We start from the raw sequence: 57,671 nt of genomic DNA, 5'->3' as shown, positions 1-57,671 counted from the left end.
TAGCGATTTGTCTTTTTGTACATAACTGGTGGCAATATCGCTTATCTGGCTGATCCGCTCTTTTGCGATATTTAAGTTGTGAGGCATATCCATTGTCCTTTGTTATAGGTTTGTCGTTCTCGTTTTTGCAATAACCAATCATTGGTATCTACTAGTGCCAACCTATCAAAGTGTAACGCACTGCGGCGTCTAGCAAAAGCGTACAACATCATTTCATGAATCAGCAATATGTCGATAACCTTTGATAATGAGACAGTTAATGAGAGAGTCTTTAATAATTAAGACAATAACATCCTAACCTCATCTAAAACTTGCTGACAGGTGGATACTCATGACAATCATGGCGTTTTTTTGTTAGAATACCGCAGTATATTGCAGCAGATTTTGCTGGCTCGCTATTAACTCCCAAAAAACTAACTCACAAACAACTCACAATGAATTTTGATGCTAAGGGCAGACGTATGATGAATATTTTGGTGATTGGCTCAGGTGGTCGCGAACACGCACTCGCATGGCAGTGTGCAAAAGACGACAAGGTACAAAACATCTACGTCGCTCCCGGTAATGCTGGCACCGCCCTTGAGCCCAAATGCCAAAACGTCACCTTAGAAGATACAGCCGATGCTGACGAACACAGTGCGGTCATCGAATTTTGCCAAAATAACGCCATTGATATGGTGATTGTCGGTCCAGAAGCGCCGTTGGTAACCGGTATCGTTGATGCTTGTCGTGCAGCCGGCATCAAAGCATGGGGGCCAACCGCTTATTGTGCGCAGCTTGAAGGCTCAAAAACCTTTGCCAAAGAATTTATGGAACAAAACAATGTTCCAACCGCAGCCTATCAAGGCTTTACGGACGCTACTGCTGCCAAAGCCTATATCGATGAGCAAGGCGCACCGATTGTGATCAAAGCCGACGGTTTGGCTGCGGGTAAAGGCGTTATCGTCGCCGAAACCATCGAGCAGGCGCACGAAGCAATTGACGATATGCTTGCGGATAATAAATTTGGCGATGCTGGTAGCCGTGTGGTTATCGAGCAATTCTTGCAAGGGGAAGAAGCCAGCTTTATTTGCATGGTAGATGGTGACAACATCTTACCGATGGCAACCAGCCAAGACCATAAACGTGCGTTTGAAGGCGATACGGGACCAAATACTGGCGGCATGGGTGCTTACTCCCCTGCGCCAGTGGTCACCCAAGACGTTCACGATAAGGTAATGGCGCAAATTATCCAACCTGTTGTTGATGCCATGAAAGCTGCCGGCCATCCTTATACCGGATTTTTATACGCTGGACTAATGATTGATGAGGCGGGCGACCCGTATGTGATTGAGTTTAACTGCCGTTTTGGCGACCCAGAAACGCAGCCGATTTTGATGCGTTTACAATCATCGATGGTTGACTTGGTAGCCCAAGGCTTAAATGGTAAATTACCAAGCGCCGCCAATTGGGATGAGCGCCCTGCTCTCGGTATTGTCGTTGCTTCAAAAGGCTATCCTGAAACCTCATCCAAAGGTGATGTGATTACTGGTATGCCAGAGTTGGATAATGATAATCAAAAGTCAGTCAAAGTTTTTCATGCTGGCACGGCTTTCTCTAATAACGATACGTTTAGTGATGATAATGATGAGAAAGAAGTGGTGACCAATGGCGGGCGCGTATTGTGCGTGACGGCATTGGCTGATAGCATTTCTGGTGCACAGCAAGCCGCATTGACCGTGACAGGCGCGATTAGCTTTGATGGCGCTCATTATCGCCGTGATATCGGTCACCAGGCGATTGCTCGCGAAAATGTTTAATATGGTTAGGCCAATTTAAAACTTATATCGTTTTTCTTATATTGTTTTTATGGCAATCCGATCTAGTGTAATGCTAGGTCGGATTTTTCGTTTGCTCATTTTTTATGAGCGTATTTTAAAAAATTATCTTTGGCGGCTTAGTGTTAGAATAAGGCTATTTATTGTGGCGCTTGATTTTGAGCGCTTTAATGCTCGGTCGTAGCATGTAACATAGCAATTCATAGATTTACTTTTAATAAGCATACGTTAATTTACAAAGTAACGGTTCATGCTAAGCATGGGCATCTCAATCTACCGCCCGTTATATGATACAATTTTGTACCAGTACGTCGCATCTCCTTGTATTGTCGGTTTACGCCCGCACATCAATAGCAACCGGATGAATGATTATATTTATGGCAAATGATACCTCTAGACCCTCTAATAATAAACCGTCTAATAACAAGCAATCCATCGACAACCTGAAGACCTCAGGGTTTGAGCGTCGGATGTCTATTGCGAAAACCTCCTTAAATATCGGTCGTCGTTGGGCAGGTAATAGTGTGTCTGGTATGTTTTTGAATAAAGAAGCACGTACGGCGCGCAATCAAATTTTTATGGAAGAACAGGCGCACTATCTAGCAGAAGAGCTAGGTAAATTAAAAGGGTCGGTGGTAAAAATTGGTCAAATGCTAGCAATTTATGGCGAACATATATTACCGCCTGAAATCACGCGCGCCCTGCAAACACTCAATGACGATACCGCCACCTTAGCATGGCCAAAAATCGAGGTCACATTACGCCAATTATTGGGCGCGAAGTTAAATGAGCTAAAAGTTGATCCCGTTCCTATTGGTACCGCTTCCCTCGCCCAAGTTCATCGCGCAACGGTATTGGCAACGGGCGAGCAAGTGGTGTTAAAAATCCAATATCCCGGTGTGGCCGATGCCATCAATTCTGACTTGGCTTTATTTAAGCGTTTATTAAAAGTCAGTAATATCGTACCGCAAACACGCGCCCTCGATGCGTGGTTTGAAGAGATACGCGACCTCCTCCATCATGAAGTTGACTACGAAGCGGAAGCAGCGACCACGGAGCGTTTTTATGAGCGCTTACTGGGCGACCCACGTTATATCGTACCCAAAATCAATCGTACTTACTCAACCAAACGCTTGTTATGCATGTCTTATGAGCCAGGCATTACGGTGGTCTCGGAAGCGCTACAGTTATTGTCACATGAGCGCCGCAACGCTATCGGTCAAGCCGCTATCGAAATCATGATGCAAGAGATTTTTGTATGGGGCGAGATGCAAACGGATCCCAATTTTGGTAATTACCTCGTTCGTGTCGCTGCTGATGAAAACGAAATCGATAAGCTGGTATTGCTAGATTTTGGTGCCATTCGCCAATTCGACGATAACTTACTAACCATTGCTCACGGGCTATTACGAGCTGGCTATCATCATGACCATCAAGCAATGAAACGCGCCATGACCGGTTATGATTTTTTTGATAGCATGAGTGATAAAGTACGCTCCGATATCGCTTCATTATTTTTATTAGCGACAGAACCCTTTAGTGACCCTACTTTAAACCCTGATATTCCCAAAAATTGCTTAGATGAACAGCAGCGTTATATCTGGGCGAACAGTAAGTTGCATACTCGCCTCTCAAATAACGCCACGCAAGCGATGCAGTCTTTTGAGTTTAACCTGCCGCCTAAAGAGTTTATGTTTATCAGTAGAAAATTTATCGGTGCCTATACCTTTTTGACGGTATTAGATGCTTATACCGATTCTAATAAATTGGTGAAGCCTTTTTTGTGATATAGGAAGGTTGATATTTTTTGGACCGCCTTTTTGTGGCGGTCTTTTTATGGTTTATTTTTATTTTCTTAGGCTATTTTATGTAATTATCTTCTTGATAATACATTTTTGTTTCATACTCTTTGTCCTTAATTCTTTATTCGGTAATTTTTAGTATAATACATTTTTTTACTTAGGCTATTTTTTATGCCTTATTACTTGCTTGCCAATTGTCGAATCTGGTTTGATAACCGTCAGGCTTACGCATGTTTAGCTGCCAACAAGTTTCACCGCGCGCTAGATACTTGACTTCAAAGTGTGTACGCTGACTATCACTAGCGACTTTATGACGCGTATTCGGTAAGCACCAGACTTCATTGGCTTGCTGCTCTGCATTATCCATATACGCTTCTATATTAGTCGCCAGCACTACTTCTCCATCTACTTGCAAACGAGAAAGCAAAAACTCAAAAAAAGGCATGTTTAACCACTGTTGGTTAGGGTTATGTTGCTCAGGATTGGGATATAAGATAAAAATACGCTCGATACTGTTTGGCGCGACAGCATGAACAATCCAAGCGATGGCATCCGCATGAATCGCGCTGAGATTGCTTGATTTCTGCTGCCCGACCAATTTAGCAAAAGCATCGAACTTATTACGTGTACGCTCGATGGCTATTAGATGCTTATGAGGATGCTGCAGTGCAAAGCTAAGCGCATGCTTGCCCTTCCCTGCGCCAATCTCCAATACCAAAGGCAGCTGTCTATTCATCAATACTTCTGGAGTCATAAAATCGCGCGGTGCTGAAAGTTTTTGGGGTTGAAAGGCACGCTGCTGCTGATGCGAAAGCTCAAGATTGTCAGTCATCTACTATCCTTAAGGGATTTGTCATTTGTCATTATCCGACCGCATGCTATTATATAGTCAATCCAGCCTAATAGTAATACAACGTCCATGCTTATCGAACGACAATTATTAATGCCGCAGGGCGATTGCTTATAAAGCCAAAAAACTCACATTATTCATACTTGCTATTGATTAGAAGCGCTGTCTTAAATGACAGCATTTATTGATAGCCCATAGGATATACCTACTTTTATTATGACTGAATCTACTTCTAGCAACAGCGTCCACAATACCAACCTCTTACCCAAAACCTATCCTTGTCCAGAATGCGGCAATCAAACTGCGTGGCAAGACAATAAATATAAGCCGTTTTGCAGTCATCACTGCAAGCTTATTGACTTAGGCGCATGGGCAAGTGAAGAATATACCTTACCTGCCGAATCGACGCCGTTTTCTGATGAACTCTAATTATCTATTCACTCCCATTAAACTTTTTATCCTCTAACTCTTTATTATGCCAAGGATGTTTTACATGTCTGCTACTTACCTGATGCCCACTTATAATCGTCAACCAATCAGCTTCACCCGCGGCTCAGGAAGCTGGCTTTATACCAAAGATGAGACACCCTACTTAGATGCCTTAACGGGTATCGCAGTATGCGGCTTGGGGCATTGTCATCCACAAGTAACTGAGGCTATTCAGCAGCAAGCGGCAACCTTGGTGCATACCAGTAATTTATTTGGCATTGACTGGCAAGAGCGCGCTGGCGAAGCTCTATGTAATGCCGCGCAAATGGACAGCGTATTTTTTGCTAATAGTGGTGCTGAAGCCAATGAAGCGGCATTAAAATTGGCACGACTCTATGCGCACCAGCAAGGTTTTAAACGCCCAAAAGTCATCGTGATGGAACAGTCTTTTCATGGTCGTACCTTGCTGTCGTTATCAGCAACTGCCAATCCTAAAGCCCGTGAAGGTTTTTATACCTTGGATGAAGACTTTATTCGTGTGCCCTTTGGTGATATCGCCGCGATTGAGCAAGCGGCTCAAGACAATAATGATATCTGTGCAGTATTTGTCGAGCCTATCCAAGGCGAAGGTGGTTTGAATACCGCAGCCAATGGCTTTACGTATCTTGAGCAACTACAAGCCGTATGCGATAGTCATGATTGGTTATTTATGCTTGATGAAGTGCAAACTGGCAACGGCCGTACGGGCAAATACTTTGCGTATCAGCATAGCAACGCGCGCCCTGATGTCTTGACGACCGCCAAAGGTTTAGGCAATGGTTTTCCGGTCGGTGCTTGCATGGTGCGCGGGCGTGCCAATGGCTTGTTTGGCGCTGGTAGTCACGGCTCAACTTATGGTGGCACGCCGCTAGCCAGTCGTGTGGTACATAGCGTGTATGAAGTGCTTGCCGATGGCGGTATCATGGACAATGCCGTCACTGAAGGACAGTTCATCCGTGAAGGCGTGGTTAACGCGCTTGGACAATATGGCGTCAGCGCCCGCGGAGCTGGGATGATGATTGGTATCGCCCTTCCTCAGCAGATAGACTGTAGCAAATTAGTTGACCGTGCCCGTGATGAGCAAAAATTAATCATTAATGTCACAGGCGGTCATGTGATTCGTCTATTGCCACCGCTTAATATGAGCCGTGATGAAAGCTCACAAGTGGTTGAGCGTTTGGTTAATTTATTAAAACCTTCGTTTTAAACGGTTAATTTAATCAAAGTTTAAAACCAAAAAAAGCCTATAGATACATTATCTATAGGCCTTTTGCTTTTTAACACTTAGATTCAACATTGAAGTGCAACGCACCCGAAGCTAGATTTTACCTCAAGCGGTGTTCTAAACCCTAGCACCTTTCTTGGTCGATTATTTAAACTGTCTTCAATCGACTGAACTAAGTGCCTGCATAGGTTATCTAGACGCATCGACTTAGGTAGAAACTGACGAATTAAACCATTGGTATTCTCATTCGTTCCGCGCTCCCAAGAATGATAAGGCTGAGCGAAGTAAATATCAGCCTTTAACGCGGTTGCCATCGCTTCATGGTCAGCAAACTCTTTACCGTTGTCAAAGGTGATGCTTAACGCCTGCTCACCTTTTAACATGTCAATACAAGCTTGTGTGACAGCTTTTGCCTTACGATTGGGTAGCGCTTTGATCTTAGTCTCTCGAGTCGTTCTATCTACTAAAGTAACCAGAACACCTTGATGTCCATGACCAACCACCGTATCCCCTTCATAATCGCCCATACGACTGCGTGTCTCAATGATGCTAGGACGCTCAGTGATATCACAGCGGTTCGCTATTTTCCCGCGCCTATCATTGCCTTGCAGATACCGTCTCTTATAACGCTTTTGACATCTGAGGGTGGTGTGTAGAGCACCCCTGCCTTTTTGTCAGTATAGATGTGTTGGTATATCGATTCATGGCTTGGGACATCTTCCCAACCCAGCATCCTCAGTCGCCCTGTTATCTGTTCAGGGGAGTAGTGCTTGCTGAGTAGATGCTCAATATAGCACCAGCCAAAGCGACTAATCTGTGTGCTATTCTTAACTTTGCGCGCTTTTGCCAAACGATGGGCTTGTTTGGGGCGATAACCCCTTTGTCCCAGGTTTCGCCTTATCTCTCGACTCACCGTTGATTTATGACAGCCGATAATTCTAGCTATTTCACTCATGCCTTTTTTAGCTTGCAATAGTGCTGATATTTGATATCTTTGCTCTTGGGTAAGATGTGTATAGTGTTTCATAACGTTCTGATATGTAGGAGTTGAAGTTTGAAATGCAACACGGCACATCTTACTCTTCAACTCATTCTTTTAAAACGTTGCACTTCTTATTTGAATCTAGGACACTTTAAAACCATTTTAAATCAGATATTACTAAATGCTTGACTTAATTGGCATGGAAGTACTTTTTTAATACTTCTAAGCAGCGGGTAATTTTTGCTGGTTGCTGATCACGGTTTAAGGTGACGGCATATAGCACAAAACTTGGCAGCTGATAACCGGTCAACACTTCGACCAAATTGCCATTTTCAAGCTCTCTTTTGACGTCCATCTCCATGATACGAATCATGCCGTGACCTTCCTTTGCTAAAGTCATCGCCATAAAGACGTTGTTGGTGTGGATACGCGAATTCATTTTGATGCGTGTTTTCTTGCCTGTTTCGGTCTGAGTAAGCTCGACATGACTTGCGTCTTTCATAATATCGATGCAAATCAGCTGATGGTCTGCCAAATCTTTTGGCGTTTCAATCTTTTTATGCTGACGTAAATACTGCGGTGAGGCAACCAACAGTTGACGCACATCAGATAATGGGTAATTGCTCAAGGTTGAGTCGTTGATATTAGGGCTCATACGTACCGCAATATCGATACGCTCATCAATCATATCGATATAATGATTGTCGGCAAAATAAGTAATGCTAAGGTCATCGTGCGCCGACATCCAAGTCGATAGAGCGGGCAAAATATGATGAACGCCAAGCTCAGGCGTGGTTGCAATGCGTAAGCTACCCGCAAGCTCATCACGTAATTGATTGACTTTAATACGCCCTTGTTCAGCGGCACTGACCACATCTTTTGCCGCTTCATAAAAGCTGGCGCCCGCTTCTGTTAAGCTGAGCTTACGAGTTGAGCGATGCAGGAGTACTACCCCAAGCTCGTTTTCTAAAGCGCGTATCTGTTGGCTGACCGCACTGGTCGTAATACCCAATTCGCGAGCTGAACCACTAAAAGAGCCGTGTCCGACCACACTGGCAAACACAGCCATACCACGTAAATTATCTAACATATTTCCACCTAAGCTGCTTTTTAGTTTTTAATATAACTTAACCATTATAGCGGATTATAATAAATCTTACAGTTTTTTACTATAACTCTGTTAGTCATCTAAAGCTATTTAGTCATTAATAAAACGAAAAATATCAAGGCGATAAATTAATGTCGCCTTGATATTTAGAGAATTATAATAAAATATATAAAGGTTTACTGATTAAAGATTGCCAATCATAAAATTGAACATTGTTTAATATAACTGAACGCTTTAATACAACTGAACCTTACCCATTTTTCCTTCGCCGCGCTCCGTCAGATATTGCATGACGGGTGTATTAAGTAATCTGGACTCTGCCACTGTACGCGCTTCAATAAGGCGTTTTTGTTGACGACGTTCAGGCGTCTTATCATCGGCTTGCATAATACTGCCATCTATCTGCAAGCTAATGTCTGCTTGCGTAAACTGTTCTTGTAATTTTGCCGCCAGCTGCTGAAAAGTAGCTTGCAGATGATTACTATCTACCGCCGTGACAAAGACCGCTTTAGCGTTACAGTGACCGGTCATCATCCCTTGGCGCGCTAATGCCAATTCATCGGGTGCCAAACTACCAGCTTCGCGGGCGCATTGTAACCAGTAGTCCCATTTTTCTGGCGTCCACTCGCCCGTTAATTCTTGCGGCGCACAGCGTAACAAAGTACGCGGATCATCAACTTGCGCAGTTAATTGGGAATCATTTGCGCTAGGCTCAACAACAGGTTCAGGCTCAACAACAGGTTCAGGCTCAACAACAGGTTCAGGCTCAACAACAGGTTCAGGCTCAATAACAGGCTCAGGCTCAATAACAGTTTCAGGCTCAACAACAGGCTCAGGCTTAATATTGCTGCTTAATAAATCCAATCCTTCATCATTACCGTAGCTATTATATTGGTCAAATTCAGCATCATCATAACTTGTATTGTATGGCTCGACCTCATTTTGACTTGAGGTCTGATAATCAGCATCGTAGTCTGGTAATGGCGGGATGGATTCCACTGCTGGCTCTAACTGTGGTTCTGGCTGCGATTCTGATAGCGCTTCTACTACTGCTAAGGTTTGCTCTGATAAAGACGCTGATACTGAATGCTCATTAGTATTTAAAAGTGCATTGGTGTTTGCTGCATCAGCAGTACTGGCACTTATTGATACTGTATTGAGTTCTGCCTTAGCATTATCGGCCGTGTTAGTTTCTATCGAGCCTCTAGAAACAGTTGATACAGAGCTAGATGCTCTAGGGACAGAAGATATAGTAGTATCCGGTACGTTTGCTAAAATCTCATCGACGGGTAAAGGTCGAAACGCCAATAGACGTAAAATACACATCTCAAGCGCCTGCATCGGTGTGCTAGCCAGCTTTACGCCTTCACGCGCTTGGACGACGATTTCGTAATATAGCTGTAAAACGTCAGGACTCATGTGCTGCGCAAGCTGATTAATCTGCTGCGCTTGTGCTTCGTTTACGTTAAGCGCAACCTCAGGCAGCAGTTGCGTCAATGCCAATTGATGTAACAGCTCAGCCAAGCCATCAAACATGCTAGTGGCATCGACCATTTGCGCGCGCATTTGCTCGATATGTGTGGCGACTGCTGATTTATCATGATTATAAATATCTGTAATTAAACGCACCAAGTCAGCGGCATCAATTAAGCCAAGCATGGCATTAACTGTTACATCATCGAGCGCGCCTTGTCCAAATGCAATCGCTTGATCGGTCAGCGATAACGCATCACGCACCGAGCCTTTAGCAGCACTGGCCAATTGCCAAAGCGCAGGCTGAGTATAATCCACCTGCTCTTGATTTAAGATATTGGCTAGATGCTCACTAAGCAGACTTTGCGATAAAGGACGCAACACAAACTGCAAACAGCGCGAGATAATCGTGATGGGCAGCTTTTGTGGGTCGGTGGTGGCTAGTAAGAATTTTACATGCTCAGGTGGTTCTTCCAAGGTTTTGAGCAGCGCATTAAAGCTGTGTGTCGACAGCATATGCACCTCATCAATCAGGTACACCTTGTAGCGACCTTGGCTTGGCGCATACGGCACATTATCAAGTAGCTCGCGGGTGTCTTCAACTTTGGTACGCGAGGCCGCATCAATCTCGATTAAATCAATAAACCGTCCTTGATCAATCGCCACGCAGTTATCACAGACACCACATGGCGTGCTAGTGATACCCGTCTCACAGTTTAAACATTTAGACAAAATACGCGCAATAGTGGTCTTACCGACACCGCGCGTACCCGTAAATAAGTAAGCATGGTGCAGACGATTATAATCAATCGCATTAATCAGTGCTTGTGAGACGTGCGATTGCCCAATCAACTCGTGAAAGTTTTTTGGACGATATTTGCGCGCTAAAACTTGATATTGCTGCGTCATAATAAATGCCAATGTGAGTAATGATATAAATAAAGCTTCAAATCAGCGATTTAGCTTAAAACTAACTACCAAAGTAGATATTGAAACCAAACGTCGAAACTGGGTTCTAGCATAGCTTATGATTGCGCCCGTAACTCAGCCAATTGCTCATACAAACGCTGGGTATTGGCATCGATGAGCGAGCCTTGCTGATGAAAGGCGTCAAGATGCACCTCGGTATTTACGCTGTCTTCACAGGGTCTGACATCGACACCGATTAAAAACAGATCTTGCATGACCGGCTGCTGCATTTGCGCGTTGAGCTCAAATAATAAGTCTTGATGACCGGCACGCACTTTGTCCGCACTTAACGAGCTGCTGTCATCTTGCGCATAAAAAACCAGCAGATAATGACGCCCAAAGACATTATAAGAGTGCTCATGGCGCACGTAGCCATTCCAGCGTGAATCTTGGTCAATCGTTCTATGCGCCAATATTTTTTCTACCAAACAAGCATAGGTGTACATGGACTCATCGACCAAAATATCAACCTGCTTTTTTGGCAGCGGCGTACCGGCGTCATAACACGCTCTGACCAAGCTATTAAACAGCTTGTACCACATGCGCGTGTTCTTTTGAATCTCTGCCATCAGTGCTTGAGCAAACTCCGCCTGCTCAGGCTCTGCCGCTTTTAGCAGTCGTGGTTCAATCTCTGCTATCAAATTATGGCTGACCAGTTGTTTTTGAACCTCAATCGCCCTTTGGTGAAAATCTGGCGACTGTAAAAACTGAGCAAGTAAGGTTGATTCGTCTTGAAACGCGTCAAATCCCGCAAGCTTACGGCGATGAAAATCTAAAAATGCCGTTAAATCACTGGGCGTCACCAATTGCTTGAGTATCTCAGTGAAGTTTTGATAACTGAATACTTGCAAGACGCTTTCTTCATCGTCCAAATCAAGCACACAGTCTTCTGCAAAAAACTGACTGCCATATTCATAGCCAACCGCATATGAGGCGGTTTCTACAGGTTTGCTCTGTTGGCTATTATGATAACTATTCTGATAGCTGTTTCGATAAACGTTTTGAGCATTGTTCTTTTTAGCATTTCTCTCAGTAATCTCTGGATGCTGCACCGAAAGTGCGGTCAAACCAATAAAATAAATCGCTTTGTCTGCCGTTTGGTCAGATGCCAACTTACTTTTAGATTGGTTTTTAGAATCATTTTGATAGGCAAGCGCCTGTTCATTCTTCAGATACAATTGAGCGTGTTGCTTAATCAGTTGATTGACAACCTCTTTTCTCCACGTACGCACCTGAGTGCTATCGATATCCTGTCTATCAGTCTGTATCGTCACATCATTGACGATAAGGTAGACCACAGCATTAGAAAACTCAAAGACAAAAACATAACCCTGAAGATATTCAGGATTAGTGATTTTGTCTGGAGTTAAATCGTACAAAGATAAAAAGTTTTGCTGAATCATCTGCTGCCAAATCGACGCTGGTACTTGCTGAGTGTCCATAACATCCCTATCCATAAGGTCTCATAAAACACTTGAAACCATTCCGTTAAAAGTACAAAAAGCCTTCTTATGTTCAGTTTAGTCCCAGCGTCGATTTATGGCAAGTAAAGCAATCTAGCTTTCGAACTTGCGGCGCATATGCGGGAATAAAATCACATCGCGAATACTGGCCGAGTCGGTAAATAGCATCACCAAGCGATCGATACCGATGCCCTCGCCTGCTGTTGGCGGTAAACCATAAGACAAGGCTTCGATATATTCTTCATCAAAATGCATGGCTTCATCATCGCCTGCATCTTTTTCAGCGACTTGACCATGGAAGCGCTCCGCTTGATCGGCAGGGTCATTGAGCTCACTAAAGCCATTGGCCAACTCACGACCACCGATAAATAACTCAAAGCGATCGGTGATTTCAGGATTGTCATCGTTACGGCGTGCCAGCGGTGAGGTTTCAGCTGGGTATTCTGTGATAAAAGTCGGCTGACGTAACTGATGCTCAGCAGTTTCTTCAAAGATAATGGTCTGCAATTTACCCACGCCAAAGACGTCTTTGACTTGTTGTTTAAGCGTCGTTGAAGCATATTCTGCAAGATAATCACGGTCGTTGATACGCGATATATCGAAGTTTTCGGCATATTTAGCGATGGCATCAGACATCGACAAGCGGATAAATGGGGCTTTTAGGCTAATCGCCTCGCCTTGATAAGTCAGCTCCGTGGTGCCCAAAATATCCATTGCCAGCTCATTGAACAAGCGCTCGGTCAAATCCATCAAGTCATGATAATCGGCATACGCCTGATAAAACTCAATCATGGTAAATTCAGGATTATGACGGGTTGAGACGCCTTCATTACGGAAACTGCGGTTAATCTCGAATACTTTTTCAAAACCACCAACCACCAGACGTTTTAGATACAGCTCAGGGGCGATACGCAAGTATAGCGGCATGTCTAAAGCGTTGTGATGGGTCACAAATGGACGCGCAACCGCGCCGCCTGGAATAGGATGCATCATCGGCGTTTCAACTTCCATAAAACGCTCATTTAGCATAAATTTGCGAATACCGCTGATGACTTGACTGCGAATCACAAAGGTATCGCGCGTGGTCTCATTGGTCATCAAATCAAGATGACGATTGCGATAGCGTGCTTCGACATCGGCCAAGCCATGGAACTTATTTGGCATCGGACGTAGGGCTTTGGTCAATAGAGTCAGCGCTTCGATATGGACATATAAGTCGCCTTTGCCAGAACGACCGATATAACCAGATACCCCAACGATATCACCCAAATCTAGCGATTTGATCGTCGCTAGTGTCTCTGGGTCTAGCTGTTTGCGTGCTACATATAACTGAATACGACCGGTCATATCTTGAATCACGATAAACGCGCCGCGATTGAGCATCACGCGACCGGCTACATTTACTTGAGTTTTTTCACCATTGGCAATTTTATCTTCGATTTCTTGCTTTGAGATACCGTCAAAAGCGGTTTGTAAATCCTGAGCATAGTCCGTGCGCTTAAAGGTATTCGGATAAGGCTGCTTACCTGACGCCTTGATGTCATCCAGCTTGGTTTGCAGTTGAGCAATTAGCTCGTTCGCGTCTTCTGGGGCTTGCTCTTGATTCGGATTTTGATTGTTGTGCTTTGACATAATACTCTCAAAATTATTAGATAATTAAAGGAATAAACGAAGTAAAATTAAAATAAGACGTTCAAATAAAACTTATTTTTAATACAAAAAAATAGCAAAATCTTTCTGGGTTTAGGCTTATATCTGAGTGAACTTAGACAGTTTGTGCTTTTAATCACCGCCGCCGATACTGGCCATCAAGTCTGCTTGGTGTTCACGCAGCAGCGCATCAAGGATTTCATCCAAGTCACCTTCCATAATCGAATCAAGTTTGTATAACGTCAAATTGATTCGATGGTCGGTCATACGGCCTTGCGGGAAATTATAGGTACGGATACGCTCTGAGCGATCGCCGCTACCGACCAAATCGCGACGTATTGAGTCCGCCACATCGACTTGTGCTTGTACTTTTGCTTGCTGAATTTTGGACACCAGCATTTTCATCGCATGGGCACGGTTTTTATGCTGACTGCGTTCTTGTTGACACTCTACCACGGTACCCGTTGGAATGTGGGTCAAACGTACCGCCGAGTCGGTGGTGTTAACGTGCTGACCACCGGCGCCGCTTGAGCGAAAGGTATCCATTTTAATATCGGCAGGATTGATATCGACGCTATCATCAATCTCAACCTCTGGCATAACGGCAACCGTACAGGCTGAGGTATGAACACGACCTTGGCTCTCGGTTTCAGGCACACGCTGGACGCGGTGCGCGCCCGACTCAAACTTTAAACGACCATACACGCTATTGCCCGACACACGAGTAATGATTTCTTTATAACCACCATGCTCGCCCTCATTGGCTGATAAAATCTCTACCGTCCAGCCTTGATTTTGCGCATACTTCTGGTACATACGGAACAAATCACCCGAGAAAATCGCTGCTTCATCACCGCCTGTCCCCGCTCGAATTTCCAAGAAAGCAGGCACTTTATCATTGGGGTCTTTTGGTAACATCATGACATTAAGCGCTTCTTCCATCTCAGCAATGGTCTTACGCGCACTGTCAATCTCATCCTGCATCATCTCTTTCATTTCAGGGTCTGATGATTCCGCAAGCATCGCCTCTGCATCCGCTTGATCCGTCTCTGCCCGCACATAGTTCTGCCATAACGTCGTGATCTCCATCAAGTCGCTATGCTCAACGGACAATTCACGGAATTTATTATTATCGCTGATGACACTTGGGTCGGATAATAAGGCGGTGACCTCTTCATAACGGTCTACCATCTGGTCTAAACGCAGGCGTAAGGATTCTTTCATAAAAGGACTTTTTTAAAATGAGTAAAATAAGAGAGTGATTATAGCAAATTTTTGCGCTTAATTTAAAACCTCTCAGCAATCTTGCCATTATATTCACAAACTGTCCGATTTATGCCTAATTACACTCAAATCTGAGCTGACTTTTTCTCTTATTCTATAGCTAAAGCAAAATACGGCACAAAAAAAATAGCTAAGAATACTCTTAGCTATTTTTATGGTTAAAACAGAGCTTCTATTAACTATTAAACCTTACGAACCAGTACCGAGCCAATCGAGTAACCGGCGCCAAATGAGCAAATCACACCCAAATCACCAGAGTTTAGCTGATCCTTGTAGCGATGAAACACAATCATAGGACTTGCGGAGCTGGTATTGGCAAACTCATCAATGACACTTGGTACAATCGCTTTATCAGCTTCTTTACCGATAACGGTACGCAAGATTAAATCCAGCATATTGGCATTGGCTTGATGCAACCACATCATCTTCACATCAGACGTTGGGATGTCGTTTTCTTGCAAGTGCTCGGTGATAACTTCTGATACCTTTGGACAGACTTCACGGAAGACCTTACGGCCGTTTTGTAAAAAAAGTTTGTCAGTGACCGGCTCTTTGATATCGGGATACATCTCAGTCTGCGCTGCTAAGAACTCAGAGCGATCCATAAAGCCATATTCGTTTTTGATATTGGTCGAAAACTGAGTAAATAACTTGGCATTTAGAATCTCGTAGCCTTTTGGCGTATCAAGCTCTTCTACGATACAAGCTGTTGCAACGTCACCAAAAATAAAGTGGCTGTCACGGTTGCGCCAGTTTAGATGCGCTGAGGTAATCTCAACGTTCACAACCGCAACGCGTTTGGCAAGACCCGAAACGATAGAACCATGTGCTTGCGATAGACCAAAAGTCGCCGCACTACAAGCAACGTTCATATCATAAGCAAAGCCACCAATCATACCAATCTCATTTTGAATCTCGATAGAGACCGCAGGATAAGTACGCTGGAAGTTTGAGCACGCAAGAATAATACCGTCTAAATCATTGGCCTCAAGACCTGCATCAGCGAGCGCATCTTTTAGTGCAGCAGCGCCCATTTCTGCCATGATAGACAGCTCTTCGCCCAAATTACGATAGGCAATGACAGGTGCCATAATTTCAGGGTCTAAGATACCGTCCTTTTCCATCACATAACGTGATTTGATGCCCGATACTTTTTCAATAAAGGCCGCTGATGAGTGCTCTAGCGCCGTCACCGTTCCTGCTTCAATCGCGTCAGCATGTTTGGCATTGTAATTATCAACATACTGGTTAAATGACTCTACTAACTCTTCATTACTAATGCTATAAGGGGGGATATATAGGCCAGTGCCCGTGATACAAGTCGTCATGATACGCTTCCTTGTCTACTACGATGGTGCTTGCAATAAGCATAAAAGTGGAGAAAAACAACAGTCGTCTAATTTTCGGTGAATAACTGTAAACTTAAAATAAGTGCCTTTATTATGCCTGAATAATATAATTTTTCTAATACTTTGTTACAAATAATCCGTTTCTTAATGAGAATAAGTAAAGATTGGCTTCATTTGTCGACAGCTGCGCTATAATTGCTGTGAATTATCATCATTTGGTTGCAACTTGTTTGTTAACTCTCGCTTTACTTTTTAATTTTGGAATAGCAATGGCGGAACTCTTAAACTGGTTATTTGGGCAGTATGCTGACTACTCGACCCTATTTATTGCCTTAGAATTGATTGCGGTCATATTTGGGGTCAGTAGCGTCTTACTTGCCAGCAAAACCAATATTTTGGTTTTTCCTATTGGATTGGTCAGCACCGCTATTTTTGTCTATCTACTTTGGAAATGGCAACTGTTCGGCGATATGTTTATCAACGCCTACTACAGTATCATGAGTATTTATGGTTGGATAAATTGGACGCAAAATAAGCACAATACAGACATCAAAAAGCATCATGACCATATAAATCCAACCAGCCAGCAGCAAGATGAACACACCTATAATGCGGACGCTCACTCTGCCATTGACGTTGAACATTTAAACAAAAAAGATCTCCCTATTCTCACTGTACTGGCGGCAGCGACCGTCGCCTTTGTCGCTTTGGTCTATTATTTTAGACCTGTTATCAATAATAACTTTAGCTTTGATGGCGCGGTATTGGGCTTGCACTTATTTACCTGGGTCGATTACACCGACATGCTGACCACCGCGCTGTTTTTAATGGCAATGTGGCTGATGGCGCGGCGTAAAATCGAACACTGGCTACTTTGGATTATTGCTGATGCGATTTCCGTGCCGCTGTATTTTTATAAAGGTCTAACTTTTACCGCGCTACAGTACGTAGTCTTCACTCTCATCGCAATCTGGGCATACTATGAATGGCAACGACGCTACCGCGTACAATCTCACGCAGCATACGCCTAAATCGGTCTTTAATGTCGCGATATTAGGGGCAGAAAGCACCGGCAAGACCACGTTATGCCGCGATTTGGCTGCGCATTTTGGCAGTCCGTGGGTACCAGAATATATGCGCACTTACCTGCAAGCAAAATGGGATAACGAGCAACTGACTTGCACGTGGGATGATTTACTACCTATCGCGCAAGGTCAAATTGACTTAGAAAATAAACTTGCCAAACAAGCCGCGCAATTGCCTGATAATAACCGTTATTTATTCTGTGATACCAGTTTATTTGAGCTGATGGTGTATGCCAACTGGTATTACGGCGACTGCCCTAAAGCGCTTACTCAAGCGGCATTAACGCACCATTACGATTTGATACTCTTGACCAAAGTGGATATCCCGTGGGTCGCCGATGATTTGCGTGATAGCCCGCATCAGCGTGAAGATATCAGCGCTTACTTTGCCAGTCAGTTAACTTTGCATAATAAAGATATTCAACGCATCGGTGGCGATAGAGTGCAACGGGTGCAGCAAGTGGCTAAATGGCTAAATGGCTAAATGGCTAAATGGCTAAAAAGAATAGAGAAATAACCCCAAATATTAAGCAAAACCTATCGTGTCTGTAGGAATTATTTTTGAAAGCTGCCCTATTTACGATAATCGCTTTAATAGCCTTTGCCGCCAATTCTTTGCTTTGTAGAATGGCATTGGCAGACGGCGCGATTGATGCCTGGAATTTTACCGTTATCCGCTTGCTTAGCGCTGCTGCGTGCCTTGGTCTTATCATGCTGTTGCAGGCGCGTTTTTTAAAACGAAACGCTCTAAAAAGTAAGCATAGCAGTTTAAAACAGACTGGCAATACTAATACTGATAAGACCGTTTTACAAGACACAGGCGATTGGTTTAGTAGTCTTTGCTTAGTCATATATGCGCTATGTTTTTCAGTGGCTTACCAAGCGCTTGATACAGGGACGGGGGCACTTATTTTATTTGCTGCCGTGCAGCTTACGATGATTGGTTGGGGCATCTATCACAAAGAACCATTAACTCGCGTACAGTGGACAGCACTTTTGATCGCATTGATAGGTTTTATGTACTTGATGCTGCCATCAGCTAGCACACCTTCCTTGTCGGCGGCGCTTATAATGGCAATAAGCGGTAGCGCTTGGGGTATCTATAGCATACGTGGTAAAAGCTGCGTTTCGCCGCTCAGAACGACGGGCTTTAATTTTATACGAAGTCTAATTGCAGTGCCGATATTGGCATTAATCGGCATGGGTTATTTAAATGATATCAGCATAACAGGTGTCATATTGTCAGTCGCATCGGGTGCTATCGCTTCTGGTATCGGTTACAGTATCTGGTATATGGCGATGCCACTCTTAAAAACGACCCAATCAGCGGTGGTGCAACTTTGCGTACCAGTACTTGCTGCTCTACTCGGTATGATATTTTTGTCAGAGAAATTGACCTTAGATTTTATTATCGCAAGCGTAGTGATATTAGGCGCAGTGTTGGTCTTCATTTTAAACAAAGGACAAGCAAGACCTTACTGACTAGACCGTGCAGTGATAAAGCCGCCAGCTGATGTTACTCGCCAAAATACGAACCACAACACGAAATTACATTTTTTATTGTATGATACGCCCTTAACGTAACAAATAAAATTCACATTAATTTTTGAGGACTATTATGAAAAAATTATTCGCTGTTGCCCCTTTTGCCGTACTACTCGCTGCTTGTGCGACCAGCGCGCCGACCACCACAACGCCACCAGCCAATACTCAACCAGTAACTCAATCATTTACTTGTGAAGACGACGGTCAAATCACTGCTGCGTATACTGCAAACGGTGAAGCTGCCAACCTAAACGTTACTTTACCAAAAGTTGGCTTAGACAACGCTAAAGTTAGCATGAAACAAGCCGTTTCAGGTTCTGGCGCTCGCTATGTCAACGATGTGAACCCACAGACCACTTACGATTGGCACACTAAAGCAGATTACGGCATCATGACCATCAAAACAGACAAAGGTCAAGAATACCAAGTTAATTGCCAACTATAATAATCATAAATAATGACTGGTACTTAATAAACAGTGACTTAAGTAACATCTGTATTTTTACTTAAACCTATTTAAAGAAAAGAGCCAGCAGTCAAACTACTGGCTCTTTTTTGTGCCTTATTTTTTTATTTAAACTTATCTTTAATAAACCAATTTAGGCATTTATAAGCAATTAAAAGAATGACTTATCAAAAGTTTCTTTTAAGCTTTTAGGTTCGCGCCGTTTGACATTGTTTAGCTTATGACGAGTTTCTGAAGCTATTTGATAGGCTTTTAGTCGCGACTGCTGCAAATTGCCAATCGGACGGTTTTCCTCTAGGCAGCGAAACGGTGTAAAGGATAAGTTTTCCATAATCTCAAAATGACCGTCATCCGGCACATCTTGACAAGGAATTGTCAGTCTCGCTACCGTCACAAATGGCGCGTCCTTCTCTTTCCATTCGGTGGTGATCTCTTCAATCGGCTGCTTTTTAAGGTTGCGGCACAGCTGAATCTGGACGTCAAACTGATAATCATGCTCGCGCATTTCATCGATAATCAGCGGGCGAATTGCTTCCTCGCGTGCATTTACATCAAGCTCACGACGGGTGATTTTTTTAGCCGCGGCTTTGGTTGGCGTGACTCTTATCTTTGCCATATAGTCACCATGACGCACTACGCCTTGCGAATGAAAATCATAAAGCAAGGTGTTTTTTGGCTCAATGGTTATAAATCCGCCCAGTGCTTTAAAGGTTTTAAAAGACTCTTTGGTCGGTAATCTTGAGCCGTAATTGGTCAACCAATTAAAAGCCAATTGCGCTTTGCCTCTTGCGCCTTTTTCAGCGTATTCTGGCAGCTCTAAAAACAGCTTAGAGATATACGCATAATCTTCGATTCGATTACAGAAAAATACCGGATGATTGATTAAATTAAAATCAAAGTTAGGACTATCTTCTTCGCCGGGAGCGAGTTTTCCACCCGCTACGTCAAAGACCTTAATCGCTAAACCTTGCGCTAAGCCAAGCTTACGATCAGTCGAAACGCGCGAGGCTCCGTTAGAAAAACGAATGACGGCATCATGAATGCCTGCTTTGGCATACAGACCTTGCGCGTATTCAGCAGGCAAATTATCTACTATCTCAAACTTGGCTTTAAGGGCGCAGTAGCCTTTGGCATGGGCATCACGCGTATGGTAATCGACGTTACTGGCTTTATCACTTCGAGCAATATAGTTTTTGATATCGTCGGTAATGGTGCGAATATTACGCTCGTCTTCTGCGCTCAGCGCAATATATTTTGCGTCATAAGGTACATATTTAGGTTTGAATAATTTCTTTAACATTTTTTTAATCCTTTTTTATCAGTAGTTATTCTTGTAAATGAAACGGTATTTTTAAGCTTTTAAGACAATTCACTCATCCATTTTAGCGCCGATAAGCTTGGGATAAATAAATACTCACCGCCGTACAAGGTATTGAAAGTTTCGATACCGTGATAGCGCTGACGAATTGGGTCAGCAGGTACGGTAAAGGTATCAGCAGCGTCGTCTTTATCGCCATGATGGACACCAAGCATCGGATCTTTCTCTTCTCCTAAGCTCATAAAATTACCATCATTAATCCATTGCGATTGTAAAAATTCAACAGTCTCCATAGCATGAGCATTGATACCAATAAAAAATAGCCCGCGCTCTTTGCCATCGTCCTCAGTCACATCGGGCGGCAACACCTCGCCAAAACCGACGCTGCGCCTAACGATACGGTGAATACGTACGTCTGATAAAATAAAGTCTTTGCTGTCTCTTGGATTCATACGCCGTACATGGGCACCAAATGGACATTTTTTGCCATAAGGATCGTCTTTATAGCCAAAGTTATTGTTGCGGTTGGGGTCATCGCCCAGTGCTTTATCATCGTGCTCAGGAGATAAGACCACAGGCGCACCTGAGCGCCAACGTCCCCACATTTTTGCGCCCAGTAACTCCGCTTCTTCGTCACTCTGCGTATTTTCTGTTAAAAATTTATTAAATGCGGCGACATGACTGTTATAGGCACGCAATACCATAAACGAGCCGTTTTTACCCAAAACTTCTGGCTGCGGCATTGGTGCTATCGTCCCCGCCTCGCCTTCATAACCTAATACAAACTCGCCTGCTGCAATCGCCTCACCGTCGAGACTTGGCGGCGTTTGAATGCCGCTGCCTTGAATCTCTGGATTACTGATACCATCACGATAGCCAAAGACGTTTTTGACATTATTGTCTGAACCAAAAGCATGCTCCATAAGAATTTCAATATCGCCATTGGCAGGATTATCTTCATTGATATACGACTGAATATTGTCTTGCAGCTCCTTCAGCTTTATTTGCCATTTCTCTTTACTATCAGCAATAATGGCCGCACCGACATGGATATCGCCTTTATCACCAAAAGGGGAAGCCCAGTTTTCGGGGGCATTGATATCGAAATCCCGCAGCTTTTCTGCGCGCTTCGCCATACCTGCTTTAAAGGATTCTGGAAAGCTATCCAATGACGACCGCGGCACGCCGAGCGCCTCTAAACCATCATAAGTCATGACAATAGATAGCGTCGCTTGCATGTCTTTATGCCACGCCTTACTGCCAGTCACGTCAGGTAAAACGGTTTTCAAAAGTTGGCGCCCAGCTTCTGCATTATTGATTTTCAGCGCAACGATTGTTCCATAATAAGGCGTTGGTCGATCGCGTAAAATAATGGATTGAATGTCTTCTAGCTGCATGGTGACGGTATTTGGATTAAAGACGCCGCGTGCTTTATTCGCTAAAGTCTCGATACCATCGCCGACTTCTTTTTTAATATCTGCTAACCACGATTCAAAATTGCTATCTACGATACGATTGCCAAAGTCATCCTTTAATTCATGCAGTTTGCTGGTTAAAGGATGATTATCTTTTGAAGTACTATCATTTTTATTATTATTTCCAGTGTTTTTACTCATTGTTAACCCTATTTTTATCATTGTCTGAGTTTACTTTGCCCTTACCTTTTATATCACCCAGCCCATTTAAAAATGGTGATATAAAAGGATGGCATAAATTAGTGATATCTTATTGTTTTATCACAAACTTTAAGACTGTGCTTCATCCAGCGCTTTATTAATGCCTTTAACGATGCGGTCTTGGCGGCGAATATCTTGAATAGTCAGATGCGGAACTCCTACATACCAACCAGCGGCAGTGATTTGATGATCTAAAATGAACTGTTTGACACTCGGGTCTTTAATGCCAGGCCAACCTTCAACGCTACCGAATAAAATATCCATCAGTTCAGGAATTTTAGTGGCAAAGTCGTCGATATAAGGGTCCCAATCGCCATCATAAGCCGTACAAAACAACACTCTGGTGTCATTGTCTAAAAACACAAAGCGTAAATCGTGCAGCGTGCCAACCCGCGTTGCCCCTGCCAAATTACCGCCAGCAATCTCTAAGACTTTTTTTAGCCGTTCTGCCCCGCCTTCTTTTAACGGTGCAATCACTGTTAGCTCTGAAACTTTTCCGGATTTAAGCCCTTTTTCACCGGCAGTGGTCGTCGAATGGTCATAACCATCATCTCCGCCCTCTTTTAAATTAGCTATCAAAAGCTCAGCGCGCAATTTAAAATCATCAATAGATTCGGTGATTTTGGCTTTTAAATCTTCAGAATTATCGATAATGCGCTTTTTGTTATTTTTAGCATCAGCGTTTTTAGCGTTATTGTTTTTAGTGTCATTATTCATAATATTCGCCCTTTTATTATGTTGTTATTATTTGAAAAGCACTTTGTAAAAAAGATACTCTATAAAAATAAGCTGTCATTTCGCTATCAACTTATTAGTTTTTACCATAACAGACATAAAGAGAAACTCGAAGCCCAGCAAGTTATTCACACAAAATAGAACAGAGAGCAAACGTCACTATTATTTAATTTCGAACAAAGTTTTAGTATTGATATTATTTTTATTTTGCTCAAAGAGCGCTTTATTCGTTTATAGAGTTAAACAAATGACCTTTATCTTGTTTGGATAAAAAAATTGCTTGGATACGTTATATATCCAAGCAATTGAAAGTCACGGTATTCTTATACTTGTTTATAGTTATTAGTGTATCTACTCACTCAGGTATCAAAGCCATTGTTTAATAAAATGATATCTAAACCACAGTCACGTGCAAACGCGCATCCACATTACCGCGAGTAGCATTGGAGTACGGGCATACTTGGTGAGCCGCCTCAACAAGGGTTTGCGCTTGTACTTCATCGATACCAGACACCTCAACGTACAAATCGATATCTAAGTTATAGCTGCCATCGGCCTTCATACCAATACCAACTTGGGTCGAGGTCTTTGACGCAGTGATCGGCAGTTTCATGTGCTGCGCCGTCATATTTAAGGCGCTATCAAAACAAGCGGCGTAACCCATGGCAAAAAGCTGTTCTGGATTGACACCTTCTTTATCTTGCTCTTGAAATGACACCAAATCAAAACCTAACGAACCATCATCAAGACCGGTGTGACCAGAACGACCGCCGGTTGCTGTGGCGCGAGTTTTATAAAATATTTTCATTATCTATTCCTTATGTTTTACTTACACAAAATTTGATTCAATCAATCATGAGGCTGCATCAGTCTCAATAAGGCTAGTATAAGACTCAGCGCGACAATCTGTTAGAACACAGCTCCAAACCTCTTGCCCAATCCTACAAAACTCTATAGTATCGAGTAATTGTATAAAATAAGAAAAGCTAATGAATCAATCAACCATTGAGCAACTCCTATCGTTATTACCTAGAAACAAAACCATTGAATCCGCCGTTTCAGGTTTGTTTTTTTACTGTGCTGATAAACCCAGTAAAGCCGTCAGCTATATTCAAGAACCTAGTATCTGCATCGTTTTACAAGGTGCGCGCGAGATTTACTTAGGTGCCGACTGTCAAAGGTTTGACAAAAGTAATCTCATGTTTTGCCCCGTTAATATCCCTTTAAGCATGCATATAAGGCATGCGACGGTAGAGCGTCCGGTTATCGTGCTGTCTATGAAATTAAACCTTGTTATGATTAGTGAGGTTTTAGCAAAAATACCGCCGAAACTACCTAATACTGCAGGTCATTTAGGAATAAAGTGGCAATTGGACAGTACCATCATGGCGGCGTTTGAACGCCTGATACACTTGCTTGATTATCCAAATGATATTGGTTTTCTTGCTCCATTAATTCAGCAGGAGATTTACTATCGCCTGCTTATAGCAGAGCAAGGCAATAAATTGCGCCAACTGGTGGTCAATGGCAGCCATACGCACCGTATTAGCAAAGCTACCGATTGGATAAAGACGCATTTAAATGAGGCAATAGTTATCGAAGAATTGGCCAGTCGCTGCGGGATGAGTGTCTCAGGGTTTCATCATCATTTTAAGGAAATTACTCAGTTAAGCCCGCTTCAATACCAAAAAAGCCTGCGTTTGATGGAAGCAAGACGACTGATCCAAGCAAATGACACTCAAATCGCCCAAATCGCTATGCAAGTCGGTTATGAAAGCCCGAGCCAATTTAGCCGAGAATATAAACGCTTATTTGGCATCAGCCCGAGTGCTGAATTACAGGTCTAGAATTAAGCAGTCAAAATCAAAGAATATAAGTATTATCAAAACTGACAATCACGTTCATAAATTAGCGCCTAAATTCATGCTCATCTGTTTTTTTAGCAATAAACTGTACCACCGCACTCAAACCTTGATGGCGCTTACCTTCAGAAATCATGCGCTGCTTTTCGATACCCGTTATTTCTTCTAACTCTGCCAGCTCAGCACGCAAAACTGCTAACGAACCAAAGCGCTCTTTTTGTGTTGCAGGAGGTCCGCCGACAGCGTCCATGCTTAGCTGCTGCTCGGTATAAGCCTCTAAGATAAACACGCCCTCTGGCTTGAGCGCTGGTGCAATCTGCCCATGAACGTGCTGGCGTATGGCTGGCGGCAGATGCGCCCAGATAGCAACGATACTGTCCCACTGTGCTTGGCCAAACTCATAGTCAGCTAAATCAGCAACTTGAGTGATGATATCAACGCCTCTATCTTGCGCCAGCTTTAAAGCTTTATTTAATCCTACGTTAGACATATCCATGGCGGACACTTCGTACCCTTGTTCTGCTAAAAAAACTGCATTCCTGCCTTCGCCTTCAGCCAAACATAACACCCTGCCACCTAGCGGTATTTTTTGAAAATTTTCTTTTAAAAAGTCATTGGGCTCGGTACCAAAAATATATTCTGCTTCGTCATAGCGCTCGTTCCACATGGTTTTTCCCTTTTTATTGCATTGGTTTTTAATTTTTGCTTAGGCTATTTATTTTCTATTGATAAAATTTTAGGCTTTAATCTCGCAGCTAGTGTGCTATTAGTTAAATAAAGATGGTGATAAAAAACAGTTGACTTAACTTGTATATTCGTAATATAACATATAATAATATATTCAATTATTGGAATATATTAGATATTGATGTGTTATCCATGGATGGTCACATCACCGTCAGATTTAGGGAGGAAGTCACATGATTCGTTTCAGCTACACTCTCAAATGCTGGGCATTAGGTATCAGCTACTATGTAGGCTTTTACTTTATCGTCCTCTCAAGCAATCCTGACTTCGCCAAATATCTCTATATTCTGGCTGTCAGCACCCTACTTTTCCCGATCGCCAAACGCGCTGTCGATGTCATCACCGATTTTATCGCGCCGCACAGCATTATCTTTAATGGTCTATTATCATCATTACTCATTAACATTGTAATTTGGGTTTTAACGCCGTTTATCGTCGCCATGACCCTTATCGCCTTGCTGTTTTATGCGATGGGCGTGGTGACAGAAAATATAAGAGCAAAACCCTAAAGCAAATTTTGGCGCTTATTAAGTGCTTTAAACTAACTATAGTAGAATTACTCTAAAATCGATACAGTGCGACTGGGATGAATTTTTCGTAGCCTCTGTGATAACAGCAAGCAAGGAAAATTTATACCAGTCGCAAAAATCTATAACGTGTCGCTTTTATTTTACACTGACTATATTAAAGTAGAGATAAAATCATATTATCTTTGCTTTGAAGGTGGATTTAATGAGTTTACGGCCTTCTTCAGATAAAAACGTTTAGCGCTTACTATTTATAATATAAAGTTTTTTATTTTATTATGCGTGATGTAATAAATATTCATTGTTAATCCCTACCTAAAAGGCTTATGCTATAAGGTCAACCATATAGACTTACCAATGCAAGGCTACTACTGTCATGTTAACAAATGACGGTATCTTTGCGTCTTAATCAGGGCTTTTTATTGAAAGGATTTATTGCATGACAACTGCTACTCGCCAAGAACATGACCTACTCGGCTATCGTGACGTGCCCGCTGATGCTTACTATGGTATCCAAACCCTACGTGCTTTTGAAAACTTTACTGTCAGTGGAGTGCGCTTAAACCAGTTTTCGACCTTTATTCGTGCCTTTGCCACCGTTAAAAAAGCGGCAGCGATTGCCAATAATAAAGTAGGTGTACTAAATGACACCGTTAAAGACGCTATCGCAGCGGCGTGCGATGATTTAATTGCTGATAAATATCATGATCAGTTTATCGTTGATATGTTCCAAGGCGGTGCAGGTACGTCAACCAATATGAACGCCAACGAAGTGATTGCTAACCGTGCTTTAGAAATCCTAGGCTACGAAAAAGGCGACTATCAGCACGTGCATCCAAATAACGATGTCAACTTGTCACAATCAACCAACGACGCCTACCCTACAGCGATGAATGTGGCGTTAGATGAATACTGTGTCCATCTATTAAGTAAAATGGATATCTTGTATAACAGCCTTAAGAAAAAAAGCGCGGAGCTTGCCGATCAATTAAAAATGGGTCGCACGCATTTGCAAGACGCTGTGCCTATGACCGCGGGTCAAGAGTTCAACGCCTTTGCAACCATGATCAAAAAAGAGATGGATCGTATCGAATCTACTCGTGCGCTGTTTCATGAAATCAATATGGGCGGCACAGCAATTGGTACGGGCTTGAATGCACCAGCGGGCTATTCTGAAGAAGTTGCCAAAACCTTGTCTGATTTGACTGGCAGACCTTATTATATTGCTGAAGATTTGATTGAAGCGACACAAGACACCAGTGCTTATGTGGCTTTGTCTGGCAATTTGCGTCTCTTTGCTGCGCGTTTATCTAAGATTGCCCATGACTTACGTTTGCAGTCTTCGGGTCCGCGAGCTGGTTTGGCGCAATATCGCTTGCCTGAAATGCAGCCTGGTAGCTCCATCATGCCGGGTAAAGTAAACCCTGTGATCCCTGAAGTGGTGAACCAAGCTTGCTTCCATGTCATGGGTATCGACCATACTATCGCTATGGCGTCAGAAAACGGTCAGCTACAGCTCAACGTCTTTGAGCCCGTCATTGCCTTTAACTTGTTTACCGGTATGAGCATGCTGGCTAATATCTGTGAGATGTTTGCCACGCGCTGTATTGATGGTCTGATGATGAACAACGAGGCATGTAGTGTCGAGGTATTCAATAATATCGGTCTGGTCACCGCGCTAAATCCGCACCTTGGTTATGACGCCTCTTCTTTTGTTGCGAGAAGAGCTCAAGAAACTGGCGGCAGTGTTTACGACATCGTATTAGAAGAAAAACTGATGGACAAAGAAACTCTAGATGATATTTTGTCTCCTGCCAATATGGTGTATCCAAAGGTTAGAGTATTGCTATAGTTTATCTATAGTTAAATAAAAAGGCTGGATTAGCGATTGCTAATCCAGCCTTTTTTTATTGATGATAAAGATTGTTTAGAGCAAGAAGGTGCATTCATTCACCCGTGCTATCAAAACTAGGCGCAGATTTCACTGACCGTTATTTGCTTTTGATATTTACCTAAAGGACCATATTTACCGATAGCGCTGATGTTACCAACGACGCAAGTCTCGAAATATTTATAATAGCCTTGTTGATTGATACTTTTTGAATCTTTCATTAATAGCTGCTGTGGATCTGATACGTAGTAAGTGACGCCATTAGAAACCAGTTCATGAACCTCAAAGCTTCTTTTAAACTTACCGCGTAACTGTACTTCTTTTGCCACATCATCGAGTGCGACTGCCTTTATGTCACTATTGCTACTGGCTTGTGTTTCACCACAGCCTGTAATCATAAATATAGTTGATGCAAATCCTAATATTATCAGTCTAAATTTAATCATTATTTTTTATCCTGCTAAAAAAATTACATCAATCTATTGTGTAACGCCCAGAAAAATGTTGTCAATAAATAAGTTCTAAAGCTCAAATTGAGCCTTAATTCACTTTCTCCCACATTTTATTTAGACGCTTCGGTGATACCGCCATGCGGGTTTTCATCGGCTGCGCGAATAGCTGAATGCGATATTCCTCAACCATCCAGCGATATTCGCTAATGGCTTTATCATTGGCACGATTTGCCAGCCGCTCCATATGTTCATCGAGAGCGTAGACACCATCGAGGTCCGCTTCCAGATTATGCTCAAGGCGCTCAAGACGAATCTCTAATGCTTCCAAATAACGCGGATACTGCTGCCAATGGCTATAATCCATGCGATAAACAAAATCAGCCAATTGCAAATCCTCTAGCTGGTCTTCGATATCTTCGATAGACTCGCCAAATATTTCTCTATCAAGCATGAGTAAGCTCTGACGGATACGCTGCCAACGCGTATAGACATTTTTAAGCGTTTTTATGACATCTTGACCCGTTAATAGGAAGTTACCAGCGACGACTTCTAAGGTTTTTTCAAACTCCTCTGGCGTAAAAGGCAATTCTTCCGCAAGGGCTACGGCAATATCATCAGCGCTTTCAGGTAAATCGGCAGTATGATCGAATAGCACATAATGCTCTTCAAGCGCAGCATCCAATGCCGCATCGATGACGATGGTTTTTAGCTTCTCCATATCGCCAAGGGGAGCAAAAGCCAATTTAAATATCTTATCAATCTGACTGGTCAGCTGTTTTTTCTTCGCGCCAAGCTTAGCTTTTATTAAAGTTAAAACCCCGATACGATGCGCCTGCAACGCTGCATTGACATCGGTATATTGGTGAATCGATACCGCCTCGCCCGACGCGTCTGCGACCAAGGCGGCAAACTGTTTCATCACCACGCCTGCACTATGATGGTTTTTGCTAAAGGCGAAATGCTCAGGGAACTCGGTATGTGTGCCTTGCTGCTCATTCACTGCTTGGCGGGTTTCACTAGCATGGCGAATTTGTAGCGTTTGTAGGTCGCGACCTTTTTCGATAATGCGGTTTTTGTCATCGACCACGCAGATTTGCGGCTGTAAATAGCGATCGATGCTAGCAGGATTAAAACTCTCAGGCGTCACCGACATAATGCCGCGACGATTTAAAGCTTGGCACAGCTGCTTTAATAAACCTTGACCACCAGCAGGCTGCAATTCATCAAACAAGCTATCGGCAGTATCAGGAATGGGGACGATTTGACGGCGAATGTCTTTGGGCAATGACTTGAGTAATTGCAATACCAACTCATAGCGCCAACCGGGTACGCCCCACAATAGCTCAATCGCATCAAGCTGCGGTAGCGCTACCAGTGGCACACGAATGGTCACGCCATCATCATCGCTTGACGGATCAAAGACATAACGCAGCGGTAATTTTAAATCACCCAGTTTCCACACTTCTGGAAAATCGCCTGTCGTTGGCGCTTGGCTATTAAGCACGTCATCATCGGTGAAGAATAGATACTTAGTATCAGTTTTTTCCACCTCGGCCCGCCAATCTTCAAACGTTTTACGACTGGCAATATGCTCAGGGATTTTTTTATCATAAAACTGATACAGTGCTTCTTCATCAACCAATAAATCACGGCGACGCAATTTATCTTCGATACGTTCAATATCAGCGATTTTATCCATATTATGCTGTAAAAATGGCGCTTGCCGACCCAAATTACCGGTCACCAAACCATCACGGATAAAGATTTCTCGCGATTCAGCCAAGTTCACTTGCTCATAGTTGGTCAGCTGTTTACTAATAATAATCAGCCCAAATAAACTAATCTGCGCGTAAGCTTTAACACGTCCCGTCTTTTTCGACCAATGCGGCTCAAAGTAGTGATATTTTAACAAGTCGCCTGCCGCTGAGATAATCCATTCAGGCTCAATCTTAGCAACGGTACGCATAAACACTTGCGAGGTTTCCACCACTTCAAAGGCCATGACCCAAGGCGGTACTTGTTTAAACACCGTACTGGCTGGGAAAATCTTGGCTTTTTGCTGGCGCGCGGCTAAGTATTCACCACGATTTTCAGTTTTATGCGCAATCGTAGATAACAGACCCGTTAATAATGCACGATGTAAATTGGCATATTTAACGGCTTTGAGCTCTTCATCTTCAATCGCGGTAGGGTCGCTCGTCACATTATCTAAAGAAGCTTTTTTATTGCTACCTTTATTAGTAGTTTTTGCCTCCTTAACGTCGGTCAGTTTTAGCTCAGTGACCATTTGTACCAGCTGACGATGGGTTTGATTCCACTCGCGCACACGCGGGAAGCTCAAATAGTTTTTCTTGGTAAAATTCTTACGCTGATTACCAGACAGTTTGTTGCCGTCTTCGTCTTTTTCAAACAAGGCTTTCCAGAGACTTAAATAGAATAAAAAGTCGGAGTCATCTTGGCGAAATTCTGCATGCTTTTGATCCGCTTGCTGGCGCTTATTGGCAGGACGCTCGCGCGGATCTTGGACAGCAAGCGCCGCAACCACGATGAGCATTTCGCGAATACAATCAAAATCGCTACCGGCAACCAACATACGTGCCAACCTTGGGTCGATTGGCATACGTGCCATTTTTTGCCCAGTCGGTGTCAGAACCAGATGGTCAAGACCTTTTTTGGGCTTGTTGGTTTGCTTAGCAGAAGAGGCTTCTTTTTTAGAAGTAATCGCGCCCAATTCATCGAGCAATTTATGCCCATCAGTAACTAAGCGGCTATCAGGTGGCTCAATAAAGGCAAAATCATCGACACTGCCTAAGCGCAGGTTGGCCATTTGCAAAATAACGGAGGCAAGATTGGTACGTAAAATTTCAGGTTCAGTGAACTCTGGACGACCAGTAAAGTCCTCCTCGCTATAAAGCCGAATACAAACGCCGGGCGCGACACGACCACAACGCCCTTTACGCTGATTGGCCGCTGCTTGTGAGATGGCTTCAATCGGTAAACGCTGTACGCGTGAGCGATACGAATAACGCGAAATCCGCGCAAATCCTAAGTCAATCACATAGCGAATGCCGGGTACGGTCAGTGCCGTCTCGGCAACGTTGGTGGCGATAACGATACGCCGGCCGCGACCTGACGGCTGAAAGATTCGCTGCTGCTCTTCATAAGTTTGGCGAGCAAACAAGGGCAATACTTCGGTATGTTTTGGCCCATGACGCTCAAGCACCTCTTGGAGCTCACGAATTTCAGCTTCTGTCGCCGCAAATATTAAAATATCTGCTTGATCGGCATGACCTTTGTTTTGTGCATCGCTAAAACATTCTTCGACGGCAGCAACCACCGCGCGAGGCAGATTCTCTTCAAAGTCATCATAGCTGTCATCATCCGAGCTGTTTACTGGCTCATCGGTCAACGGACGATAACGAACTTCCACAGGGTAACTGCGACCTTCGACATTAAAAATCGGCGCAGGCACGTTACGCTTGAGCTTTTTATCATAATGGCTAAAATATTCGCTAAAGCGTCTAGTATCAAGGGTCGCTGAGGTAATAATGACTTTTAAATCAGGGCGCTTGGGCAGCAGTTTTTTTAAATAACCCATAATAAAGTCAATATTTAAGCTACGCTCATGCGCCTCATCAATAATAATAGTATCGTACTTACTTAAAAACCGATCATGCCCCAATTCAGCCAGTAAGATACCATCGGTCATCAGCTTCACGACAGATTGTGCCGACCCTTGCTCATTAAAACGAATCTTAAAGCTGACGGTATTACCGAGCTGCTCGCCCAATTCTTCCGCGATACGGTTTGCTACGCTGCGTGCTGCCAGTCGCCTTGGCTGAGTATGACCTATTTGCCCTGTGATACCGCGACCTGCCAGCATTGCAAGCTTTGGTAATTGCGTCGTCTTACCAGAACCGGTCTCACCTGCCACGATAATCACTTGGTTATCGATAATACCTTGAACCAAGTCATCAGCACGTTGACTCACGGGCAAGTCAAGATTTAACTTGGCTGCTAAATCTTGAGGAATACTATCAATACGCGCTTGCACCGCTTGCTGTGAGCGGGTTTTTATTTTGTCATACTGCGCACGTTTTTTGGTTAGCCCATCCTCTGCTTTATTATCAGAACCCTTCTGATCTCTTTTATTATTAGCCACAGCGGCACGTGCCAGCTCACGCTCTAAACGGCTGAGATAATAGCTATCTTTGGCTAAAACTGGTAAGTTAGTGGCAACCTTCACGTACGAAGATGCGTTATCACTGTTTACCGTGATATTTGAGTCATCATTATTTGGGTTGGCGGCTTTACTTGCTTCATTTTCGTTGGAGCTAAATTCATTAGAGCTTAGGTCGTTGGTTAGGTTTTCAGTAGCAGTTTCTGCGGTATTCTTAGAAGTATTGGGCATATTTACTTAGGCTATTTATTATTTGGAAGTGCTTAGATTATGGGGGTAATTTGGGCGTGATTCAAGATGGTTATAGAAACAGGCTAAAGCAAAAAATTCACTAATTACTGGTATAAATCACCTGCCCCCTAGCTGCAGCTCCCGTAAAGAAGCTATGGAGCTTTTGCAGAGGCAGCATAGGAAAAGGCAGGTGCAACGAAAGTAACAGTCTCTCAAACGCCACCACCTCATCAGCTAACCATTTAGCGACATCAGGCTGGATCTGTGGATTTTCATAAAGATTATCAATTAACCACGTCAGTTGTGGAAAATTGGCATTATTATGAACCTGATAAAGCGTGGTCAATAGCTCATCAGAGATTTGGCTACGCGTTTTGCGAATAACGCCGTTTTTATAGTACATATTTAAAGCCATATTATCCTAACCTCCTTAAATTCTTGATACTCAGATAACCAACGTACTCTTTATCATCAGTATTCGCAAATTCATTGTTATCGTTAGTAATCGGCTTAATTAACAACCGAACATTTGGAATAAGGTCATTGACGTTATAAATATCGTCGATATCTACCTCAAACTTATCATCAATATGCGAGGCGGCATTAAAAGGCGACTCTTTATCTTTATAAGTAAAGGCTTTATAAAATTCGCTCTGTTTTGCTTGCTTAATAGCGTCCGCTTGAGTAGCAGCAACGATAAGCAGCTTATAATGAAACTCCTCGAAACTGCCGCGCTGATAACCCCCTAAATTGATAAAGAATAACTTTAAATCGTTGGTACTCTCTACATCGTTGGTACTCTCTGTTTGGCTACTTGATTCGACCAATTTAATCGCATAATTATCAACTTTGCTAATCGCTCGATACGAGTCAATGTGCCATTTATTTTTAACCTCAGGCCAGTGCTGATTGATATCCTCTATCAGCTCGCTGACTTGGTTGGCCACGCCAAAAAATATATCATGTTGCTCAATCAAACGACCTTTGGGGCGACCACCAAGTTGTACCATAAACAGTGTTAGCATTTTAATCAGTCCTTTTTATATATATAAAAATTATAGTTACCGCAATCAATATTATCAGCTTGATCTAAAGACACTTTGACTATTCTCCAGTTACAATACTCGCCCTGTCCTTAATTCAAACGCCCAATCTTCACGACCATTTGCTAAAGCCAATTTAGCTGCTGCTTCATAATCGTAAGGCACTCTAATATGCTCAGTTTGCCACTGCTTACCTTTTTTATTTTCAACACATTTAATAAGAGCGTAACTGGCATGGGGCGAATAAGTCTGCATTTTATGCACGATTGGTAAATCATCTTTATAGGCGGGATAGCCAACGCTACCTGTATTAACAACAATTTGTCCTGTCGATAGCATGACTGTACGCGGAATATGAGTATGGCCACATACGATAACTGAACTGTCGATACCCTTGAGCAATGCTAAAATATCTGTGTTATTACGTAGCGTCGGCTGCCCTGTTTCTATATTTTCCAATAGATATATCATGTCGTCCGCTGGCGACCCATGACACAGATATATATCGTCATTCAAATGATAATCAAAAGGCAAGTTCTGCATCCATCTTATCGCCATTTTAGGCAAATCTTTTGTAATGAAAGTCAGCGTAGAATTGCTTTTCATCTCTATTGTCGTAGCTTCATAAATCTGTCTATCTTGATTACCCCGAATAGTAATAATATCGTCTTGATATTTCGTTAAAAGCTCATACGTGGCTTTAGGCGCAATCGGTCCATATAGAATATCTCCGAGATTAACAATTTGGTCAATATCTCGATGTCTGATATCAGCAAGCACAGCTTCAAGCGCAAAGACATTACTGTGAATGTCTGAGATAGCTGCAATAGTATTGAATTGCTTATTACTAGAATACTCCATCCTTTTTTTCTTCCTCGCAAATCACTCCGTTATACACAGACTAACAATAAAAGGAAATAAAAAACCCGACATTTAAGTAAATATCGGGCTTTAGGGATTATGATGAACTTAATTGCTAGGCTATATTAAGAAAAAATACGCCCACAACCCGACGACTAGGGTAGCAAGAATATTAAGAATAACACCAACACGTATCATCTCGTTTTGCTTAATCAGCCCCGTACCAAAGACAATCGCATTCGGCGGCGTGGCAACCGGTAACATAAAGGCACATGAGGCGCCAATACCGATGACCAAGACGAGCACTTCATGTGGCAGTCCCATTTGCTCAGCAATAGCAGCAAACACTGGTACTAACAAAGCAGCAGAAGCCGTATTAGAAGCAAACTCCGTCAAGAAGATAATAAATGCCGATACGGCAATCATGACGATAATAAGCGGTGCTGAAGACAGCGCATTGGCAACCGTTTCGCCCAGTACCAAAGACGCACCTGATACTTTCAAAATCGTCGATAGCGCGATACCGCCACCGAACAGCATGAGTACGCCCCAATCGGTATTATCAGACACTTGCTTCCATGACACCAAACCCAAGCTCACTACAGCAGCAGCAGCGGATAAGGCAATTACGGCATCAGTATCCGTGATATCTAATGCAGCGCCGATTTTTTTGGAAAAGATCCAGCTAAGGGCGGTAATGATAAAGACGATAATTGTCACTATGCGCGGTTTATTCCAAGCAATAGGCTCGTCTTCAAGCAGTACAATCTTACGATTTAGATTTGGTTTTAAATACACATACATGGCACCCAGTAACAATGGCAAGAGCACCAACATCATCGGTATACCAAACTTCATCCAGTCTACAAACGCAATATCAAGCGCCTTTGCGGCAATAGCGTTTGGCGGCGAACCAACAATCGTACCCAGACCACCAAGACTCGCTGAATAAGCAATACCCAGTAATACGAAAACAAAGGTGCCACGGTCTTTTTCACGGTCAACTTGGGTCAAAATACCGAGTACTAGTGGCAACATCATCGCCGCGGTCGCAGTATTCGATATCCACATCGACAAAAACGCTGTCACACCAAATATCAAAAATACTGCCGTGCTGAGCTTACCGCCTGACATCGATAAAATCTTCAACGCAATTTTTTTATCCAGTTGCTGTACATGTAGTGCCGCTGCCAAAGCAAAACCACCAAAGAATAAATAAATCGTCGGATTGGCAAAGCTTTGTAAGCCAATCTCCGCATCAAACTCTGGAATGCCAATCAACGCACCAACGACGACGACCAAAAGCGCCGTAATCGTAACGTGCACCGCCTCTGTCAGCCACAGTACCCCGATGAAAAACAACATCGCCAGGCCTTTATTTGCATTGATATCAAACGGCAAAACGTTATAGATAATCATACTGATAACCGCCGCAATAGCGACCACTATCAACCCTTTACCTGTACCTTTTGGAAAAGTATCGGTAAATAAATACTCGTTGCCATCATCAGGAAGATGGCTATCTAGTTTTTGCTCTGACATAAAATGTCCTTATTTTCCCCAAAGACAGTGTAAAAAACCTAAAACAAAAGCGTACTTTGGCGATATACCCTTCATCAATCGGTAACCGCAAAAAATACGCCGTCATCATAGCAGATATATAACAAAAAACTGATTTAAGAGTGCTGCTGATAATTTTGCAATAAATGTGGTTATAGAAAAATTAAGCAGTAATCCTTGTGATGTATGGTTACACATCGTCACTAAACAAGCGTACACCGTGTATGTACAAGCGTACAGTGCTATCTCATACTAAATAAGTTAATTAAAGCTAAAAGCCGATAAATTTACCCATTATATTTTTAAAATTTTTATTGGACTTTATTGGACTTTATTGGACTTTATTGGACATTAATAAAAACAAACAGGAGTATGCTATGCCAAATTCAAATAAAACCGATGCGACCACAAAAATGGCGCCAAAAGATATCAATCAAGATGGCTTGGATAAAAAAGATCAGCAGCGTACCGACGACTCCGCATTAGATATGATGCAAGGGTTACATGAACATGAAGATCACGAAGAAGACGATAAGTAGTTTGTCTCGTTAAGCTTATTTGAATTAAAAAATTAAAATAAAAAGCGCTCATCAAGCAGATGGGCGCTTTTTTTGTCTAGGCTGTCTTTTTTCTGGCAAACGGTCTGACATATAGTTATAGAAAAAAGCTGCACTCAAAACAATGCTAATAGGGACAAATAACGCGCCATAGCCAACTTTGGCATATAAAAACGCCCCGACTGCGCCGCCACCGCAAAAGCAGTACCAAATAATCGCTTGAAAGCCCAATGTAGGCTTACTAATACGCCGTCCCGCCAGCCAGTTACCGATGGCAGCGCCCATATCAGAGGTCAGACCGGTCAAATGGGTGGTACGAATAACCGCGCCGCTATAGGTAGCGACCATCGCATTCTGTAAGCCGCACGCCATCGCCGCTGCCAATTGTCCTAAGTAATCATGCTGCTGATATAACCAATAGCTAATCAATAATAGCGCCGCTTCTATATACAGCGCACTGCCGTAACGCCGACCCAGCTTTAATGATCGTTGCCCAATCACAAAACCGCTTAATATTGCCCCAGCCAAAAAAGACAGCAGCAAAGCACCGATACATAAAATACTGCGACCGTCTAAATGCGCAATCGCCGCTGAAAACAGGCTGACGTTTCCGGTCACATGCGAGACGGATAAATTGGTAAAGCCCATTAATGCGGCGGTATTGACGCAGCCTGCGCTAAATGCCAGTACAGCGCCGCCCCACAATATCCATTTTGGTAATCTGGTTATCATATTCGTTGCCTAATGGCCCAACACCAAAAAGCCCTTATTATAACCAAAAAAGACAGCCAATTGGCCGTCTTCTCTACTGCTTAACTCATATTAACTTTGCTTACAAACATTATTTTGTCTCATCAAGCATCATTAATTGCTCGCTGATGGCAACGGTATTAAAACCTGCATCCACAAACATAATCTCACCGGTGATACCAGATGCCCACGGTGATAGTAAAAATAGCGCCGCATTACCGACTTCGGTCTGGGTAATATTACGCTGTAACGGGGCGATTTTTTCACTGATATCGAGCATTTTACGGAACGATTTGATGCCGCTTGCCGCAAGGGTACGAATAGGACCAGCAGAAATCGCGTTGACACGAATACCTTCACCGCCCATCGAGGTAGCAAGGTAGCGCACACTGGCCTCTAAACTGGCTTTTGCCATGCCCATGACGTTGTAATTTGGCAATACGGAAATACTGCCTTCATAGGTCAAGGTCAGCATAGAACCATGACGCATGGCTAGCAGCGCGCGTGCTTCTTTGGCCAAGGCCACAAAGCTATAGCTTGAGATATCATGAGCAATTTGGCTGCCTTCACGGGTAGTGGCATTGACGAAATCGCCATCTAACTGGTCCATCGGCGCAAAGCCAATCGCGTGGACAACACCATCAATACCATCGCCCCAATGCGCGGTCACTTGCTCAAAACATGCCGCAATCGACGCATCCGATGCCACATCACACTCAAGTACCAAGTCCGCTTCAAAGGCTTCGGCGGCCATATCGACCCGTTTTTTAATTTTGTCATTGGGATAAGTCAAAATTAACGACGCGCCTTCACGGTGCAGCGCTTCAGCGATTGCCCAAGCGATAGAAAGTTTGCTTGCGATGCCGGTGACGACAAAGCGTTGTCCTTGTAGTAGCATAATAGTTCCCTGTAAATCGATTTAAATAAGAGATTATTTTTAATAGCTCGCTCATAAATAGCGAGGAAAAGTACCAATGAAAAGATGACTTATTATACACGAATTGATTTAAGTAAACAGTCGTATACTGTATTTACTTACATGCTATAAACGCTTAATCTCCTTTCATAGTAACCGCTAATATGGTTAAAAAGATTATCTACTGAGCATAGCAGTATGAAGTTAAGCTGTTTTCAAGTATAATCACAGCCCTCCCAGCTTGCACAATTTTTATAAAAATCCTTTACAACCATTGTTTGTAAACCAGGATTTAGCGTTAAGCTACACCCACATTTTGGATGGCTGCCAAACTTATGAGCAATACCCCAACAATAGCAACAGATTTTCAAGAAAGTGTTGAATCCTATCGCCAGCTAATTACTTCAACTGGCGAAGACTTAGAGCGTCCTGGCTTACAAGACACCCCGATACGCGCGGCAAAAGCGTTTGCGCATTTGACGAAAGGCTATCATCAAAGCTTGGAAGAAGTGGTCAATGGCGCGGTATTTCCATCGACCAATCGTGAATTGGTCTTGGTGCAAAACATTGAATTTTATTCATTATGTGAGCATCATATGTTGCCATTTCATGGCGTCGCGCACATCGGCTATCTGCCGAATGGTCAAGTATTAGGGCTATCAAAATTCGCCCGTATCGTTGATATGTTTGCTCGTCGCTTGCAAATTCAAGAGAATTTGAGCGAACAAGTGGCACAAACGATTATGGATGTAACAGGTTGCCGCGGTGTGGCAGTGGTTATGGATGCAGCGCACATGTGCATGATGATGCGCGGCGTTAACAAGCAGCATTCAACCACGCGCAGTACAGCGATGCTGGGCGAGTATGTACACGACAATCAAGCCCGTAATGAGTTTTTAGATGCGGTGCCAAAGCGTAAACCTGCGTTTTAATATCGTTTAAAATAAAACCAGTGCTAGTTATAAGCAACAGAGAAGTAAAGAAAAAGAGCACATTGTTGATATCGCAATGTGCTCTTTTTTATTTTTAGAGATTGATCATCGGACTTATTAAGTAGCTTAAATAACTTAAGCAACCTTATCAGTTTTTGCATCACGACTGGCGTGCTCATCACTGGCTTGCTTAATCTTGGTTAAAATATCCTTAATCTCAGCAGCAGATAGATAAGTCGGCACCGCATAAGTATCGCTGACTTCTTTTGCCGCGGCTTTGGCAATATCATTAAAATCACTGCTTTGCATATTTTTAACGGTTGGATCGATATTTAAGGTAGCAATCAGCTCGCGTACTTGTGCGATGAGACTATCGGCAATATCGCTATCACTCTTGCCAGCTTGACCCGATTTGACCATACCAGTCTTGCGAGCTAACTCTGCCAATCTTTTTTTGCTGCCTTTGCGATTGACGTCAAGCACATATGGTAAGACGATGGCATTGGCACGACCGTGGGGGATACTATAGTGCGCCCCCAACTGGTGAGCGATAGCATGAACGTAACCTAGACCGGCTTTATTAAAGGCGATACCGCCGTAATGAGCGGCGATACCCATCTCTTCACGTGCTTTCAAGTTGCCGCCATCTTTATAAACCAGTGGTAGGTTTTGCATTACAGTTTTAACTGCAGAAGCCGCATAATAATCGGTCTCGACGCTAGCATTGGCACTCATCCACGCTTCTAAAGCATGGGTTAAGACATCGATACCGGTATCTGCTGTGATATGCGCCGGCATGCCTTTCATAATAATCGGATCGATAGCCGCTGCTAATGGCACCATTCTTGGGTCGATAGATAGGGCTTTTTGATGCGTTTTGTCATCTGACACCACCGCACCCAACGTCGCTTCTGAACCGGTGCCAGCTGTGGTTGGAATACAATAAAGCGGAACCGAAGGTTTTCTGGCTTTCAAGATACCGATAAGCTGTTTTGGCTTGCAGTTATTGCCTTGTGACATGGCAATCATTTTAGCCGCATCAATAACCGAGCCGCCACCGATGGCAATAATTGAGTCGCACTTAGCGTCGACAGACTTGCGCAATCCCTCTTCGACGACTTTAAAAGTAGGATCTGGGGTAATGCCGTCGTAGATTTTATAGCTGATATTTTTGCTATCTAGATAATCTGTGACTTTAGCAGGGATACCAAGTTTGTTTAATACCGCGTCCGTAACGATAAAAACATTGGTATTGCCTTCATTGATGAGCATGTCACACAAATCTTCACACGAGGTCTCACCGACAAACAACATCGGTCTTCTGACTGGCACTACGTAAGAAAAGGCTTTTAGTACTTTGGCACGCGTCTTAGCAACCGCCAAATAACCAGCGTGTTGTAAGCCTGTACTACTGACCAATTTAGAAATAGTATTTTGTTTTTTCATAGGTATAAAAATCCTTTTTAATAATGCTAATACTAGCAACAACGACAACTTAAAGCAGTGATTCATCACCGCAGTCAAAATAAAAAATGCTGTCAAAACAAAAGCACGGTGAATAAAAATACTGCATCAGCGTCTACATAAAGCAGACTACTGTTTAAACTTATTGTACCACCGCCATTTTTAGGATGTCATGATTATTATGAACTGCGATGTTCTGGTTATTTAGCGTCGCATCTTTACTTATACAAAGAAAATCAGCCATCAACTTGCTTCTTTACGAAAACTTAAAATAGTCTCAGTAGCGACTTGTTGTAGGTTCGTTCAGGCTTTTTACCCACGCGCTTTTCTCCCCAACTAGGATCCCCATCATATTCAATCAATTCGACAAATTCTCTAGGTAGATTTACAGAAACGCCACCAAGATCGCCAATGGCATATTTTTCTTCTGTATTAGCTACGGTTGAACTATCCGAACAACCACTAAGCGATAGAGCGCTAGATAAAAGCATCAAGCATAATTTTCTCATGATTTTTACTTATAATAATTGATAGCGTTTATTGTTATAAGGAACTCGCCTGCAACAGCTGCTGCGCGTACGGGTGCTGTGGATTATTAAACACATCTTCGCTAGGGCCCGACTCAATACACACGCCGTCTTTTATCACCATCATATGCTGGCATAAGGCGCGGACTACTTTTAAATCGTGGCTGATAAACACATAGCTGACTTGCAATTTTGCTTGAATTTCCCGTAGCAAGTTGACCACCGTAACCTGCGTGGTGCTATCAAGCGCCGACGTTGGCTCATCTAATATCAATAAACTTGGCTGCATAATAAGGGCACGCGCAAGGGCGACGCGCTGACGCTGACCGCCCGATAACTCATGCGGATAACGCTGCGCAAACTCCGCTGGTAGATGCACAGTCGCCAAACTATCCATCACTGCTTGCTGGCGTTCTGCTTTATTGACACCTTGTACTAACAGCCCTTCTTCGACGATTTGCATGACCGTCATACGTGGATCGATACTGGCAAAGGGGTCTTGAAACACCATTTGAATTTGCGCGCGCAAGGTGCGCAAATGACGTTTGGACAATGCCGTCATGTCCTGTCCATTGACCATTATCTGACCACTGACACGCGCTTGATTGCTGAGTAATTGGCTTAGCGCAAGGGCAATGGTGGTTTTACCAGAGCCTGACTCACCAACGATACCCAACGCCTGCCCTTTCTGCAGGGTCATATCGACATCTTTTACCGCATCAAACCAACGTTTGGTGCCGCCAAACAAGCTTTTTTCAATAGGAAATTTTACTTGTAGGTTACTGACTTGCAATACGGTTGGTAACTGACTTTCATCATCCAATAAACTGAGTGCTTGCCCGAAATCTTGCTTGATAAGCGAGCGGGTATAGTCCGCTTTAGGCTGGCTAAATACTGCTGCCGTTTGCCCTTGCTCAATCGTGTGTCCTTGGCGCATGACGATGACGTCATCGCTATAGCGCCTGACCAGATTGAGATCATGGCTGATTAATATCATTGCCATATTATGCTGACACTTAAGGTTATCTAACAGGGTTAGAATCTCATGTTGCAAGGTCACATCAAGCGCGGTCGTCGGTTCATCAGCGATTAAAACATCAGGCTGCTGCGCCAATGCCATGGCAATCATGACCCGTTGGCGTTGACCGCCTGATAACTCATGTGGATAGCGATTTAGCTTATCAGCAGGGTCGTTGATATTGACATCGTTTAATAAAGCGATACTTTTTTCGCGCCACTGTTTTTTGGGGGCGCCGCTGATACGCAAGGATTCTGCAATTTGTTTGCCGACCGTATGTAGTGGGTTTAGCGCCGTCATCGGCTCTTGAAACACCATACCGATACGCTGCCCACGAATAGAGCGCAGCGCCACATTTCGCCCTTTGTCATTGGTAATTGGCAGCGCCCTCATGTCTTTGGCGTTTGCTAGCTGCACTTCACCGCTAACCGTCAAACTGTCCGGTAGCAAGCCTAATAGCGCAAGACTGGCAATCGACTTACCAGAGCCCGACTCGCCTACTATCGCTAATGTCTGCCCTTGCCGTAGCTCGTACGATAGCTTATCGACCAGAACCATGCCTGCGTCCGTGACGATGCTAAGTTTATCTACGCTCAGCATGAGCTTATTTTGGCTATTGCTATGACTATCATTTGAATGGGCATTTTGCTCATTAGCACTTTGCTCAGTAGTGGTCGTCATATTAGCGGTTATTATTTTATCAGTTGTCATATCACGAGCGCCTCGGATCAAAGGCATCACGTAGCGCTTCGCCAACGAAGATGAGCAAGGATAAAATAAAAGTTAAGCTAAAGAACCCTGATAGCGCGAGCCAAGGGGCATCGAGGTTGTTTTTCCCTTGTACCATCAGCTCACCAAGCGACGGTGAACCAGGTGGCAGACCATATCCTAAAAAGTCTAACGCTGTTAACGCGATAATATTAGCGGTTAGAATAAATGGCAGTTGTGACAAGCTTGATGCCAATGCATTAGGTAAGATATGCCTGAGCATGATTTGACTGTCTGACACCCCAAGGTTACGCGCGGCACGAACATAATCAAAATTACGCGCACGCAAAAACTCTGCCCGTACCAAACCGACTAGCCCCATCCAACCGAATAACAACATCATGGCAAATAACATAAATATGCTAGGGCTAAACAAGCTGACCAAAATAATAATCATAAACAGCTGCGGCATCCCGCCCCATACTTCCATAAAGCGCTGCCCGGCTAAATCTACCCAGCCACCGTAATAGCCTTGTATCGCACCAACGATAATGCCAATTAATGCACCCGCAAGCGTCAAGGCGATACCGAACAACAAAGATACCCGCAATCCATAAAGTATCCGCGCCAGCACATCGCGTCCTAAGTCATCGGTACCCAGCCAATTTTGACTATTGGGCGCGGCTGGATATGGAATCCCAAGCTCAACGTTTGGTGTCTGATCGGCAAAGGGAATGAGCGGCATAATATAAAAACCCTGCTCATCAATCAACGCTTGCACTGCAGGGTCTTTGTAATTGGCTTCAGTCTCGAACACCCCACCAAAAGTCGTTTCGGGATAGGCTTTTAGGACGGGGAAATAATAATCACCTTGATACTGCACCAGTAGGGGCTTGTCATTGGCAATGACATTGGCTGCCATACAAATGACAAATATCAGGGCAAAAATAAATAGCGATATTACTCCAAGGCGATTGTGGCGAAAACGGTTTAGGCGTGCCTGCCAAATAGGATTTAGGCGGCGTTTTTTTTCTGGGACAATGGAAGATGTGTTTGAGGGTACAGAAGATAATGGATGACTTGACATTAGCGCCCCTCAAAATCAATACGCGGATCAATTAAGTGATAACTTAAATCACTGATTAACTGTAATAACAGCCCGAGCAAAGTAAAGATAAACAGCGTACCAAATATCACCGGATAATCACGCTGCTGAATGGCTTCGAAACCCAACAACCCCAAACCATCAAGTTTAAAGATAATCTCAATCAAAAAATTACCGGCAAAGAAAATCCCAACGATAGCCGCTGGAATACCGGCGATAATAATCAACATCGCATTACGAAACACATGGCCGTATAACACTTGCCGTTCGCCCAAGCCTTTGGCTCGCGCGGTAAGGACATATTGCTTACCGAGCTCTTCTAAAAAGCTAAACTTGGTCAAGTAAGTCAAGCCAGCAAAGCCGCCAACGGTACTTGCTAGGAGCGGCAATGCCAGATGCCAAAAGTAATCTTTCACTTTACCAAGCGTGCTTAATTGGTCAAAATTTTCGGAAGTTAATCCTTGTAGCGGAAAAATATTCCAATAGCTGCCACCGGCAAAAAACACTAACAGTATGACGGCAAATACGAAAACAGGTATCGCATGGCCGATAGCAAGCAGCATGGCTGTTGCTTTATCAATCCCTGAGCCATGATGCATCGCTTTATAGACACCAAGCGGAATCGCTATCATATAAATCAGCAGCGTACTCCATAGCCCAAGCGAGATTGATACTGGTAATTTTTCAACAATCAAGTCAGTCACCGATTGACCTTTAAAAAACGATGTCCCAAAATCAAGCTTGGCATAATTCCTTAGCATCAGCCAAAAGCGCTCAGGTGCTGACTTATCAAAGCCGTATTGCGCATTAATTGCCGCTACCATTTCCTCAGATAGGCCGCGCGTGCCTTGGTAAGTGCTCTTATTGCCACCGGCACTGCCCGCACCGATATTACCGCTGAGCGCACCGTCTTTTGCACTTTGTTCGATAAGCGCCAGTTGCTGCTCGACAGGGCCGCCCGGCGCCGCTTGGACAATGACAAAGTTCGCCAGCAATATCAAAAATAGCGTCGGTAATATCAGTAACAACCTTTTTAAGATATAACGACCCATAATGACGGCTTCCTAAAACATAGAGATATGACAACTTAGGGTGTGTCCTCATTTTAAAAATGGTCATAAAAATGAGATAAATTGCAGTCAAATGAGGAAAATAGCGCAAATAATACCGGGGTATTAATCAGCTATTTGACGATATTTGGCAAAATTTAGCCATTTTTAGCCCATTTAGATACAATCGCTTGAAGTGAGGACACGCCCTAGCATTTAGAAGTTATTTTTAAGCTCACGTAATGCGGCAAATACTGTCAAAGACTTGTCATCATCGATAGTGACTTTAGACCTCACCCCTGCTATCACACTGGGCTCTTGCGTGCGTAAAAACACGTTGATTGCGCGCTCGTGTTCTAAAATGACTGGCAATGTCGGGATACCTTGGGCGGTTTTTTCTTCTGCTTGCGCAAGCGCTTGCTGCATCGCTTCATTGGCAGGTTCAATAGATAAGCCAAAGCGTAAGTTGCTGGCAGTATATTCATGGGCTGGATACAGCAGCGTCTCAGCTGGCAAGCCATTTAAGCGCTTAAAGCTTTCATGCAATTGCTCAATCGTGCCGGTAAAGACACGTCCGCAACCGGCACTAAATAAGGTATCACCGCAAAAACAATGCTTTTGTCCATCGATATCTAAGATATACGCCATGTGGCTTGCAGTATGACCAGACACATCCCACACTTGCGCGGCACAGCCCCACGCACTGACCGTACTACCATCTTTGATAGCCTGATCTTCATCGACGTTATGCTCTGTATGCGCAACCAAATGCGTCATCGGATAAGATTCTTGTAGCTCGGCAACACCGCCGATATGATCATGGTGATGATGCGTGGTCCAGATAGACGTCAGCTCCAAGCCATTTTCTTCTAAATAAGCGATAACTGGCTCGGCTTGACCCGGATCAATGACAATCGCCTGCTTATTATTTTCATTAATGAGTGTCCAAATATAGTTGTCATTGAACGCTTTAATGGGGTGAATACGAATACTCATATAAAATCCTTAGCAGTGATTGTCTTTATTACTGATGTTTTTTATTAAATTTTAAAAACCAAATGAAACGAGATTTTATTTACTGGTTTAAATGATAATTTTTAAATAACTGTTTTGAGCCATTATCTTAAACTATTGCTTTAAGTATCGATTAACACGGGCTTCCGCTTCTTTATCTGACCACCAATAATCGATACCGATCGCATTGGTCGGCAGTTTTGCCGTATGCCGATATTGATTCCAGTAGGCAACATTGGTGCTAGATTTGCCATATAAAGGGACTAAATAATGTCCTGCCCGTAGCAGGCGATCAAGTACGTGCGTATATAAGACAATCTCATCGCGACTTTTAGCATCGCCCAGTTTTTTAATAACACTGTCAATCGCAGGGTTTTTAATACCGATGGTATTGGCGTTACCCGCTTCATCGGCGGCAGCACTGCCCCAAAAGCCCAATTGCTCCGCGCCAGGCGATAAGCTCTGGGCAAAGATGTCGACCATCATATCGTAGTCAAATCGGCGCACACGTTCATAATATTGTGGCCCATCGACTTGGCGTAAGGTCGCATCAAAGCCCAAACGCTTTAGGTTACGAATATAAGGCAACAATACCCGCCCCATGGTTTCACCCGTCATCAAGATCTCAATCTGAGCAAGCTTACCGTTTGGCTGATACAACTTCATATCTTGATAATAAAAACCAGCCTCTAGCAATAGCTGCCGCGCCTCTAACAATCCTTGACGATTAAAACCGCTACCATCGCTGGTTGGCAATCGCCATTCCGTCAATACCGCTTGCCGCTGAATTGGTTCAAGCTTGGTTAGCAATGGTTTTAATACCTGCATCTCAGCCGCAGATGGCGTGCCAGTTGCTGCTAGCTCTGAGCCATGAAAAAAGCTTTGTAAGCGCTCATATTGGCCATGGAATAAAGTTTTGTTCATCCACTCAAAATCGTAAGCTGCCGTCAAGGCTTGGCGAACGCGAATATCTTGAAAGATGGGACGTCGCATATTCATGACTAGACCTTGCATTGGTACTGGGTTTTCGCTGCTTATAGTTTCTTTATAAATCAAACCTGCCTTGACTGCAGGAAAGTTATAACCCGTTGCCCAGTTCGACGCTTTATTCTCAGGGCGAAAACGATATTGCCCAGATTTAAAACCCTCAAAAGCAATCTCATCACTTTGATAATAGACAAACTTAATCATATCAAAATTATAACGACCGCGATTGACCATCAAATCACGGCCCCAATAATTGGGATCACGCACATAGCTGACCGCACGCCCCGCATCGACGCGGCCAAGCTTATAAGGACCACTACCCATGAGCGGCGTCAATGTTATTTTTTCAAAATCTGTATCAATCGAGGATTTAGCAAAAATAGGGAATTGCCCAACCGTTAATAATATCTCTTTATTATCATCAGACTTAAAAACAAACTTTACCCGCTGCTTATCGATAATCTCAATGTCTTTAATATCGCCCAAATAGCTGCGGATATACATCGGACCTTTAGTCAATATCGCATCATAAGTGGCTTTAACATCATGACTGGTCACGGGCGAGCCGTCCCAAAAGCGCGCAGCAGGATTAACATGGTAAATAATCCAACTGGTATCGTCAGGATCATAGGTGACTTTATCAGCCAGCTGCGGATACATGGTAAAGGCTTCATTGAGGGAGCCCGTCATCAAGGTATCGTACAGATAGTCGGTGCCAACCATCGCCACGCCTGTGGTCATCCATTTATTGGCCGCATTAAAGGTGCCGCGTGCATCTAGCGACAGCGTACCACCTTTGGGCGCCTTTGGATTGGCATAAGGCATATACGGTACATCAATATACTCAGTGGTACTATTATGCCCAAGCGCAGTCGTGGTGATTGGCGCTGCGATACTAACAGGTATCCAGCTGACCGTAATGACAAGCAAGACGGCATTTAGCATAGAGTTTTTTAGCATCATGACTATGTAATACCCCTCATAACGACCCTCTACTCTAAACCAACTGGGATAAAAAATGCGCGACTGACGACAAAATACATAATTGACGAAATTTTATCATAACAAATTTAGGTTTTTTAACCTAATGCTTTGCAGCGTTAAGGTTGCTACATGACGGATTATGCCGCTTAAAAAACACTAATACGCATAAAAAAAGACGCAGCTCATAAAAGTTGCGTCTTTTATTTTAAAACCTGTGCTAACTTAAGCGTGCTTTTTTTCAAAGTCTATCATAAAGTCAACCAAATGCTGTACCCACTCTAATGACACTGCATTGTAAATACTGGCGCGCATACCACCAACATCGCGGTGACCTTTTAGGTTCATAAGGCCCGCCGCTTCCGACTCTTCTAAAAACACTTTATCAAGGCTGCTGTCCGCTAAGGTAAACGGCACATTCATGATAGAGCGATATTTGGGGTCAACTGGATTGCTATAAAAGCTGCTGTCATCGATGGTTTTATACAGCAAATCCGCTTTTTGCTGGTTGATTTTGCCGATAGCAGCGACGCCGCCCTGCTCTTCTAACCAATCAAACACCAGCCCTGCTAAATACCAAGAATACGTCGCTGGCGTGTTTGACATCGACTCTTTTTCAGCCTGATGTTCATAGTTCATCAGTAGTGGGCACCACTCACTTGCCTGCCCTAATAAATCTTCACGGATAATGACGATAATTAATCCTGCTGGCCCGATATTTTTTTGTGCACCGGCGTAAATCATGCCAAATTTAGAGACGTCGATTGGCTGTGACAAAATGCAAGAGGACATATCGGCGATAATTGGCGCATCGACTTGTGGCGGCTCAAATATTTGTACACCATGAATGGTTTCATTGGCGCAGTAGTGAAAGTACGCCGCATCTTTACTCAGGTTCCAGTCGCTTTGGGCTGGCACGTCGGTAAAATTACTGTCTTTACCCGTTGCCACCACATTAACCTCGCCCAAACCTAGTTTGGCATAGCGCTGTGCTTCTTTGACCGCTTTACCAGACCAAGTACCCGTCGTTAGATAGTCGGCGCGGCCACCATTTAACAGATTTAATGGAATCGCTGAAAACTGTAAGCTGGCACCGCCTTGTAAAAACAGCACTTTATAGTTATCTGGAATGTCCATAAGCGAGCGCAATTTGGCTTCCGCTTTTTCGGTAATCGCGATGTATTCTTTACTACGGTGACTCACTTCCATGACCGACATACCGCGTCCCTGCCAATCAAGCAGCTCTTCTTGAGCGCGTGATAAGACGGCGGTCGGTATGGTGGCAGGTCCCGCTGAAAAATTGGGTACACGGTTAGGAGCGGCTTTAGTGGTCATAATTATTATCCTAAATATGATGAAATCATCGTGGTTATTAAAGGTTAACTGTTAAAGGTGAATGTTATCGTTATCTTTTACTCTCTGTCGTAGTAGTCGTAATAATAGTAAGTGGCAAGCCTTTAATTCTACTTTGATAACTGCTCCCAGAGCTGACGTTTAAGTTTGCTATCAGCAAGCATCTCATCGAGTGTCGGCACAGTAGTCAAGTTCGGATGCTCAAGGCCGTCAGGTAATACGGTCAATGCCGCCACTTTTATCTCTTCGCGACGACCAATCTTAAACACATATCCTGCAAGGCTGGCATTGGCAAGCTCAGCGGTATCCATACCTTCACAAATAGGAAATGAGGTTGTCTCACAACTGATGGATAGCGCTTGGGTGATATTTTGCCACAGTTTTTGGCTGTTATGATTAAGGGCTTGGATATCAACCAAAATTACCCAATCGCCATAGTGACCACCTTGTAAATCAAAAGGTGCTACCTTTTTAAAGCTTTCCTCTTGAAAGCCCTCTTTGTTAAAACCACTATCTTTAAAACTGTCCTCTTCAAAGCTTGCAGCATTATTTATGTCATCAAGAGCAGTTTGCTGAACGACCGTATTTACAAGTGAGGTAACGGCGGGCTTAGAGATATCAGGGGCAGTCGAGTCAAAATGATAGGTGACGGGGCTTTGTGGGTCAGAATGACTTAAATCTGTCTCATTAGCGTCATCATAAGAATGATTAGACTCATCATCTACCATATCTGCTATGGCATTAATATTTGGGGATGCAATATGAGAAGATTCATTATTCAAAAATTCAATGCTTGGCTGTTCAGTACTCGTTGTAGAAGCAGTCCTAGTATTAGCTAAAGTTGAGTTAGCTGCAACCGCATCAGGCAAGGCAGGCGCAGAAATATCAGCGATACTCAATGTCTCAGAGCTCGGCTGCACCCACTGATTGATACCCATCATCGCTAAAATCTGGCGCTGCTGCATACGATGCTGCAATACAATTAGCGGGTCTTGGACATCACTCATGCTTATTTACTATCCTACTTATCTAAAATGGATTTACAGGTTTTTATTGTCAAAAGAAATACTATTAAGAAAAGGTCAAGAACATATCGTTTCTTGCAAGCAAAACCATTACTTAAATACCATCAACTAAATGGCTCAAAAAAGCTGCCGAACGCCTAACCAATGATTGGCAAGCTCGGTCAAGCAATCATACTCATCTTGACTGACTATCGTATCGTGTAACATCACTGTATGCAACGTACTCAGCCATTGCCGGTAATCATTATAACCATAAGGCTTATTATTAATCGCATTATAATCTATTTGAGCGCCGCCCTGTTGCCTCTGTCGATAATTATCATCACCTTTGGCTTGAGAGCCAGATGATTGACTGGCAGGCGCTATAAAAATAGGCACTGCTGCTATTAATGCTAATAATTGAACGCTATTTAGATTTTGCGCGGTCAATAATAGCCATTGCAAATTTGCCTCACTAGCGGCAGCTAAATCAATATCAAGCAAACGTGCATGGCGGCGTAAATCTACAAGATAATGAGCAATGCTAGCACTATTATAGCTGAGCACTGAAATAGGTGTTGAGATAGGTACTGAGCCATCTAGTGCAGATATTACCTGCCCTTTGGCATCCTTTGCTAAGCGATACGCCAATAAAGTAAGCATGGTTTTTGCGGCAACATCAAGACCATCAAACACCTGCCCTGACGGGTCAAGCTGAGCATAAATATCATCCGTGCCAGCGTGCAATAATTGCTGCCATTGATAGTATGAAGGGGTTTGGCGATGAAGATGTGATTGCACCTGTTTATCGTTTAATACGGCAGATATTATGGGTAATAATTGCTGTAGCTGTAGCGCCTGCCATAAGGACAAAATCGAAGGCGACCGAGACAATCGCGAGTACGTATTCTCTAAAGGATTTAATACGGATGTAGACTTATCAATAGAATCATCATTATCTATATTATCAGCGATATTTTGGCTTAAATCAGCCGTTAGGGAGTTTTCAAACATCTCAATGATACCTTGCTGATAACGCAATAGCATCGTACGACACTTTTTTTGCTGCACGTAATGTTGATGATCTTGATTACGGTGACTGGCTTCATATTTTAAGAGCAATTCATCAATAACACTTTCTGATAAATCATGCTGGCGTAGTTGCTTTAACGCCAATGCAATCAAAGCGCTGTCTAATCGTCTGTCAAGATTTGCCACTGCCGCTAACAATTTATGATCGAGTGTATGCGGTAAAACTCGCGTGTTATTTATATCAACTTTAGTTTCAGCAGAAAATCTCTTATCCTCATCAAGCCCAAGCCAGATATCAGTTAAATCATAAGTTGCTGCTGTTGACAGCACAGAGCCCTGATGACAAAGTAGCACGGCTTCAATCAAAGCCTGCGCCCCGAGCGGGTGATAACTGTGATTGAGCACATACTGCGGTAGCGATACCTTTTGTATATCTTCGATAGCAATCAAGGTATCTGATGGCAAATCACGATCAGGTTTGGCTTGCCACGGCTTAAGCAGCTGATGAGTACCAATATCTTGTGCTTGCACCTGCAAACGCCCATCAATAACAATATCTTGCTCTACAACAAACTCAAGCCCGTTATCGCCTTGCAATTCGTTCTGCATTTCACTAGTAGAAAAGGCAGCGATTTCTTTTTTAATAGCATCTTTTTTAATCGCATCTTCGTCAATAACATCATTGAATATATTATCAATATTTTTATCAGCGAATTTATTTTTACTTAGGCTATTTGCTACTATCACACCCCAATCACCCAAGCGGCGCTGCTCATAAATTTCTTTTATCTTTTGCTGATTGAGACGTTTTTCTTTAGCCACTTGCACGGCGAAATCATGATAAGCGTTGGCATTGATGGCACTCATACGCTCAGCCAAACTTGGATGCGTGGCAAACCAAGAGACATCACCCAAATCGGCACCACTACTGGCAAAAAAGAAATGACTTAATCCATTGATATCGGCGATGGAAGTTAAGCGCGAACCAAGCGCATCTTGGTGAATGGCCTTTAAGGTTTCCATAATAGCCGGCGAACGTGTCAGCTGCACACTGGTCGCATCGGCAAGTAACTCGCGCTCACGATTAAAGCTGTGTTTAATCAGTTGCGCACTGGCCATACTAGAAAAACTCAATCCATGGATTAATAATGTCCAGATATTACGCGGCGCTTGACTATTGAACTTATCATTATGTTGTAGCCATCTTGACTGACTCTTAGCTGAAGATTGCTGGCTTTGCGACTGGCTTTGCCAGTAGGCGACCCATTCACTATGCGTGGTAAAGTTGGCTGTCTGCGCCTCAGTGCGACGCGCATGGCTATCGATTGCTCTTTGCGGTAAAGGGTTGCTTTGATTGACCGCACTATTAATAAAAGAGCCATCAAAATAGTTTTGCTGCTTGTTTTGCTGAGTGTTTTGATAACTGACTTTATAACCAGAACCAAAATTATTAATAGAATCACTCCAGTCATAGAGTAATTGCAATCCTGCTAGCACCACCATTACCTGTAAATTAAACGTCGCATCACCATGTAAGATATGACCATATTCATGCCCTATTAGCCCGTATAGCGCCTCATCAGATAGCTTATCGAGGGCGCCTTGGGTGACGACGAGTACCATATCTTGGCTATGGCGACCCGCCACAAAACCATTAATGCCTTGTTCTTCAGGCAGCACATATAAAATTGGCATTCGCAAACCTGAAGCAATGGCTAGCTGCTGGGCAATCTCATAATAACGCCGATAAACAGGCGGGAAATCCCGCTCATCACGTACGGCAATCTGGCGGGCACTAAAGCAAACTTTTGATACAGGCTGATGCTGATGGGCAACTCCTTGGCTATGCTCCCAAGTGTCTTGGCTGTGGTCGATAAACAAGCGCACTGCACCCACACGTTGAGCAATCGCCCGACCACCTGCTTTTAAGCGTCTATACTCTAAAAAACTACCGACGATAAAGCTACCGATTGTCCAGACAGCAACCAGTATTAATACCCAATGATAAATGCCACCGGTGAATAGCGTGAGCAGCAGCGCCATAACACCAAGTGCCACCGCAATATGGGCAAAGACAATCAGAAAAAATAACCCATAAAGCAACAAGCTGCGCTGAGTACGGCTACGTTGTGCACCAAAGAAATCCATCTATGTATTTTACCTAACCATAACTAACTGCATTTAATATGATACAAATATCAGCCCATATCGACGACAGGTGCTTGAGCAATGAGTTTTCTATCTTCAAATACCAATGGGCTAAGTGGACGAAAGCCAAAGGTTGTGCTGACAAGATTATTGGGAAACACTTCGCGATCATTGTTATAAAACATCACGCTGTCATTATAATGCTGACGGGCAAAGCCTATGCGGTTTTCAGTGTTGGTGAGCTCATCCATCAGCTCTTTAATCATACTGTCCGCTTTTAACTCAGGATAGGCTTCTACGACCGCTGAAAATTGCCCCAAGGCTTTTGACAACATACCCTCTGCTTTGGCAAACAACGCCATATGTTCAAGGGAATCTGGCTGATGCTTAGTAGAATCTTGTAAGCTTTGGGCATGATTACGCGCATTAATCACACGGGTCAGCGTCTCTTCTTCATGGCTCAGATAACGCTTGGCGATTTCGACCAAATTTGGAATCAGGTCATGACGGCGCTTTAGCTGCACATCGATTTGTGCAAAGCCATTTTTTGCTTGGTTGCGGGCACGTACCAGCTTATTAAATACTGACACCCCAAAGACCACGATCAATACCACCACTGCAATGAATAGCCAAACGAACATTTTCGTTATCAGACTCCAAAAGGTTTTTTGTTCACAATATTGTTATTAAAGGTTACTACATTGTATTTTAACCCATATATTTTGTTTGAAGTTTAAAATCAGACGAAATGCAGGCGAAAAAAAAGCCCTTTACAATGAAGGACTTATTGTTAGGATTGACTCGTTTAAAGCGATATAGCACGACTATCAGCAAATTTTAGGTAAAAAAAGCGACTCCATCAGCACATCCTCGGCACACATTATAACTATTACCGTTGCTACCTTCCGGTCCTGGCGGGATTCATAGAACAATGTTGCGAGGCTACCAATGGAGCCACCAGTTGCAGATTATACAAGATTTTTTTATTATTACAACCCCCATTGTCAAACTGTTTGCTTTAGGCGATAAACAACCTTATCAGTACTACGTGCAAGCGACAATGCGGCCAAATCTAAACAGCAACTTAAATCACAAAATTCTCATAGCAAATTGTTGATTTTTTGCTATTTTAGTCAGGGTATGTTGCATAAAAAACAATACAAAAAATACTCATATAAGAATGAGTTTTCTGACCATATCCCTCATACAATTATGATATCCCTCATACAACTATGATAACCATTACGAGCACTAATTAGGAGATAACCATGAGAAACACTTGGATGAACAAAGCCGCACTTGCTACGGGTACCGCCGCCCTACTAACAGCGATGATAGGTAACGCCCATGCAGAACCCACAGGCTACGATCAGCTGACTTTTCAGACAGAAGTCAAAGAGGAAGTCCAAAACGACGAAGTTCGCGCCACTATGTATAAAAAAGCGCAAGCATCAGATGCTAAAACGCTAGCGACCACGCTTAATACTTCGATCAATAACGCGATGAAAATCGCCAAACGCTACCCGAGCGTGACGGTCAGTACTGGCCAGCAGCGCACCTATCCGCGCTACGATAAAAATGACAAAATCATTGGTTGGACAGGACAAGCAAGTATCGACTTAAAGAGTACGGACTTTGTCGCCACCAGCCAGCTGATTGCAGACTTACAGCAAACCTTAGTGATGGAAAATCTAAACTTTGGGGTTTCAGATGCTAAAAAAGATGCGCTTGAACAAAAGCTTATGACCGATGCTTCACGCGCCTTTCAGCAGCAGGCTAAAAACCTGACCCGTGCATGGGATGCGCGCGGCTATCGTGTAGTAACCGTTAACTTAAATACCAACAATAATAATTACCCTCGCCCTATGTATAGCATGAGAGCCGAATCAGTTGCTATGGATAGCGCTGTCCCAAGCCAAAATTTTGAATCGGGCAACAGTACCATTTCAGTCACTGCCAATGGCACGATTGAGTTGTCTAAATAAGATAACGACGGTTATAAAAAATGGTTTTTAACAATAAGGGCAGCCACTGATTCAGCGACTGCCCTTATTTTATAGCTATATTTTTATTATTAACACTTAATCAAGAGATTCAAGGTTATTTCTTTATCGGTTCTTCAAGGGTCATGGGTTTATCAGCTATTGGCTTATCAACTATTGGCTTAGTAAATGACAACATATTGGGCTGCTTGCCATCTTGACGCAGTTTTAATAACACTTTTTGGTGCCAAGGCAGACGCTGATACGCCAACAGCTGCTCTGCTAATTTCTTCTTTTTTTGCAAGGTTTGGGTATTTTGAATGACATAAACGGTACGCTCGACCTGTTTTGCTGCCTGCCCTTTTTTATCTTTTATCACCGCTTTGATGTTATGCGCACCCGGTAGAATATCAACGGTGGCAATCGAAGCGCTCAAACCCTGCGCCACTTCGTTACCATCTAAGTAAATGCTCACGCTATCGCCTGCTTGTAGTGCTGGTTTTACTTGCACCTTGACATCGATGCTTTGTACTGGACGACGATATACCCGCTCTTCGCTAGGCTCTGTCATGGTCAGCTGATAATTAATAGGCGCTTTATTAGCGGTTTTGTCACTGTTAGCAGTGGTGCCAGTGGTGTTAGTAGCAGGTGCTTGAGTAGTATTGACAGGCTGATTGTTGGCATTGTTGGTTTGACTAGAACTATTTGCACCCACACTATCGCTGCCAGTCATCACGCTGGTTTGGCTAATTTGTTTGCCAGCCTGCTGTTCGTAGTTTTGCGGACGGTCGGTAAAGGTCACTTGACCGGTCTTTTCATCGACAACTTTATAAATAGCAGCGGCATTTGCCATCGGTGCGTAAAGGCTTGCGGTGCTAATAACCAGCCCTGTCAGCAGACTTAGCGACAACCCTTTATTTAAAAAAACAGTACTTTTTAATGATGAACTCATAGTCAATCAGCCTAAAGCGATTTGTTATTAATATATAGATGCAACCATTATGCGATATTTTTGCCATTAAATCAGTATAGTCAATCCAAAATAAAATTGATACAACCCATATCATGAAACAGTTTAGGTAAATTATTCTCCATCCACCCTTGGCGCAAAAACTTCGCCTGTGCCCATTTTTTCTCAATAGGGTTTAAATCGGGACTATAAGGCGGTAGAAATAGCAGGCGATGACCATGTCTATTGAGCAATCTCTGAACGCGTTTGTGAAAGCTAGCGTTATCCATGACAATCACGCATTTAGTTTTAAGGCTTGGTATTAGCGTGTCTTTGCACCAGTTGTAGAATATATCGCCATTGATATTCTTTTCGAAGTAATCTAGGGCAAATAACGCTTTTTTATATAAGGCACCAATAACGTTGGTGCGCTTTTTACCTTGCCAGTTATAGCAATCAATGCAAGGGGTTCCAATAGGTGAATAACCATGAGAACGAATGGTTTCAGACTCAAAGCCGCTTTCATCCATGTATACAATTGCATAGCCTTGAGCGATGTAGTCGCCCAGTTTACTT

General features: G+C 43.3%; 50 protein-coding genes and 1 other RNA gene (2 of these 51 cut by a window edge). 14 read left to right on the top strand and 37 right to left on the bottom strand.

What is annotated here, in order from left to right; genetic code table 11:
* Nucleotides 1-87: the start of an NAD-glutamate dehydrogenase gene (locus tag RAH45_RS06195; RefSeq protein ID WP_306495836.1), read on the bottom strand. 4,722 nt of this gene lie to the left of the window's left edge; only the first 87 of its 4,809 coding nucleotides appear in the window; the start codon lies at nt 85-87; the stop codon falls past the left edge of the window.
* A 377-nt stretch (nt 88-464) separates the two neighbouring features.
* On the opposite strand from RAH45_RS06195, the gene purD reads away from it, so the two are divergent.
* Nucleotides 465-1,799 (top strand): phosphoribosylamine--glycine ligase, encoded by a 1,335-nt coding sequence (gene purD / locus RAH45_RS06190; protein WP_198327863.1) that lies wholly within the window; start codon nt 465-467, stop codon nt 1,797-1,799.
* Between the two features lie 395 nt (nt 1,800-2,194).
* On the top strand, nt 2,195-3,604 hold the full coding sequence (locus RAH45_RS06185; protein ID WP_198327806.1) for an ABC1 kinase family protein: 1,410 nt from the start codon (nt 2,195-2,197) through the stop codon (nt 3,602-3,604).
* 184 nt (nt 3,605-3,788) lie between these two features.
* Here the strand turns inward: RAH45_RS06185 and RAH45_RS06180 are convergent, their stop codons facing one another.
* Nucleotides 3,789-4,451, bottom strand: coding sequence for a class I SAM-dependent methyltransferase (locus RAH45_RS06180; protein WP_305935275.1), 663 nt, complete (start codon nt 4,449-4,451; stop codon nt 3,789-3,791).
* Nucleotides 4,452-4,685: 234 nt separating this feature from the next.
* Between RAH45_RS06180 and RAH45_RS06175 the strand changes: the two genes are divergently transcribed.
* Together RAH45_RS06175 and RAH45_RS06170 are read left to right on the top strand one after the other, a co-directional pair.
* Nucleotides 4,686-4,898, top strand: coding sequence for a DNA gyrase inhibitor YacG (locus RAH45_RS06175; RefSeq protein ID WP_305935276.1), 213 nt, complete (start codon nt 4,686-4,688; stop codon nt 4,896-4,898).
* Nucleotides 4,899-4,962: 64 nt separating this feature from the next.
* On the top strand, nt 4,963-6,144 hold the full coding sequence (locus tag RAH45_RS06170) for an aspartate aminotransferase family protein (RefSeq protein WP_306495835.1): 1,182 nt from the start codon (nt 4,963-4,965) through the stop codon (nt 6,142-6,144).
* Between the two features lie 83 nt (nt 6,145-6,227).
* Here RAH45_RS06170 and RAH45_RS06165 read toward each other — a convergent pair whose 3' ends face one another.
* From RAH45_RS06165 to RAH45_RS06130, 8 genes are all read right to left on the bottom strand, one after another.
* Nucleotides 6,228-6,773, bottom strand: coding sequence for an IS30 family transposase (locus RAH45_RS06165; RefSeq protein ID WP_306495918.1), 546 nt, complete (start codon nt 6,771-6,773; stop codon nt 6,228-6,230).
* Nucleotides 6,743-7,189, bottom strand: coding sequence for a helix-turn-helix domain-containing protein (locus RAH45_RS06160; RefSeq protein ID WP_306495833.1), 447 nt, complete (start codon nt 7,187-7,189; stop codon nt 6,743-6,745). Before RAH45_RS06160 ends, RAH45_RS06165 begins: the two co-directional genes overlap by 31 nt.
* Before the next feature lie 145 nt (nt 7,190-7,334).
* A complete protein-coding gene (locus RAH45_RS06155; protein WP_305935279.1) occupies nt 7,335-8,234 on the bottom strand; it encodes a LysR family transcriptional regulator in 900 nt (299 codons plus the stop codon).
* A 252-nt stretch (nt 8,235-8,486) separates the two neighbouring features.
* On the bottom strand, nt 8,487-10,634 hold the full coding sequence (gene dnaX, locus RAH45_RS06150; RefSeq protein WP_306495832.1) for a DNA polymerase III subunit gamma/tau: 2,148 nt from the start codon (nt 10,632-10,634) through the stop codon (nt 8,487-8,489).
* A gap of 116 nt (nt 10,635-10,750) precedes the next feature.
* Nucleotides 10,751-12,151: a hypothetical protein gene (locus RAH45_RS06145; RefSeq protein ID WP_306495831.1), complete on the bottom strand. Its 1,401-nt coding sequence runs from the start codon at nt 12,149-12,151 to the stop codon at nt 10,751-10,753.
* Nucleotides 12,152-12,250: 99 nt separating this feature from the next.
* Nucleotides 12,251-13,789 (bottom strand): lysine--tRNA ligase, encoded by a 1,539-nt coding sequence (lysS, locus tag RAH45_RS06140; protein WP_193032012.1) that lies wholly within the window; start codon nt 13,787-13,789, stop codon nt 12,251-12,253.
* A 150-nt stretch (nt 13,790-13,939) separates the two neighbouring features.
* On the bottom strand, nt 13,940-15,031 hold the full coding sequence (prfA, locus tag RAH45_RS06135; RefSeq protein WP_068405319.1) for a peptide chain release factor 1: 1,092 nt from the start codon (nt 15,029-15,031) through the stop codon (nt 13,940-13,942).
* 242 nt (nt 15,032-15,273) lie between these two features.
* A complete protein-coding gene (locus RAH45_RS06130; protein ID WP_201542760.1) occupies nt 15,274-16,419 on the bottom strand; it encodes a beta-ketoacyl-ACP synthase III in 1,146 nt (381 codons plus the stop codon).
* A 290-nt stretch (nt 16,420-16,709) separates the two neighbouring features.
* Between RAH45_RS06130 and pnuC the strand changes: the two genes are divergently transcribed.
* The 4 genes from pnuC (at nt 16,710) to RAH45_RS06110 (ending at nt 19,515) form a co-directional block, all read left to right on the top strand.
* Nucleotides 16,710-17,471, top strand: coding sequence for a nicotinamide riboside transporter PnuC (gene pnuC, locus RAH45_RS06125; protein WP_305935282.1), 762 nt, complete (start codon nt 16,710-16,712; stop codon nt 17,469-17,471).
* Entirely contained in the window at nt 17,422-18,009 is a 588-nt protein-coding gene (locus RAH45_RS06120; RefSeq protein ID WP_306495829.1) for an ATP/GTP-binding protein, read from the top strand. Before pnuC ends, RAH45_RS06120 begins: the two co-directional genes overlap by 50 nt.
* 77 nt (nt 18,010-18,086) lie before the next feature.
* Nucleotides 18,087-19,007: a DMT family transporter gene (locus RAH45_RS06115; protein ID WP_306495827.1), complete on the top strand. Its 921-nt coding sequence runs from the start codon at nt 18,087-18,089 to the stop codon at nt 19,005-19,007.
* Nucleotides 19,008-19,143: 136 nt separating this feature from the next.
* Nucleotides 19,144-19,515, top strand: a complete 372-nt coding sequence (locus tag RAH45_RS06110) for an MliC family protein (RefSeq protein ID WP_068405303.1) — start codon at nt 19,144-19,146, stop codon at nt 19,513-19,515.
* Nucleotides 19,516-19,687: 172 nt separating this feature from the next.
* Here RAH45_RS06110 and RAH45_RS06105 read toward each other — a convergent pair whose 3' ends face one another.
* The 4 genes from RAH45_RS06105 to RAH45_RS06090 form a co-directional block, all read right to left on the bottom strand.
* Nucleotides 19,688-20,836 (bottom strand): catalase family protein, encoded by a 1,149-nt coding sequence (locus RAH45_RS06105; protein WP_191689900.1) that lies wholly within the window; start codon nt 20,834-20,836, stop codon nt 19,688-19,690.
* 59 nt (nt 20,837-20,895) lie between these two features.
* Entirely contained in the window at nt 20,896-22,470 is a 1,575-nt protein-coding gene (locus RAH45_RS06100; RefSeq protein ID WP_191689902.1) for a Dyp-type peroxidase, read from the bottom strand.
* 129 nt (nt 22,471-22,599) lie between these two features.
* Nucleotides 22,600-23,247 (bottom strand): hypothetical protein, encoded by a 648-nt coding sequence (locus tag RAH45_RS06095; protein ID WP_225211551.1) that lies wholly within the window; start codon nt 23,245-23,247, stop codon nt 22,600-22,602.
* 412 nt (nt 23,248-23,659) lie between these two features.
* Nucleotides 23,660-24,073, bottom strand: a complete 414-nt coding sequence (locus tag RAH45_RS06090) for an organic hydroperoxide resistance protein (RefSeq protein ID WP_191689904.1) — start codon at nt 24,071-24,073, stop codon at nt 23,660-23,662.
* A gap of 181 nt (nt 24,074-24,254) precedes the next feature.
* On the opposite strand from RAH45_RS06090, the gene RAH45_RS06085 reads away from it, so the two are divergent.
* On the top strand, nt 24,255-25,112 hold the full coding sequence (locus tag RAH45_RS06085) for an AraC family transcriptional regulator (protein WP_068405293.1): 858 nt from the start codon (nt 24,255-24,257) through the stop codon (nt 25,110-25,112).
* Between the two features lie 61 nt (nt 25,113-25,173).
* On the opposite strand, the gene RAH45_RS06080 is transcribed toward RAH45_RS06085, so the two are convergent.
* Entirely contained in the window at nt 25,174-25,794 is a 621-nt protein-coding gene (locus RAH45_RS06080; protein ID WP_306495825.1) for a class I SAM-dependent methyltransferase, read from the bottom strand.
* A gap of 253 nt (nt 25,795-26,047) precedes the next feature.
* On the opposite strand from RAH45_RS06080, the gene RAH45_RS06075 reads away from it, so the two are divergent.
* Nucleotides 26,048-26,383 carry a hypothetical protein gene (locus RAH45_RS06075; protein ID WP_068405285.1) on the top strand — a complete coding sequence of 112 codons (336 nt, stop codon included), beginning with the start codon at nt 26,048-26,050 and terminating at the stop codon, nt 26,381-26,383.
* A gap of 457 nt (nt 26,384-26,840) precedes the next feature.
* Nucleotides 26,841-28,253 (top strand): aspartate ammonia-lyase, encoded by a 1,413-nt coding sequence (locus RAH45_RS06070; RefSeq protein ID WP_068405282.1) that lies wholly within the window; start codon nt 26,841-26,843, stop codon nt 28,251-28,253.
* 116 nt (nt 28,254-28,369) lie between these two features.
* On the opposite strand, the gene RAH45_RS06065 is transcribed toward RAH45_RS06070, so the two are convergent.
* From RAH45_RS06065 to RAH45_RS06040, 6 genes are all read right to left on the bottom strand, one after another.
* Nucleotides 28,370-28,738 carry a hypothetical protein gene (locus RAH45_RS06065; RefSeq protein WP_156508500.1) on the bottom strand — a complete coding sequence of 123 codons (369 nt, stop codon included), beginning with the start codon at nt 28,736-28,738 and terminating at the stop codon, nt 28,370-28,372.
* Nucleotides 28,739-28,832: 94 nt separating this feature from the next.
* Entirely contained in the window at nt 28,833-33,155 is a 4,323-nt protein-coding gene (hrpA, locus tag RAH45_RS06060) for an ATP-dependent RNA helicase HrpA (protein ID WP_306495823.1), read from the bottom strand.
* 100 nt (nt 33,156-33,255) lie between these two features.
* Nucleotides 33,256-33,570, bottom strand: coding sequence for a hypothetical protein (locus tag RAH45_RS06055; RefSeq protein WP_068405276.1), 315 nt, complete (start codon nt 33,568-33,570; stop codon nt 33,256-33,258).
* Between the two features lies 1 nt (nt 33,571).
* Entirely contained in the window at nt 33,572-34,180 is a 609-nt protein-coding gene (locus tag RAH45_RS06050) for a DUF1543 domain-containing protein (protein ID WP_068405273.1), read from the bottom strand.
* 90 nt (nt 34,181-34,270) lie between these two features.
* The gene (locus tag RAH45_RS06045) at nt 34,271-35,059 is read right to left on the bottom strand and encodes a metallophosphoesterase family protein (RefSeq protein ID WP_068405271.1); all 789 of its coding nucleotides are present in this window, start codon (nt 35,057-35,059) and stop codon (nt 34,271-34,273) included.
* Between the two features lie 120 nt (nt 35,060-35,179).
* Nucleotides 35,180-36,601 (bottom strand): SLC13 family permease, encoded by a 1,422-nt coding sequence (locus tag RAH45_RS06040; RefSeq protein ID WP_306495822.1) that lies wholly within the window; start codon nt 36,599-36,601, stop codon nt 35,180-35,182.
* A gap of 395 nt (nt 36,602-36,996) precedes the next feature.
* Between RAH45_RS06040 and RAH45_RS06035 the strand changes: the two genes are divergently transcribed.
* Nucleotides 36,997-37,158 (top strand): hypothetical protein, encoded by a 162-nt coding sequence (locus RAH45_RS06035; RefSeq protein ID WP_201590858.1) that lies wholly within the window; start codon nt 36,997-36,999, stop codon nt 37,156-37,158.
* Between the two features lie 51 nt (nt 37,159-37,209).
* Here RAH45_RS06035 and RAH45_RS06030 read toward each other — a convergent pair whose 3' ends face one another.
* Nucleotides 37,210-37,908, bottom strand: coding sequence for a YoaK family protein (locus RAH45_RS06030; protein ID WP_306495821.1), 699 nt, complete (start codon nt 37,906-37,908; stop codon nt 37,210-37,212).
* Between the two features lie 109 nt (nt 37,909-38,017).
* On the bottom strand, nt 38,018-38,824 hold the full coding sequence (locus tag RAH45_RS06025; protein ID WP_306495819.1) for an enoyl-ACP reductase FabI: 807 nt from the start codon (nt 38,822-38,824) through the stop codon (nt 38,018-38,020).
* 353 nt (nt 38,825-39,177) lie between these two features.
* On the opposite strand from RAH45_RS06025, the gene folE reads away from it, so the two are divergent.
* A complete protein-coding gene (gene folE / locus RAH45_RS06020) occupies nt 39,178-39,774 on the top strand; it encodes a GTP cyclohydrolase I FolE (RefSeq protein ID WP_305935288.1) in 597 nt (198 codons plus the stop codon).
* A 135-nt stretch (nt 39,775-39,909) separates the two neighbouring features.
* Here folE and RAH45_RS06015 read toward each other — a convergent pair whose 3' ends face one another.
* From RAH45_RS06015 to ffs, 12 genes are all read right to left on the bottom strand, one after another.
* Nucleotides 39,910-41,220, bottom strand: coding sequence for an iron-containing alcohol dehydrogenase (locus RAH45_RS06015; RefSeq protein WP_102077054.1), 1,311 nt, complete (start codon nt 41,218-41,220; stop codon nt 39,910-39,912).
* 284 nt (nt 41,221-41,504) lie between these two features.
* On the bottom strand, nt 41,505-41,747 hold the full coding sequence (locus RAH45_RS06010) for a hypothetical protein (protein WP_102077053.1): 243 nt from the start codon (nt 41,745-41,747) through the stop codon (nt 41,505-41,507).
* A 34-nt stretch (nt 41,748-41,781) separates the two neighbouring features.
* Complete coding sequence (locus RAH45_RS06005) at nt 41,782-43,464, bottom strand: ABC transporter ATP-binding protein (RefSeq protein WP_373429187.1); 1,683 nt, start codon at nt 43,462-43,464, stop codon at nt 41,782-41,784.
* A 31-nt stretch (nt 43,465-43,495) separates the two neighbouring features.
* Nucleotides 43,496-44,578 carry an ABC transporter permease gene (locus tag RAH45_RS06000; RefSeq protein WP_102077051.1) on the bottom strand — a complete coding sequence of 361 codons (1,083 nt, stop codon included), beginning with the start codon at nt 44,576-44,578 and terminating at the stop codon, nt 43,496-43,498.
* Nucleotides 44,578-45,648, bottom strand: a complete 1,071-nt coding sequence (gene yejB, locus RAH45_RS05995) for a microcin C ABC transporter permease YejB (RefSeq protein ID WP_068405254.1) — start codon at nt 45,646-45,648, stop codon at nt 44,578-44,580. Before yejB ends, RAH45_RS06000 begins: the two co-directional genes overlap by 1 nt.
* A gap of 213 nt (nt 45,649-45,861) precedes the next feature.
* On the bottom strand, nt 45,862-46,641 hold the full coding sequence (gene gloB / locus RAH45_RS05990; RefSeq protein ID WP_068405252.1) for a hydroxyacylglutathione hydrolase: 780 nt from the start codon (nt 46,639-46,641) through the stop codon (nt 45,862-45,864).
* A gap of 132 nt (nt 46,642-46,773) precedes the next feature.
* Complete coding sequence (locus tag RAH45_RS05985; protein WP_306495915.1) at nt 46,774-48,606, bottom strand: extracellular solute-binding protein; 1,833 nt, start codon at nt 48,604-48,606, stop codon at nt 46,774-46,776.
* A 246-nt stretch (nt 48,607-48,852) separates the two neighbouring features.
* Nucleotides 48,853-49,962 (bottom strand): 3-phosphoserine/phosphohydroxythreonine transaminase, encoded by a 1,110-nt coding sequence (gene serC, locus RAH45_RS05980; RefSeq protein WP_306495817.1) that lies wholly within the window; start codon nt 49,960-49,962, stop codon nt 48,853-48,855.
* Between the two features lie 128 nt (nt 49,963-50,090).
* A complete protein-coding gene (locus RAH45_RS05975; RefSeq protein ID WP_306495816.1) occupies nt 50,091-50,987 on the bottom strand; it encodes a hypothetical protein in 897 nt (298 codons plus the stop codon).
* Between the two features lie 135 nt (nt 50,988-51,122).
* Entirely contained in the window at nt 51,123-54,164 is a 3,042-nt protein-coding gene (locus RAH45_RS05970; protein ID WP_306495815.1) for a M48 family metalloprotease, read from the bottom strand.
* A gap of 50 nt (nt 54,165-54,214) precedes the next feature.
* Entirely contained in the window at nt 54,215-54,805 is a 591-nt protein-coding gene (locus tag RAH45_RS05965) for a LemA family protein (protein ID WP_306495813.1), read from the bottom strand.
* 213 nt (nt 54,806-55,018) lie between these two features.
* Nucleotides 55,019-55,115: signal recognition particle sRNA small type (gene ffs, locus RAH45_RS05960), an RNA gene on the bottom strand.
* A gap of 317 nt (nt 55,116-55,432) precedes the next feature.
* On the opposite strand from ffs, the gene RAH45_RS05955 reads away from it, so the two are divergent.
* The gene (locus RAH45_RS05955) at nt 55,433-56,149 is read left to right on the top strand and encodes an SIMPL domain-containing protein (RefSeq protein ID WP_306495812.1); all 717 of its coding nucleotides are present in this window, start codon (nt 55,433-55,435) and stop codon (nt 56,147-56,149) included.
* Between the two features lie 115 nt (nt 56,150-56,264).
* Here the strand turns inward: RAH45_RS05955 and RAH45_RS05950 are convergent, their stop codons facing one another.
* Entirely contained in the window at nt 56,265-57,098 is an 834-nt protein-coding gene (locus tag RAH45_RS05950) for a DUF4124 domain-containing protein (RefSeq protein WP_306495811.1), read from the bottom strand.
* Between the two features lie 80 nt (nt 57,099-57,178).
* Nucleotides 57,179-57,671, bottom strand: the 3' portion of a protein-coding gene (locus RAH45_RS05945) for an IS630 family transposase (protein WP_305935929.1). The gene runs 68 nt beyond the window's last position; only the last 493 of its 561 coding nucleotides appear in the window; the start codon falls outside the window, past its right edge; its stop codon occupies nt 57,179-57,181.

The organism is Psychrobacter sp. van23A (genome assembly GCF_030845275.1).
Taxonomy (GTDB): Bacteria; Pseudomonadota; Gammaproteobacteria; order Pseudomonadales; family Moraxellaceae; genus Psychrobacter; species Psychrobacter faecalis.
The sequence above is the reverse complement of the archived record's forward strand: the minus strand, read 5'-3'. Positions and strand labels throughout refer to the sequence as shown.

What these genes read in the sequence shown, in the direction of transcription:
- RAH45_RS06055 (WP_068405276.1), bottom strand. Translation starts at nt 33,570, where the DNA reads ATGGCTTTAAATATGTACTATAAAAACGGCGTTATTCGCAAAACGCGT.
- gloB (WP_068405252.1), bottom strand. Translation starts at nt 46,641, where the DNA reads ATGAGTATTCGTATTCACCCCATTAAAGCGTTCAATGACAACTATATT.
- RAH45_RS05955 (WP_306495812.1), top strand. Translation starts at nt 55,433, where the DNA reads ATGAGAAACACTTGGATGAACAAAGCCGCACTTGCTACGGGTACCGCC.
- lysS (WP_193032012.1), bottom strand. Translation starts at nt 13,789, where the DNA reads ATGTCAAAGCACAACAATCAAAATCCGAATCAAGAGCAAGCCCCAGAA.
- RAH45_RS06155 (WP_305935279.1), bottom strand. Translation starts at nt 8,234, where the DNA reads ATGTTAGATAATTTACGTGGTATGGCTGTGTTTGCCAGTGTGGTCGGA.
- RAH45_RS05985 (WP_306495915.1), bottom strand. Translation starts at nt 48,606, where the DNA reads ATGCTAAAAAACTCTATGCTAAATGCCGTCTTGCTTGTCATTACGGTC.
- RAH45_RS06095 (WP_225211551.1), bottom strand. Translation starts at nt 23,247, where the DNA reads ATGAATAATGACACTAAAAACAATAACGCTAAAAACGCTGATGCTAAA.
- RAH45_RS06070 (WP_068405282.1), top strand. Translation starts at nt 26,841, where the DNA reads ATGACAACTGCTACTCGCCAAGAACATGACCTACTCGGCTATCGTGAC.
- prfA (WP_068405319.1), bottom strand. Translation starts at nt 15,031, where the DNA reads ATGAAAGAATCCTTACGCCTGCGTTTAGACCAGATGGTAGACCGTTAT.
- RAH45_RS06185 (WP_198327806.1), top strand. Translation starts at nt 2,195, where the DNA reads ATGGCAAATGATACCTCTAGACCCTCTAATAATAAACCGTCTAATAAC.
- RAH45_RS06175 (WP_305935276.1), top strand. Translation starts at nt 4,686, where the DNA reads ATGACTGAATCTACTTCTAGCAACAGCGTCCACAATACCAACCTCTTA.
- purD (WP_198327863.1), top strand. Translation starts at nt 465, where the DNA reads ATGAATATTTTGGTGATTGGCTCAGGTGGTCGCGAACACGCACTCGCA.
- RAH45_RS06110 (WP_068405303.1), top strand. Translation starts at nt 19,144, where the DNA reads ATGAAAAAATTATTCGCTGTTGCCCCTTTTGCCGTACTACTCGCTGCT.
- RAH45_RS05970 (WP_306495815.1), bottom strand. Translation starts at nt 54,164, where the DNA reads ATGGATTTCTTTGGTGCACAACGTAGCCGTACTCAGCGCAGCTTGTTG.
- RAH45_RS06120 (WP_306495829.1), top strand. Translation starts at nt 17,422, where the DNA reads ATGAATGGCAACGACGCTACCGCGTACAATCTCACGCAGCATACGCCT.
- RAH45_RS06145 (WP_306495831.1), bottom strand. Translation starts at nt 12,151, where the DNA reads ATGGATAGGGATGTTATGGACACTCAGCAAGTACCAGCGTCGATTTGG.
- RAH45_RS06075 (WP_068405285.1), top strand. Translation starts at nt 26,048, where the DNA reads ATGATTCGTTTCAGCTACACTCTCAAATGCTGGGCATTAGGTATCAGC.
- RAH45_RS06015 (WP_102077054.1), bottom strand. Translation starts at nt 41,220, where the DNA reads ATGAAAAAACAAAATACTATTTCTAAATTGGTCAGTAGTACAGGCTTA.
- RAH45_RS06085 (WP_068405293.1), top strand. Translation starts at nt 24,255, where the DNA reads ATGAATCAATCAACCATTGAGCAACTCCTATCGTTATTACCTAGAAAC.
- RAH45_RS06005 (WP_373429187.1), bottom strand. Translation starts at nt 43,464, where the DNA reads ATGACGACCACTACTGAGCAAAGTGCTAATGAGCAAAATGCCCATTCA.
- yejB (WP_068405254.1), bottom strand. Translation starts at nt 45,648, where the DNA reads ATGGGTCGTTATATCTTAAAAAGGTTGTTACTGATATTACCGACGCTA.
- RAH45_RS05965 (WP_306495813.1), bottom strand. Translation starts at nt 54,805, where the DNA reads ATGTTCGTTTGGCTATTCATTGCAGTGGTGGTATTGATCGTGGTCTTT.
- RAH45_RS06100 (WP_191689902.1), bottom strand. Translation starts at nt 22,470, where the DNA reads ATGAGTAAAAACACTGGAAATAATAATAAAAATGATAGTACTTCAAAA.
- RAH45_RS06170 (WP_306495835.1), top strand. Translation starts at nt 4,963, where the DNA reads ATGTCTGCTACTTACCTGATGCCCACTTATAATCGTCAACCAATCAGC.
- hrpA (WP_306495823.1), bottom strand. Translation starts at nt 33,155, where the DNA reads ATGCCCAATACTTCTAAGAATACCGCAGAAACTGCTACTGAAAACCTA.
- RAH45_RS06025 (WP_306495819.1), bottom strand. Translation starts at nt 38,824, where the DNA reads ATGCTACTACAAGGACAACGCTTTGTCGTCACCGGCATCGCAAGCAAA.
- RAH45_RS06045 (WP_068405271.1), bottom strand. Translation starts at nt 35,059, where the DNA reads ATGGAGTATTCTAGTAATAAGCAATTCAATACTATTGCAGCTATCTCA.
- RAH45_RS06050 (WP_068405273.1), bottom strand. Translation starts at nt 34,180, where the DNA reads ATGCTAACACTGTTTATGGTACAACTTGGTGGTCGCCCCAAAGGTCGT.
- RAH45_RS06030 (WP_306495821.1), bottom strand. Translation starts at nt 37,908, where the DNA reads ATGATAACCAGATTACCAAAATGGATATTGTGGGGCGGCGCTGTACTG.
- pnuC (WP_305935282.1), top strand. Translation starts at nt 16,710, where the DNA reads ATGGCGGAACTCTTAAACTGGTTATTTGGGCAGTATGCTGACTACTCG.
- RAH45_RS06065 (WP_156508500.1), bottom strand. Translation starts at nt 28,738, where the DNA reads ATGATTAAATTTAGACTGATAATATTAGGATTTGCATCAACTATATTT.
- RAH45_RS06080 (WP_306495825.1), bottom strand. Translation starts at nt 25,794, where the DNA reads ATGTGGAACGAGCGCTATGACGAAGCAGAATATATTTTTGGTACCGAG.
- RAH45_RS06010 (WP_102077053.1), bottom strand. Translation starts at nt 41,747, where the DNA reads ATGAGAAAATTATGCTTGATGCTTTTATCTAGCGCTCTATCGCTTAGT.
- RAH45_RS05975 (WP_306495816.1), bottom strand. Translation starts at nt 50,987, where the DNA reads ATGAGTGATGTCCAAGACCCGCTAATTGTATTGCAGCATCGTATGCAG.
- serC (WP_306495817.1), bottom strand. Translation starts at nt 49,962, where the DNA reads ATGACCACTAAAGCCGCTCCTAACCGTGTACCCAATTTTTCAGCGGGA.
- RAH45_RS06035 (WP_201590858.1), top strand. Translation starts at nt 36,997, where the DNA reads ATGCCAAATTCAAATAAAACCGATGCGACCACAAAAATGGCGCCAAAA.
- RAH45_RS06040 (WP_306495822.1), bottom strand. Translation starts at nt 36,601, where the DNA reads ATGTCAGAGCAAAAACTAGATAGCCATCTTCCTGATGATGGCAACGAG.
- RAH45_RS06130 (WP_201542760.1), bottom strand. Translation starts at nt 16,419, where the DNA reads ATGACGACTTGTATCACGGGCACTGGCCTATATATCCCCCCTTATAGC.
- RAH45_RS05950 (WP_306495811.1), bottom strand. Translation starts at nt 57,098, where the DNA reads ATGAGTTCATCATTAAAAAGTACTGTTTTTTTAAATAAAGGGTTGTCG.
- RAH45_RS06180 (WP_305935275.1), bottom strand. Translation starts at nt 4,451, where the DNA reads ATGACTGACAATCTTGAGCTTTCGCATCAGCAGCAGCGTGCCTTTCAA.
- RAH45_RS06000 (WP_102077051.1), bottom strand. Translation starts at nt 44,578, where the DNA reads ATGTCAAGTCATCCATTATCTTCTGTACCCTCAAACACATCTTCCATT.
- RAH45_RS06160 (WP_306495833.1), bottom strand. Translation starts at nt 7,189, where the DNA reads ATGAAACACTATACACATCTTACCCAAGAGCAAAGATATCAAATATCA.
- RAH45_RS06105 (WP_191689900.1), bottom strand. Translation starts at nt 20,836, where the DNA reads ATGTTAAAGAAATTATTCAAACCTAAATATGTACCTTATGACGCAAAA.
- folE (WP_305935288.1), top strand. Translation starts at nt 39,178, where the DNA reads ATGAGCAATACCCCAACAATAGCAACAGATTTTCAAGAAAGTGTTGAA.
- RAH45_RS06090 (WP_191689904.1), bottom strand. Translation starts at nt 24,073, where the DNA reads ATGAAAATATTTTATAAAACTCGCGCCACAGCAACCGGCGGTCGTTCT.
- dnaX (WP_306495832.1), bottom strand. Translation starts at nt 10,634, where the DNA reads ATGACGCAGCAATATCAAGTTTTAGCGCGCAAATATCGTCCAAAAAAC.